The organism is Pseudomonas sp. JDS08PS003, from assembly GCF_045013505.1.
Lineage (GTDB): Bacteria > Pseudomonadota > Gammaproteobacteria > Pseudomonadales > Pseudomonadaceae > Aquipseudomonas > Aquipseudomonas protegens_B.
Window position 1 is genome coordinate 5,021,017 of the sequence record NZ_CP120724.1, and the last position, 57,671, is coordinate 5,078,687.

Annotated in this window: 43 protein-coding genes and 1 pseudogene (2 of these 44 only partly in view); 20 read left to right on the forward strand and 24 right to left on the reverse strand. The window is 65.7% G+C overall.

What is annotated here, in order from left to right; all coding sequences use genetic code 11:
• Window positions 1-10,631 carry the 5' portion of a non-ribosomal peptide synthase/polyketide synthase gene (locus P7C00_RS22140; RefSeq protein WP_404937377.1) on the reverse strand. It extends 517 nt beyond the left edge of the window, so the window shows 10,631 of its 11,148 coding nt (coding positions 1-10,631); its start codon is at window positions 10,629-10,631; its stop codon lies beyond the left edge, outside the window.
• Window positions 10,632-10,843: 212 nt separating this feature from the next.
• On the opposite strand from P7C00_RS22140, the gene P7C00_RS22145 reads away from it, so the two are divergent.
• The gene (locus P7C00_RS22145; RefSeq protein WP_404937378.1) at window positions 10,844-11,812 is read left to right on the forward strand and encodes a siderophore-interacting protein; all 969 of its coding nucleotides are present in this window, start codon (window positions 10,844-10,846) and stop codon (window positions 11,810-11,812) included.
• Window positions 11,813-11,848: 36 nt separating this feature from the next.
• Here P7C00_RS22145 and P7C00_RS22150 read toward each other — a convergent pair whose 3' ends face one another.
• Both P7C00_RS22150 and P7C00_RS22155 read right to left on the reverse strand, forming a co-directional pair.
• Window positions 11,849-12,592: an alpha/beta fold hydrolase gene (locus P7C00_RS22150; RefSeq protein WP_346636162.1), complete on the reverse strand. Its 744-nt coding sequence runs from the start codon at window positions 12,590-12,592 to the stop codon at window positions 11,849-11,851.
• Between the two features lie 72 nt (window positions 12,593-12,664).
• Window positions 12,665-13,837, reverse strand: a complete 1,173-nt coding sequence (locus P7C00_RS22155; RefSeq protein ID WP_346636163.1) for an MFS transporter — start codon at window positions 13,835-13,837, stop codon at window positions 12,665-12,667.
• A 134-nt stretch (window positions 13,838-13,971) separates the two neighbouring features.
• Between P7C00_RS22155 and P7C00_RS22160 the strand changes: the two genes are divergently transcribed.
• The 9 genes from P7C00_RS22160 (at window position 13,972) to P7C00_RS22200 (ending at window position 22,806) form a co-directional block, all read left to right on the forward strand.
• Window positions 13,972-14,598, forward strand: coding sequence for a TetR/AcrR family transcriptional regulator (locus P7C00_RS22160; RefSeq protein ID WP_404937379.1), 627 nt, complete (start codon window positions 13,972-13,974; stop codon window positions 14,596-14,598).
• Window positions 14,599-14,605: 7 nt separating this feature from the next.
• Entirely contained in the window at window positions 14,606-15,766 is a 1,161-nt protein-coding gene (locus P7C00_RS22165) for a YiiX/YebB-like N1pC/P60 family cysteine hydrolase (protein WP_346636165.1), read from the forward strand.
• 65 nt (window positions 15,767-15,831) lie between these two features.
• Window positions 15,832-16,200, forward strand: a complete 369-nt coding sequence (locus P7C00_RS22170) for a VOC family protein (protein WP_346636166.1) — start codon at window positions 15,832-15,834, stop codon at window positions 16,198-16,200.
• Between the two features lie 57 nt (window positions 16,201-16,257).
• Complete coding sequence (locus tag P7C00_RS22175; RefSeq protein WP_346636167.1) at window positions 16,258-16,719, forward strand: cysteine hydrolase family protein; 462 nt, start codon at window positions 16,258-16,260, stop codon at window positions 16,717-16,719.
• 209 nt (window positions 16,720-16,928) lie between these two features.
• Window positions 16,929-17,381, forward strand: coding sequence for a hypothetical protein (locus P7C00_RS22180; RefSeq protein WP_404937380.1), 453 nt, complete (start codon window positions 16,929-16,931; stop codon window positions 17,379-17,381).
• A gap of 58 nt (window positions 17,382-17,439) precedes the next feature.
• Window positions 17,440-18,345 carry an alpha/beta fold hydrolase gene (locus P7C00_RS22185; RefSeq protein ID WP_404937381.1) on the forward strand — a complete coding sequence of 302 codons (906 nt, stop codon included), beginning with the start codon at window positions 17,440-17,442 and terminating at the stop codon, window positions 18,343-18,345.
• 76 nt (window positions 18,346-18,421) lie between these two features.
• Complete coding sequence (locus tag P7C00_RS22190) at window positions 18,422-18,895, forward strand: hypothetical protein (protein ID WP_404937382.1); 474 nt, start codon at window positions 18,422-18,424, stop codon at window positions 18,893-18,895.
• Between the two features lie 15 nt (window positions 18,896-18,910).
• Window positions 18,911-20,353, forward strand: a complete 1,443-nt coding sequence (locus tag P7C00_RS22195; RefSeq protein ID WP_404937383.1) for a TIGR01777 family oxidoreductase — start codon at window positions 18,911-18,913, stop codon at window positions 20,351-20,353.
• Window positions 20,354-20,367: 14 nt separating this feature from the next.
• Window positions 20,368-22,806, forward strand: coding sequence for an alpha/beta hydrolase (locus P7C00_RS22200; RefSeq protein WP_404937384.1), 2,439 nt, complete (start codon window positions 20,368-20,370; stop codon window positions 22,804-22,806).
• Between the two features lie 17 nt (window positions 22,807-22,823).
• On the opposite strand, the gene P7C00_RS22205 is transcribed toward P7C00_RS22200, so the two are convergent.
• Window positions 22,824-23,807 carry a GlxA family transcriptional regulator gene (locus P7C00_RS22205; protein WP_404937385.1) on the reverse strand — a complete coding sequence of 328 codons (984 nt, stop codon included), beginning with the start codon at window positions 23,805-23,807 and terminating at the stop codon, window positions 22,824-22,826.
• A gap of 92 nt (window positions 23,808-23,899) precedes the next feature.
• Here P7C00_RS22205 and inhA point away from each other — a divergent pair, with 92 nt between their 5' ends.
• Entirely contained in the window at window positions 23,900-24,586 is a 687-nt protein-coding gene (inhA, locus tag P7C00_RS22210; protein ID WP_404937386.1) for an isonitrile hydratase, read from the forward strand.
• Between the two features lie 20 nt (window positions 24,587-24,606).
• On the opposite strand, the gene P7C00_RS22215 is transcribed toward inhA, so the two are convergent.
• Together P7C00_RS22215 and P7C00_RS22220 are read right to left on the reverse strand one after the other, a co-directional pair.
• Window positions 24,607-24,951, reverse strand: coding sequence for an antibiotic biosynthesis monooxygenase family protein (locus P7C00_RS22215; RefSeq protein ID WP_404937387.1), 345 nt, complete (start codon window positions 24,949-24,951; stop codon window positions 24,607-24,609).
• A gap of 25 nt (window positions 24,952-24,976) precedes the next feature.
• Complete coding sequence (locus tag P7C00_RS22220; protein ID WP_404937388.1) at window positions 24,977-25,609, reverse strand: LysE family translocator; 633 nt, start codon at window positions 25,607-25,609, stop codon at window positions 24,977-24,979.
• A gap of 87 nt (window positions 25,610-25,696) precedes the next feature.
• On the opposite strand from P7C00_RS22220, the gene P7C00_RS22225 reads away from it, so the two are divergent.
• Entirely contained in the window at window positions 25,697-27,022 is a 1,326-nt protein-coding gene (locus P7C00_RS22225; protein ID WP_404937389.1) for a PLP-dependent aminotransferase family protein, read from the forward strand.
• A gap of 50 nt (window positions 27,023-27,072) precedes the next feature.
• On the opposite strand, the gene P7C00_RS22230 is transcribed toward P7C00_RS22225, so the two are convergent.
• From P7C00_RS22230 to P7C00_RS22240, 3 genes are all read right to left on the reverse strand, one after another.
• Window positions 27,073-27,390 (reverse strand): hypothetical protein, encoded by a 318-nt coding sequence (locus P7C00_RS22230; RefSeq protein WP_346636177.1) that lies wholly within the window; start codon window positions 27,388-27,390, stop codon window positions 27,073-27,075.
• 277 nt (window positions 27,391-27,667) lie between these two features.
• On the reverse strand, window positions 27,668-28,471 hold the full coding sequence (locus tag P7C00_RS22235) for an aminoglycoside phosphotransferase family protein (protein ID WP_346636178.1): 804 nt from the start codon (window positions 28,469-28,471) through the stop codon (window positions 27,668-27,670).
• 100 nt (window positions 28,472-28,571) lie between these two features.
• Complete coding sequence (locus P7C00_RS22240; RefSeq protein ID WP_346636179.1) at window positions 28,572-29,030, reverse strand: SRPBCC family protein; 459 nt, start codon at window positions 29,028-29,030, stop codon at window positions 28,572-28,574.
• Window positions 29,031-29,223: 193 nt separating this feature from the next.
• Between P7C00_RS22240 and P7C00_RS22245 the strand changes: the two are divergent.
• The 3 genes and pseudogenes from P7C00_RS22245 to P7C00_RS22255 form a co-directional block, all read left to right on the forward strand.
• Window positions 29,224-30,045 (forward strand): annotated as a pseudogene (locus P7C00_RS22245) (ADP-ribosylglycohydrolase family protein); the annotation flags it as partial.
• A 51-nt stretch (window positions 30,046-30,096) separates the two neighbouring features.
• Window positions 30,097-30,546, forward strand: coding sequence for a GFA family protein (locus P7C00_RS22250; RefSeq protein WP_346636202.1), 450 nt, complete (start codon window positions 30,097-30,099; stop codon window positions 30,544-30,546).
• 37 nt (window positions 30,547-30,583) lie between these two features.
• Window positions 30,584-30,982 (forward strand): lysozyme inhibitor LprI family protein, encoded by a 399-nt coding sequence (locus tag P7C00_RS22255; protein WP_236184875.1) that lies wholly within the window; start codon window positions 30,584-30,586, stop codon window positions 30,980-30,982.
• A gap of 105 nt (window positions 30,983-31,087) precedes the next feature.
• Here P7C00_RS22255 and peaD read toward each other — a convergent pair whose 3' ends face one another.
• From peaD to peaA, 4 genes are all read right to left on the reverse strand, one after another.
• Entirely contained in the window at window positions 31,088-32,206 is a 1,119-nt protein-coding gene (peaD, locus tag P7C00_RS22260) for a quinohemoprotein amine dehydrogenase subunit beta (protein WP_346636180.1), read from the reverse strand.
• A gap of 23 nt (window positions 32,207-32,229) precedes the next feature.
• Window positions 32,230-32,553, reverse strand: coding sequence for a quinohemoprotein amine dehydrogenase subunit gamma (qhpC, locus tag P7C00_RS22265; protein WP_102861784.1), 324 nt, complete (start codon window positions 32,551-32,553; stop codon window positions 32,230-32,232).
• Between the two features lies 1 nt (window position 32,554).
• A complete protein-coding gene (gene peaB, locus P7C00_RS22270; RefSeq protein WP_404937390.1) occupies window positions 32,555-33,988 on the reverse strand; it encodes a quinohemoprotein amine dehydrogenase maturation protein in 1,434 nt (477 codons plus the stop codon).
• An 80-nt stretch (window positions 33,989-34,068) separates the two neighbouring features.
• Complete coding sequence (gene peaA / locus P7C00_RS22275; RefSeq protein ID WP_404937391.1) at window positions 34,069-35,649, reverse strand: quinohemoprotein amine dehydrogenase subunit alpha; 1,581 nt, start codon at window positions 35,647-35,649, stop codon at window positions 34,069-34,071.
• 380 nt (window positions 35,650-36,029) lie between these two features.
• On the opposite strand from peaA, the gene P7C00_RS22280 reads away from it, so the two are divergent.
• Entirely contained in the window at window positions 36,030-37,685 is a 1,656-nt protein-coding gene (locus P7C00_RS22280) for a WG repeat-containing protein (RefSeq protein ID WP_346636184.1), read from the forward strand.
• 93 nt (window positions 37,686-37,778) lie between these two features.
• Window positions 37,779-38,444 (forward strand): HAD family phosphatase, encoded by a 666-nt coding sequence (locus tag P7C00_RS22285; RefSeq protein WP_123724981.1) that lies wholly within the window; start codon window positions 37,779-37,781, stop codon window positions 38,442-38,444.
• A gap of 518 nt (window positions 38,445-38,962) precedes the next feature.
• Here P7C00_RS22285 and P7C00_RS22290 read toward each other — a convergent pair.
• Window positions 38,963-40,678 carry a 2-isopropylmalate synthase gene (locus P7C00_RS22290; RefSeq protein ID WP_404937392.1) on the reverse strand — a complete coding sequence of 572 codons (1,716 nt, stop codon included), beginning with the start codon at window positions 40,676-40,678 and terminating at the stop codon, window positions 38,963-38,965.
• Between the two features lie 338 nt (window positions 40,679-41,016).
• Here P7C00_RS22290 and P7C00_RS22295 point away from each other — a divergent pair, with 338 nt between their 5' ends.
• Complete coding sequence (locus P7C00_RS22295) at window positions 41,017-41,784, forward strand: AraC family transcriptional regulator (protein ID WP_404940068.1); 768 nt, start codon at window positions 41,017-41,019, stop codon at window positions 41,782-41,784.
• A gap of 4 nt (window positions 41,785-41,788) precedes the next feature.
• Here P7C00_RS22295 and P7C00_RS22300 read toward each other — a convergent pair whose 3' ends face one another.
• The 3 genes from P7C00_RS22300 to P7C00_RS22310 are packed head-to-tail and all read right to left on the reverse strand — an operon-like array spanning window position 41,789 to window position 45,955.
• Window positions 41,789-43,378, reverse strand: coding sequence for a DHA2 family efflux MFS transporter permease subunit (locus P7C00_RS22300; RefSeq protein ID WP_404937393.1), 1,590 nt, complete (start codon window positions 43,376-43,378; stop codon window positions 41,789-41,791).
• On the reverse strand, window positions 43,371-44,480 hold the full coding sequence (locus P7C00_RS22305) for an HlyD family secretion protein (protein WP_346636187.1): 1,110 nt from the start codon (window positions 44,478-44,480) through the stop codon (window positions 43,371-43,373). The genes P7C00_RS22300 and P7C00_RS22305 overlap by 8 nt, the downstream gene beginning before the upstream one ends.
• Window positions 44,477-45,955, reverse strand: coding sequence for a TolC family protein (locus tag P7C00_RS22310; protein ID WP_346636188.1), 1,479 nt, complete (start codon window positions 45,953-45,955; stop codon window positions 44,477-44,479). Before P7C00_RS22310 ends, P7C00_RS22305 begins: the two co-directional genes overlap by 4 nt.
• Before the next feature lie 238 nt (window positions 45,956-46,193).
• Here P7C00_RS22310 and P7C00_RS22315 point away from each other — a divergent pair, with 238 nt between their 5' ends.
• Both P7C00_RS22315 and P7C00_RS22320 read left to right on the forward strand, forming a co-directional pair.
• Window positions 46,194-46,772: a DUF4337 domain-containing protein gene (locus P7C00_RS22315; RefSeq protein ID WP_346636189.1), complete on the forward strand. Its 579-nt coding sequence runs from the start codon at window positions 46,194-46,196 to the stop codon at window positions 46,770-46,772.
• A 203-nt stretch (window positions 46,773-46,975) separates the two neighbouring features.
• Window positions 46,976-48,466, forward strand: coding sequence for an aldehyde dehydrogenase family protein (locus P7C00_RS22320; protein ID WP_346636190.1), 1,491 nt, complete (start codon window positions 46,976-46,978; stop codon window positions 48,464-48,466).
• Window positions 48,467-48,616: 150 nt separating this feature from the next.
• Here the strand turns inward: P7C00_RS22320 and P7C00_RS22325 are convergent, their stop codons facing one another.
• From P7C00_RS22325 to P7C00_RS22355, 7 genes are all read right to left on the reverse strand, one after another.
• Entirely contained in the window at window positions 48,617-49,936 is a 1,320-nt protein-coding gene (locus tag P7C00_RS22325; RefSeq protein WP_404937394.1) for a tryptophan 7-halogenase, read from the reverse strand.
• Entirely contained in the window at window positions 49,921-50,604 is a 684-nt protein-coding gene (locus P7C00_RS22330; protein ID WP_404937395.1) for a S8 family serine peptidase, read from the reverse strand. The genes P7C00_RS22325 and P7C00_RS22330 overlap by 16 nt, the downstream gene beginning before the upstream one ends.
• Complete coding sequence (locus P7C00_RS22335) at window positions 50,594-52,312, reverse strand: ABC transporter ATP-binding protein (RefSeq protein ID WP_404937396.1); 1,719 nt, start codon at window positions 52,310-52,312, stop codon at window positions 50,594-50,596. Before P7C00_RS22335 ends, P7C00_RS22330 begins: the two co-directional genes overlap by 11 nt.
• Window positions 52,312-54,216 (reverse strand): sigma-54-dependent Fis family transcriptional regulator, encoded by a 1,905-nt coding sequence (locus tag P7C00_RS22340; RefSeq protein ID WP_404937397.1) that lies wholly within the window; start codon window positions 54,214-54,216, stop codon window positions 52,312-52,314. Before P7C00_RS22340 ends, P7C00_RS22335 begins: the two co-directional genes overlap by 1 nt.
• A 422-nt stretch (window positions 54,217-54,638) precedes the next feature.
• Complete coding sequence (locus P7C00_RS22345; protein ID WP_404937398.1) at window positions 54,639-55,664, reverse strand: histone deacetylase family protein; 1,026 nt, start codon at window positions 55,662-55,664, stop codon at window positions 54,639-54,641.
• A gap of 10 nt (window positions 55,665-55,674) precedes the next feature.
• Window positions 55,675-56,904, reverse strand: coding sequence for a Zn-dependent hydrolase (locus tag P7C00_RS22350; RefSeq protein WP_404937399.1), 1,230 nt, complete (start codon window positions 56,902-56,904; stop codon window positions 55,675-55,677).
• A gap of 19 nt (window positions 56,905-56,923) precedes the next feature.
• A protein-coding gene (locus P7C00_RS22355) for an MFS transporter (protein WP_404937400.1) crosses the window boundary here: on the reverse strand, window positions 56,924-57,671 show its 3' portion. Its footprint extends 566 nt past the window's final position; only the last 748 of its 1,314 coding nucleotides appear in the window; the start codon falls outside the window, past its right edge — the gene reads right to left on this strand; its stop codon occupies window positions 56,924-56,926.

The following is a 57,671-nucleotide window of genomic DNA, read 5'->3' on the forward strand; positions in this document are numbered from 1 at the left end:
AGCTGTGGACCACCGGCTGCCTCCTGGGCCAGTACCACTGCCTCGCGCACCAGCGGTAGCTCCAGCAGCCGCGCTTCGATCTCGCCCATTTCGATACGGAAACCGCGGATCTTCACCTGGTGGTCGATGCGCCCGGCGTACTCGATCACGCCTTCGGCGTCATAGCGGGCCAGGTCACCGGAGCGGTACAGGCGCCCACCATCGCTGCTGAACGGATCGGGAATGAAACGCTCGGCGGTCAGGCCTGGGCGGTCGTGATAACCCCGGGCCAGCAACTCGCCACCGATCATCAGCTCGCCGGTTGCGCCGCTGAGGGTCAGGTTGCCGCTGTTGTCCAGCAGGTAGATGGAGCGGCCCGGCAAACCCTTGCCCAGCGGCATCTGGCTCGGCAACGCCTGCCCATCCTGCAGGTAGCGACTGCAGTCATGGGCGGTAACGCTCACCGTGGCCTCGGTCGGCCCGTAGGTGTTGAGCAGGCAGGCGTGTTTCAGGCCGGCCTTCTTCCACGCCGCCACGCCTTCTGCCGGCATGGCTTCGCCCCCCAGGTTGAGCTGGCGCAGGCGACCGAAGTCGCGGGGTTCGCGGGTGGCGAAATCCTTGCCCAGCATGAACCAGTAAGCGGTGCTCAAGTCGACGATGCTGATGCCCTGCTCGATCAGCTCGCGGTAGAAGGTTTCGCTGTCCCACAGCTCCTTGCCGCGAATCACCACCGAGGCGCCACAGATCAGCGCCGGGTACAGCTGTTCGACAAAGGCGTCGAAGTTGAAGGTGGAGAACTGCAGGCCACGGTCTGCCGCGCTCATGTTGAAGTAGTCCCGGGAAACCTGGGCGTGCTGGCTCAAGGCGCTGTGGCTGATATCTACACCCTTGGGCCGTCCGGTGGAGCCGGAGGTGTACATCACGTACGCCAGGTTGGCACCCTGCGCCCGCGGTTGCGGGTTGCTCCGGGCATAGCCGTCCAGGCCCTGCTGATCCAGGCACAGGTGGGGTACCTCCACGCCGTCGCGCAGGCGCTCCAGCAGTGGAGTCTGGGTCAGCAGCAGCTGGATGCCGCTGTCCTGCATCATGTAGTGCAGCCGGTCCTGGGGGTACTCGGGGTCCAGCGGCACGTAGGCGCCGCCGGCCTTGAGCACTGCCAGCAATCCGACAATCATGTCCAGCCCGCGCTCCACGGCGATGCCCACCCGCACATCCGGGCCCACGCCCTGCTCGATCAACTTATGGGCCAACTGGTTGGCCCTCTGGTTGAATTGGCCATAGCTCAGTGGCTCACCGGCGCACAGCAGCGCCACGGCATCCGGAGTGCGCGCGGCCTGGGTCTCGATCAACTGCTGGACACAGAGCGGCGACAGGTCACGCGCCGGAGTACGACTGCGTTGTTCCTCGATCAAGCGGCGCTCGGTAGCGCCAGTCAGCGCCAACTCGCCGATGCTCGACTGCGGCTGCTCCACCAGCGCCATGAGCACCTGCTCCAGGTAGCCCGCCAGTTGCTGGATGTTCGCCTGGGCGAAATGCTCCAGGGCATAGCTGTAGTCGAACGCCAGAGTCTGCCCCAAGTAGACCGACAGGGTCAGCGGGTAGTTGGTCTGCTCATGGTTGGCCGCCATGCCAAAGCGCAACTGTGCCGGGGCGCCTTGGGCCAGGGCCTCGGACACCGGGTAGTTCTCGAACACCAGGATGTTGTCGAACAGCGCCTCGCCCCCCAGGCCGGCCCAGCGCTGCACGTCGTACAGCGGCGTGTGTTCAAAGTCACGCAGGGCCAGATTGCGTTCCTGCACCAGTTGCAACCAGTCACTGACAGGCATGTCCGGACGCGGCGCAGCCACGACCGGCAGAGTGTTGATGAACAGGCCGATCTGCTGCTCCACGCCCCTGAGCTCCGCCGGACGCCCGGACACGGTGGCACCGAACACCACGCTGTCCTGCCCGGTGTAGCGTTGCAGCAGCAACAGCCAAGCGGCTTGCACCAGGGTATTGACCGTGACCTTCTGCTGGCGGGCGAACTCGCTCAAGCGTTGCGTCTGTTGCAGATCCAGGTGCTGCTGATGGGCGGCGTAGCCCTTGCCGGCCGGAGCCTGGCCACCGCGGCTGATGGCCTGGGCCAGACGGGTCGGCTCATCCAGGGCCGCCAGTTGCTGTTTCCAGAAGGTCTCACTGAGCTGGGCGTCCTGGCGTTGCAGCCAGGCGATGTAGTCGCGATAGCGCCCGGGTGCCTGGCTCGCGAACTGCCCCGCATAGCGCTGCAGCACTTCCCCTAGCAGCCGTGAGTTGCTCCAGCCGTCCATCAGGATGTGGTGGTTGGTGTAGATCAGGTGGTAACGCTGCTCGCCAGTGCGCACCAGAGTCAGGCGTAGCAGTGGCGCGGCCAGCAGGTCGAAACCACGCAGGCGCTCCTCCTCGGCCAAACCATCCAGGGCGGCTGGCACGGCCTCGTTCGCCCGCCAGTCATGCTCGACAAAGTCCAGGCGGATACGCTTGTGCACCACCTGGATCGGCGCCGGCAGCTCGCCCTGCCAGAGGAAGCCGCTGCGCAGGATGTCATGGCCGTCGATGGCCGCCTGCCAGGCCTGGCGGAAGCGCTCGGGCTCAAGCCCGTCCACATCCACCCGCAGTTGGTTGATGTAGTCGCCCGCGCCCTGCTCGTAGAGGGTGTGGAACAGCATGCCTTGCTGCATCGGCGACAGCGGATAAAGGTCTTCGACCTCAGCCAGGGCCAGTGGCAACTGGTCCAGTTGCTGTTGGTTCAGGCCCGCCAGCGGGAAGTCCGACGGGGTCACCCCACGGTGCTCGGGCTGGCTGCAATGCTCGATCAGGGCCTGGAGCTCCTGGGCATACTCGTCTGCCAAGCGCTGGATGGTGGTGGTATCGAACATCGCCTGGCTGAAGGTCCAGCCCAGCTTCAATTGGCCGCCATAGACCTGGCCATTGATGCTCAGCCAGTTGCCCAGCGGAGCCTGGGCGCCTTGATCGGCACCCTTGGCTTCGGCGCTGGGGGCAAACCAGGCATCCGGCTCATCGAAGCTGCCATCGAACTGGCCCAGGTAGTTGAAGGTGATGCGCGGCACCGCCAGTGCCGCGAGGGCTGCCTGTGCTTGAGCATCCCCCAGGTGGCGCAGGGCACCAAAGCCGATGCCCTTGTTCGGCACCGCCCGCAGCTGTTCCTTGATGAGCTTGATCGAGTCGGCCAGCGCCGGCTGCGGTGTCAGCTTCACCGGGAACATGCTGGTGAACCAGCCCACAGTGCGGCTCAGGTCGATGCTGTCGAAAAGCTCTTCGCGGCCGTGGCCCTCCAGTTGCACCAGGGCGCTGCTGTCGCCGGTCCAGCGGGTAATGACCCGGGCCAGGGCAGTGAGCAGCAGATCGTTGATCTGGGTGCGATAGGCTGCCGGCGCGTCCTGCAACAGACGCTGGGTATAGCTCGGGTCCAGTTCGGTGCTGACGCTCAGGGCGTCCTTGATCACGACCTGATCCGTTGTCCGGTCACAAGGCAGGCCCGACTCGACGCCCTGCAGTTGCGCCTGCCAGTAACCCAGCTCCTGCTGCAGCGCCGCGCTGTTGGCATAGGCTTGCAATTGCCCGGCCCAGGCCTGAGAGGAGCTGGTTTTGGCCGGCAGTTTGATGGCTTGCCCGGCGGCCTGCTGTACCAGGGCCTGATGCAGGTCCTCCAGCAGCACCCGCCAGGACACCCCGTCCACCACCAGGTGATGGATGGCCAGCAGTAGGCGCTGGGTGCCGTCCTGCAACGTGAAGAGCACGGCACGCAGTAAAGGCCCCTGTTGCAGATCGAGGCTGCGCTGTGCGGTATCACACAGGGCTTGCAGCGATTCTTCATTGGCGTCGTCCGCCAGCCACAGCAGCGCATCGGCCTGCGTCGCCGCCAACGGTGCCGCAGTCACCTGCCCCAGCGGAGCATAAGTCGCGACCCAGGCTGCGCCTTCTTCGACAAACTTCAGGCGCAGGCCGTCGTGGTGTTCGAGCAAGGCTTGCAAGCCCTGCTGCAGTGCCTGGGCACTCAGAGGCTTCAGCGGCTTGAGCAGCACCGACTGGTTCCAGTGATGACGCTCCGGCACCGGGGTGTCGAAGAACCACTGCTGGATCGGCAGCAGCGCCATTTCGCCACGCACCGGACCCTGATCGATCTGCAACCCGCCCTCGCCCTGCTCCGCCACCGTGGCCAGCCCTTGCACCGTCTGGTGCTGGAACAGGTCCTTGGGGGTGAAGCGGATACCGGCCTGCCGCGCACGGCTGACCACCTGGATCGAGATGATCGAGTCGCCCCCGAGCTCGAAGAAGTTGTCGGTGACGCCCACCTGTTCAAGTTTCAGCACATCGGCCCAGATCGCCGCGATCTGTTGTTCCAGCGGGTTCTGCGGCGCCACGTAGGTCTGCTGCATCAACTGCGCATCGACTTTCGGCAGCGACTTGCGGTCCAGCTTGCCATTCGGTGTCAGCGGCAGTGCTTCGAGGAACAGCAGGTAAGTCGGCACCATGTAGTCCGGCAGGCTTTCCCGCAGGCGAGCCTTGATGCTTTCGCGCAACTGCGCCTGGCGCTCGTTGCTCAACGCCACCTCGGCGTCCACCGGCACGATGTAGCCCACCAGCTGCTGGCCACTCGGCCCTGGCTGGGCGATCACCGCCACTTCCAGCACCGGGTCCTGTTCCAACAGGCGCGCTTCGATCTCGCCCAGTTCGATACGGAAACCCCGCACCTTCACCTGATGGTCGACACGGCCTACGTACTCCACCAAGCCATCGGTGCGATAGCGGGTCAGGTCGCCGCTGCGGTACAGCCGGGCACCGGTGGTGCTGTAGGGGTCAGGGATAAAGCGTTCCGCTGTCAGCCCAGGTCGATCCAGGTAACCCCGGGCCACGCCCAGGCCGCCCAGGTACAACTCGCCGGCCACGCCAACCGGTAACAGGTTGAGGTTGGCATCGGCCACATAGGCGCTGCGATTGCCGACGATATTGCCGATAGGCGCATAGGCCGCATCGCACGGATCGCCCGCCTTGGCCTTCCAGATCAACGGCGTAACCACAGTTTCGGTCGGGCCGTAGCCGTTGAAGATGTACTTGGGCCGCAGCACTCGCCACGCCAAATCGTAACTGGCCTGGGGCACTGCATCGCCGCCGAAGCAGTAGACCCGCACCGCCGGCGGATTGCCGTCGCGCTCGGCGTGTACCGCCAGTTGTTGCAGGTACACCGGCGGGAACACACCGACGGTGACGCCGTAGCGATGCATCTGTTCGTAGGTGAATTCCGGCGACCACAAACTATCGTCGCGGATCAGCACGCTGGCGCCGTAGATCAGCGGGTGCATCCAGCCTTCATGGGAGCCGTCGAAGGCGAAGGACATGAAGTGCAGCTCACAATCCGCCGGGCTCATTTCATAACGCTCACCGGTGGCCAGGCTGTGCATCGCCAGCGGCCCATGGGACACCGCCACGCCCTTGGGCAAGCCGGTGGAGCCGGAGGTGTAGATCACATAGGCGAGGTTTTCCTCGGCCAGCTCCACCTGCGGGGCACTGGCGGGATAGCCGGCAAAATCCGCGGCCCGCTCCACCGACAAGGTCGGCAGGCCATCGGGGATCGGCAAGCGATCCAGCAGATGGCTCTGGGTCAGCAGCAGCCACGCGCCGCTGTCCTGCATCATGTAGCGCAGACGGTCCTGGGGGTATTCGATATCCAGCGGTACATAGACCCCACCGGCCTTGAGCACGGCAAGGAAGGCCACCATGATTTCCGCACAGCGCGGCATGGCAATCGCCACCCGCACTTCCGGGCCAACGCCCAGCTCGATCAACTTGTGCGCCAGCTGGTTGGCTTGAGTATCCAGCTCGCGGTAGCTCAGGCGCTGCTCGGCGAAGAACACCGCCGGCGCATCCGGGGCCTTGGCCGCCTGATCGGCGAACAGCTGATGGACAAAACGGTGGGTCGGGTAGACCACATCGGTGTGGTCCCAATCCTGGCGAATGCGGCGCTGCTCGTCCTGACCCAGCATCGGCAGCTCGCCCAGGGCCCGCTGCGGTTCAAGCAGGCCTTGCAGCAGGTTGCGCCAGTGGTCGGCCAACTGTTCGACGGTGGCCACCTCGAACAACTCGCCGGCATAGATGAACGAAGCGTTGATCCCGGCGTCGGTCTCCAGGGTTTCCAGGGTCAGGTCAAATTGCGCGGTCCCGCCCTGCAGGACCATTTCCTCGGCCAGCAGGCCCGGCAGGCTGGCGCCGTCGGTGCTCTCCCCAGCAATGCTCAGGTGGTTGTACATCACCTGGAACAACGGGTTCTGGTCCAACGCACGCTGAGGCTTGAGAGCATCCACCAGACGATCGAACGGCAGGTCCTGATGCGCCTGGGCGGCCAGGGCCGTGGCCTTGACCTGCCGCAGCAACTGCCCCACCGGCAGGTTCGGCGCCAGCTCAATGCGCATCACCAGGGTGTTGACGAAGAAGCCCATCACCCCTTCCATTTCCTGGTGGCGACGATTGCTCACCGGCACCCCGATGCGGATATCCGGCTGGTCGGAGTAACGGTGCAACAACAACGCGAACGATCCCAGGAAAAGCTGGAACAGGGTCATGTCATGTTCCCGCGCCACTCGGCGCAACCCCTGTTCCAGGTCCGTCGGCAGGCGCAGGCCCAGGCGCTCCTGGCGGTGGGTGACCAGGGCCTGGCGTGGATGATCCAGAGGCAGCTCCAGCACCGGATGCTCCAGCCCCAGTTGCTGGCGCCAGTAATCCAGCTGGCGCTGTTGCTCGCCCTGCTCCAGCCAGTTGCGATGCCAGTTGGCGTAGTCGGCGTACTGCACGCTCAACGGCTCGAACTGCGGTGCCTGCCCCTGGATCAAGCCGCGGTACAGCGCGACGAATTCCCGGGCCAGCACACTCATGGAAGCGCCATCGGAAATGATGTGGTGCAAGGTCACCACCAGCAGGCAATCCTGCTCGGCGATCTGCAGCACCCGGGCCCGGCACAGGGGGCCGTGCTCCAAGTCGAACAGTTGCTGGGTCTCCTCAAGAGCGCGGGCCTGGACGGCCGCGCGGGGCAGGCCCGGCGCCAGCCGCTCCCAGGCCACACTGATCTCACCTTGCGCATGCACCACCTGGCACAGACGGTCCTGATGCTGGGTGAAAGTGGTGCGGAACGCTTCATGGCGCTGCGTCAGGGCGTCGAAGGTCTGCTGCAAGGCAGCCTGGTCCAGCCCCCCCTGCAACCGGACCACGATCGGCGTGTGGTAGGCGGTGCTCTGCGGGTGCATCTGCCAGAACAGCCACTGCCGCTGCTGGGCATGGGAAGCCGGCAAGGGCCCATCACGCTCCAGCGCCTCGATCTGCGGCAGTGCCGCGGCGCCCGCGCAGGCCTGTACCTGTTCGACGAACTCGTCCAAGCGCGAGGTTTCGAATAGCACCCGCAGCGGCACGTCCGCCGCCAGCAGGCGTCGCACCCGGGACATGATCTGGGTCGCCAGCAATGAATGACCGCCCAGGGCGAAGAAGTTGTCACCCAGGCCCACCCGCTCGACCTTGAGCACCGCCTGCCAGATCGCCGCGATGCCCTGCTGCAGCTCGCTGACCGGGGCCACAAAGGCCTCCACCGGCGCCTGCTGCTGCAACGGCGGCAAGGCCCGCAGGTCGAGCTTGCCGTTGGGGGTCAAAGGCATGCCGTCCAACGCCAGGAAATGCATCGGCAACATGTAGTCGGGCAAGGCCACCGCCAGTTGCCGGCGAATCTCCTGCCACGCCGCCTCCGGCTCTTGAGCCTTGGCCAGTACCACATAGGCCACCACTTGCGACTCGCCCGCCACACTGACCACCTGCGCCACGGCGTCTTCGACCTGGGACAACTGCTTGAGGGCCGCGGTGATTTCCCCCAGTTCGATACGGTAGCCGCGGATCTTCACCTGATGGTCGATGCGCCCCAGGTAGTCGATAACCCCACCCTCCAGATAGCGCGCCAGGTCACCGGTGCGGTACAGACGCTGCCCATCGCCGCTGAAGGGGTCCGGCACGAAGCGCTCGGCGGTCAAGGCCGCGCGCTGGTGGTAACCCCGCGCCAGGCCGGCGCCACCCAGGTACAGCTCGCCCGGGGTGCCGGGCGCCACCGGCTGCAGCGATGCATCCAGGACCCGCGCGCGGACGTTGGCCAGAGGCTGGCCCAGGGGCACCACCGCCAGCTCGTCCGCCAGCGCAGCGGCAGCCATGGTCAGGGCGCCGACCGTGGTTTCCGTGGGGCCGTAGTGGTTGAACACCGCGCACTCTGGCGCCAGGGTCGCGATCCTGCGGACCAGCGCCGCCGGACAGGCCTCGCCGCCCAGCACCAGGCACTGGCGCGGCAGGGAACGGGCCGGCTCTTCGCCGCTCATCAGCGCCTGCAAATGCGACGGGACGATCTTCAATACATCAATCTGGTGGGTGTGCAGGTAGGCGCCGAAGGCGTCGGCGTCCAACCCGGTATCCAGGTCGATCACGTGCAGGCAACTGCCGGAGCACAGGGCGCCGAACAGCGTGGTGTGGCCAAGATCCGCGGCGATGGTCGAGACCACGGCCATAGTGCGCGCAGCCCCCAGCGGCAGGCGCTGGATGATCGCCTGCACATAGTTGGCCAGGGCTCCGTGGGTGATGCTCACGCCTTTGGCGGCACCGGTGGAGCCGGAGGTGTAGATCGAATAGGCCAGGTTCCCGGCAGCCATCCCGGGCAAGGCTGCCAGCGGGTCACTGTCCGGCGCCCAGGCCTGTGCCTGATCCAGCAACAGCACCTCGACCCGGGCCGCCACCGGCAGCCGCGGCTGCACCGCCGTCTCGCTCAGCAACAGGCGTACGCCGCTGTCTTCAAGCATGTAGCTCAAGCGCTGTTCGGGGTATTGCGGGTCCAGGGGCACATAGGCACCGCCGGCCTTGAGCACCGCCAACAGGCCCAGCACCATCTCCAGGGAACGCTCCACAGCGATACCCACCGGCACTTCCGGCCCCACGCCACGCGCCACCAGCGCTGCGGCCAGACGGCTGGCACGCAGGTCCAGCTCGCGGTAGCTCAGGCACTGCCCGGCGAATACCAGGGCCGGTGCTTCGGGCTGCGCGGCGACCTGGCGGGCAAAGAGTTCGAGCACCGATTCGGCGCTGAACACCTCTTCTGCGCCAACCCCCTGGGCCAGGATGCCCCGGTGCTGCTGGGCACTGAGCAGCGGCAGTTCGGCAAGCGCCGACTGCGGCTCGCGCACCATCGCCCACAGCAGGTTCTGCCAGTGGCCGGCCATGCGCTCGATGGTCTGCGGCTCGAACAGTTGGCAGTCATAAGTGAAGGCGGCCTGCAACTGACCGCCGCGCTCGAAGGTGTCCAGGGTCAAGTCGAACTGCACCGTGCGCTCGTTGCGCGGCAAGGCCTGCACTTCCAGCCCGGAGCGGCTGCGCAGGGTGGTCAGTTCGGTGACCTGGGGCTGGTGGTTGTACAGCACCTGGAACAGCGGGCTGTGGCTCAGGCTGCGTTCCAGGTGCAGAGCTTCCACCAGGCGCTCGAAGGGCAGGTCCTGATGGGCCTGGGCGCCCAGGGTGGTCTCACGGATATCGGCCAGCAGTTGCTGCACCGTTAATTGCGGGCTCAGCTCGGTGCGCAATACCTGAGTGTTGACGAAGAAACCGATCAACCCCTCGGCTTCCTGGCGCGTGCGGTTGGCGATGGGCACACCGACCCGGATGTCCTGCTGGCCGCTGTAGCGCGACAGCAGCAGCTTGAAGCCAGCCAACAGCACGGCAAACAGGGTCACCCCCTGCTGGCGCGCCAGGGCGCCCAGTTGCTGGGCCAGAGGCTGCTCCAGTGCGAAATCCAGGCGGCGCCCCTGGCGGCTGGAATGGGTCGGCCGCGGATGGTCGGTGGGGAGTTTCAGCGGCGGATGCTCGTCACCCAGCTTGGCCCGCCAGTAGTCCAATTGACGCTCCTGCTCCCCCGCCTCCAGCCAGCTGCGCTGCCACAGGGCGTAGTCGCGGTACTGGATCGGCAACGCCGGAACACTTGGCGCCTCACCCTGAAGCAGGCTGTCGTAGGCGTGCAGGAACTCCTCGATCAAGACCCCCATCGACCAGCCGTCCGCGACGATATGGTGCAGGGTCAACAGCATCACGTGCTCCTGCTCGCCCAGGCCCAGTACGCAAACCCGTAGCAAAGGCCCCTGTTGCAGATCGAAGGGCCGGCGCGCTTCGGCGTCGGCCAACTGCTGCACCCGGGCTTCGCGCTGCGCCGGGCCGAGGTCGCAGAGATCCCGATAATCGATGTCGACCCGCGCCTCCTGAATCACCTGCCGAGGCTCATCGTCCTCCAGGGCAAAGACCGTGCGCAGACTCTCATGCCGCTCCAGCAGCCAATCGAAGGCCTGCGCCAGCACTGTCCGGTCCAGAGACCCGCTCAGGCGGACCGCGTTGGGCAGGTTGTAGGCCGCGCTCTGCGGGTCCAGTTGCCAGAGAAACCACATGCGCTGCTGCGCGTAGGACAGGGCCTGGCGATCAGGCACCGCAACCCCCGCAGGAATCGGCAGCAGAGAGAAGTCGACGCCTTCCTTGTCCAGAGCCTTCAAGAACAGCCGGCGCTTTTCCAGCGGCAGTTCAATGAATCTGCGGGCGAGCTTCAAGGAGTCTTCTGCATTCATCGGGAGTCATCCGTACTTACTTGTTGGGTATCGAGCATTGGCTCGGTCATCCCTACGGAACGGATGAAGGCCGGGGAAAATTAACCCGACACACGGCTCGACCCAGCAACCTCCGGGCCCCTCAAGGCGACCCGACAGACGGCGCCGGCAGTAAATCACCTCGGCCATCCTTCGTTCCTTCCTTATCCTCCCCTTGCAGCAGGTACCTGCCCATGTCCTCCGCTCAATCGCTGACCGGCCTCCTCACCCAAGGCTTGCGCAAACTGACCGGCGTCGATCGGTCCAGGCCGAAGGGCTACCGGGTGATCAACGTCGAACTCAAGCAACGCATCGACCTCAGCCCCTCCCTGGTGCGCCTGGTGTTCGGCGGCGAGGACGTTGCCCAGGCCCGCACCCTGGCCCCGGACCAGCGCATCAAGCTGCTGTTTCCCGGGGCCGATGGCAGCGTTGCGCAGTTGCCGGTGCAAGGTGACTGGCAGGCCGCCCGGCGCCAGTTGCCGGCCGAGCAGCAACCACCGATGCGCACCTACACCATTCGCGCCCTGCGCATGCAGCCTGCAGAGATGGATGTGGATTTCGTGCTGCACGGGGTCAATGGGCCGGCCTCCACCTGGGCCACCCACGCCCAGCCCGGCGACCGCCTGCAGATGGTGGTGCCGAACAAGGCCTACAGCGGTGACCCCGGCGGTTATGAGTGGCTGCCGCCGGCGGGGATTCGCAAGGTGCTGTTGATGGGCGATGAAACCGCCCTGCCCGCCATCGCCGGGATTCTGGAGGAGTTGCAGGATTATCCGGACTACCCGGATGTGCAGGTATTCATCGAGGTGCCCTACGAAAGCGACTGCATCGACCTGCGCTGCAACCCGCAGACCCGGGTCAACTGGCTGCCGCGGGACGTGCTCAATGCCCAACACGGTGAAACCCTGATCCATGCCGCCCGGGAGCTGGCCGAGCTGCCGCCGGCCAATAGTGGCCGACGGCCGATCAAGGTCAGCGAACGCAATGAAGCACAACGGCTGTGGGACACCGCGGCGCCGGCGGACAACAGTTTCTATGCCTGGGTGGCCGGCGAGTCGGCGACGGTGATGAGCATCCGCCGCCACCTGATCAACGAGCGCGGCCAGGAACGCCGCAACCTGACCCTGATGGGTTACTGGCGCCTGGGGACGTCCCTGGGCTGACTGCACCTGCAACCGCCGGCGCAGTCAGCCCGGCGGCTACAGGGCCGCGGCGACTTCAGGCTGCAGATGACGCCGACGATGCACCTCAAGGTGCCCCTTGATCAGGCTCAGGACCTTGGCTTCCTGCTCGTGGATGAAGAAGTGCCCGCCCGCCAGCATGTCCACGGAGAAGCTGCCACAGGTTTCCTTGCTCCAGCCGATCAGTTGCTCGGTGGTGGCGCGATCGGTCTTGCCCCCCAGGACATGCACCGGGCAATTGAGCAACGGGCGCTGCAACGGGCGAAAACGGCCGCACAGCAGGAAATCGGCCCGCAGGATCGGCAAGGTCAGGCTCATCAGTTCCTGGTTGGCCAGCACCTCTTCGCTGGTGCCATTGAGGGTGCGCAACTGCTCGATCAGTTGCTGGTCAGTCTTGGCCTCGGCAAAACCCCGGTCGTACTCGCTGCGCAAGGTCGGTGCGGCCGTCCCGGAAGCGAACAGTGCCACCGGTTCCGGACATCCCAGGGCACGCAGGGCGTGGGCCAATTCGCAGGCTAGCAACGCCCCCAGGCTATGACCGAACAGGGCATAGGGTGCGCGCAACGTGCTCTGGACTTCCCGGGCAAGCTGCATCGCCAGCACACGCATGTCGGTGTGCAGGGGCTCGTTGTAACGGGCGCCGCGCCCGGGCAGTTCCACGGGCGCAAGGTGCAGCCACTGGGGCAGCTTGCGCCGCCAGCGGCTGTAGACCATGGCGCTGGCTCCGGAATACGGCAGGCACAGCAGGTTCAACTGGGTCACGGTTTATCCCTCAACAGATGATCTGTTAAGAACAACGCGGCACGGGGCGGACAAATTAGTCCGACGGTCGCTTCAGCGCAGGCGGCGATAACTCTGCAACGCCGCCCCCAGGACCACCGCGCCGCCGGCCAGGGCCAGCCAGAAGCCGCTGCGGGCGCCGAAATGGTCCACCAGCCCCCCGGAACCCGCAGCCCCCAGGGCCACGCCAATGCTCAGACCGGTGACCAGCCAGGTCAGGCCCTCGGTGAGTTTGGCCGGGGGCACGATGCGTTCCACCAGGGCCATGGCGACAATCAGGGTCGGGGAGAAAAACAGCCCGGCGACGAACACAGCCAGGGACAGGCCAAAGATGTTGCTCGCCCAGAGCAACGGCAAGGTGGCCAGGGCCGTGGCGATACCGCCGTACATGAACAGCCGGGGCAAGGGCGTGGCCAGTTTCAGCGCGCCGAAGGCGATGCCCGCCAGGCACGAGCCGATGGCGTACACCGAGAGCACGACGCTCGCCGCCGCCGGCTGCCCCTGTTGTTGGGCGAAGGCCACGCTGACCACATCCACCACGCCGACTATGGTGCCCATAGCCACCATCAACAGGATCAACAGGCGGATTTCAGCGGAGCGAATGATCGAGCCGGCGTGCCCCTCTTCGTGGGGATGCACCGGCGGCTCGGTGCTTTTCTGCATGACGAACACACTGACCCCCAGGGCCAGCATCAACAGCGCGGCCAGGGGCCCGGCCTCGGGGAACAGCCCCACGCACAGGCCCACCGACACCGGGGGACCGATGATGAAGCAGACCTCATCGAGCACCGATTCCAGGGCGTAGGCGGTCTGCAACTGCGGCTGGCCACGGTACAGCTCGGTCCAACGGGCGCGGACCATGGCCGACATGCTGGGCATGCAACCGGCCAGGGCGGCGCAGATGAACAGGGTCCAGTGCGGGGCCTGCAAGCGCGTGCACAGCAGCAGCGCCAGCAAGGCGCCGCCTCCAAGGCCCGCGGCCAGGGGCAGCACCCGGCCCTGGCCGAAGCGATCGACCCAGCGTGACACCTGGGGCGCGCAAAAGGCCGTGGCCAAGGCGAAGGTGGCTGCCACCGAACCGGCCAGGGCATAACCGCCGTGGAGCTGCGCGAGCATGGTGATCAGGCCGATGCCGGTCATGGAGATCGGCATGCGCGCGATCATCCCGGCCAGGACGAACGCCCGGCTGCCGGGGGCATTGAACAGTTCGCGATAGGGGTTTGCCATTTACAACGACTCCTTGGGGGGCTGCAACTTGCCATAAAGTGGCCCGACAGTAGAAACACATACGCCTCGTATGTTAAAAATCATGAGAACATACGCCGCGTATGTCAACCCGTTCCGAGCCGGAGAACCGCCCCATGAGCAGCCGTCCACGTGCCGAAATGATCGAAGCCACCCGCGCCAAGCTGATTGCCAGCGCGCGCCAGGCCTTTGCCCGCCTGGGCTATGCCAAGACGTCCATGGACGACCTGACCGCCGAAGCCGGGCTGACCCGGGGCGCGCTGTATCACCACTTCGGCGACAAGCAGGGGTTGCTGGCGGCGGTAGTGGAGCAGATCGACGGGGAAATGGATCAACGCCTGGAGGCCATCTCCAGCGAGGTTGCCGATCCCTGGGAGGCTTTCTGCCAGCGTTGCCAGGCCTATCTGGAGATGGCGCTGGAGCCGGAAATCCAGCGTATTGTCCTGCAGGACGCACGGGCGGTACTGGGGGATGTCACCCAGGCCGGCGAGGATCAGTGCATCGACACCCTTGGCACGCTGCTGGGCCGGCTGATCCAGGAGCAGGTGATCGAACCGGCGTCGCCCCAGGCCCTGGCACGGTTGATCAACGGCAGCCTGGTGGAGGCCGCCTTGTGGATTGCCAATGCGCCGCAACCGGCACAGAAACTCGAAGAGAGTCGGGTGGGCCTGCAACTGATCCTGCGGGGCTTGCGCCGCGACAATCGCTCGCCGAGCGCTGACACCACGCCTGCCTCAGAGTGATAGAACCATGGACAGCTTGACCCGACGCCCTGCCCAACCAGCCTCCTGCTGTTTTCTCCTCGATGTCTCGAAACTGCAGGTGGGCGATATTCTGCTCAGCCGCAACGATGCACTGCAAAGTAGCCTGATCCGTTCCGCCACCGGCTCCGGATTCAGCCACGCGGCGCTGTTCGTTCACGACGGTGGCGTGCTGATCGAAGCCATCAAGACCGGGGTCAAGCTGAGTTCGATGCTGGGACGCGCCGCTCTCACCCGGGCCAGCATCAAGGTGCTCAGACTCAAGGAACAGATCATCCTGGACAAGGCTCAACTGGCCAGCGTCGCCAAGTCCCATGTTCACAAACGGTACTCGCTCAAAGGCGCGCTGCTGACCCAGATCGCCACTGCTCGCGCCCCAACCGCCGATGAAGACCGGCTCTTCTGCTCGCAGTTGATCGCCTCCGCTTTTGCCCAGTGCGGGGTCCCCCTGAGCGGGCAACCCGCGCACTTGATGACCCCGGGAGACCTCGAACGCAGCGATCTGCTGGTCGATGTCACCGACTCGGTGATCATCCACAGCCAAGTCGCCGACCTGCTGTCAGTGAGTTTTATCGAACAGCACCAGGAACAGGACCTGAGCGACTTCTTTCACCAACTGAACATGCACATCGCCACGCTCACCCAACAGGCCTGCCCCTTTATCAAGCCGCTGAAACTGCGCTCACTGACGGATATCTGCGTGGCCCTGAAAATGGGTGACATGCTGTTCGCCCCCCAGCAACTCGACGAACTGGCCCAGGCCTTCAGCGAAGCCGTTGGCGACCGCCTGGAACACTTTCACCTGCGCTTTTGCAGCGAGCATCAGGGCTCGTTCCAACAGCCGCAGTTGATGCGGCTGTTTATCGACGATCCGCGTACCACCCGAGAACAACTGCTGGCCCAGCTGGACTTTCTGCAACACGCCGTCCACGCACACCGCGCCAGCATTCGGGTCCGTCAGCAGCAGATTGAGGAGTCCCGGCAACTGGACCTGAAGCTGGCCGGCCATCGCTCATTTGCCATCGTCCGCAAGGTCGAGGACTTCTTTGTCCTGGCACTGGAAACGGAGCGGGCCCTGTTGCAGTCGGCCAGTTCCGGCGCCGAGCTGATTCGTCAGCATCTGGCCAGCAGCGAGGCGCCCAGCCACTGACATGGCCGGTGGATCGAGCGCATCCGCTGAACGCCCAAACACCTTTATCTGATGGAATGGATCCCATGCCCGACTCTCCGATCATCGCCGTAATGATCCACGCCGCCGACTGGCGCGCCGCGACCACCTGGTACGCCGAGGCCTTTCCCCGGGCTCGCCGGGTCGTGCATGAACCGGATGACTTTGGCCATTTGCAGCTCGATGGCCTGTCCCTGGAAATCGTCCCCAGCGACGCCAAGGTGAGCCAGGGCCCGGCGGGCACAGTGGTGTATTGGCAGGTCAGCGACCTGTCCGCCGAAGTGCAGCGTCTGGTGGCCCTGGGCGGGCACCTGTATCGCGGCCCCCTGGCCATCGAAGGCGGCGAATGGATCTGCCAGGTGCAAGACCCCTGGGGCAACTGCATCGGCCTGCGCCAGCCGGCGACGCTCGCCTGACGCGTTAACTGGCGGCACACTGACGAGCTTTTCACCCGAGCCCCAAGGAGAAACGGCATGCATCAGGTGCTGCTGATCATTGATGTGCAACCCTGTTTCAACCCTCCGCAATGGCTGGTGGAGGGCATCAACCCACTGCTGGGACAGATGCCCTCAGTGGCCACGGTGGAACGCCATGATGAAAGCCGCACGCCGTTCGCCCGGCAACTGGGTTGGCAACCGCCGGTGGACGACCAGAGCCTGGTGGCCGCCGACAAGGTCTTTATCAAGCACGGCTACGGGCCGACGACGGAACTCCTCGATTACCTGAAAAGCCTAAGTCCCCAGCGGGTGCTGGTGTGCGGCATCCAGACCGACACCTGCGTCCTGGCCGCGGGTTTTGCCCTGTTCGATGCCGGCCTGCAGCCGACCCTGCTCACCGACCTGACGGTGGGCTCATCCCTGGACCGCAGCGGCGGCCTGGGCATTGACCTCTGGCGGCATCACTTCAAGCACCTGATCCGCAGCGACGAACTGTAGGGGCCGGTTTGTGGGCGAAGGCGATCTCACCGGCCCTTTCGCTGGCAAGCCAGCTCCTACGCCAACCGCTCAGGCACTGCGCCACCCGTAGGAGCCGGCTTGCCGGTGAAGGCGGTGGCAGGCCATCGATACGCCGGGGGCCAGCCAGCGCTAAACTCCGCGCCTTCGATCCGCTCGCCTACACCACAACGCAAGGGACTCCCACCCCCATGAAAAAATTGGTCGCCCTGCTGGCCCTGCTGTTCAACAACGTCGCCTTGAGCGCCTCGTTCAGCGACTCACCCGAAGCGCTGGTACGGCAATTCATTGCCGACTATCAGCAGTGGAGCGACAGGGCCAGCGCCCGCCAAGCGGACAACGCGCCCCTGCAATCGATGGATCTGGCACAGCAGGAGTACGCCCAGTTGCTGACCAAGTTCTGTCTGCCGGGCTTTCAGGGCCAGCCCATTGCCTTCAGTTCTCCGGCCAGCCACGGTGCGCAGTACGAACAGATCCTTTCCAGCAGCCGAACAGCCGATCGTGCGCTGGTGAGAACCCGCTCGGTCAGTCCCGAGCTGGGCTTTGCTGCCGATTACCACTACCACCTGATCTTCAGCGGCCAGCGCTGGTACCTCAGCGAAGTGTTCTACGTCGACGAGGACGGCCAGTACGAGTCGCTGTAGATCGCCCGTAACGCGTTTTGAGCTAGGGTGTTCCAAGTCACCAAACCCCGGAGTCGCCATGCCCAGTTCAGCCGCCCTGCATCAGGTCACTACCCCCAGCCTGCACCTTGCCTATGAAGAACACGGCCCGGCCAGCGGCGAGCCGGTGATCCTGCTCCACGGCTTTCCCTACGACGTGCGAGCCTACGACGAGATCGCCCCGCCGCTGGCCGAGCGCGGCTATCGGGTCATCGTTCCCTACCTGCGGGGCTACGGCCCCACGCGCTTCGTCAGTCGGCAGATCATGCGCTCCGGGCAGCAGGCGGCGCTGGCCCGGGACCTACTGGAACTGATGGATGCACTGCAGTTGCCCCGGGCCACCCTCGCCGGCTACGACTGGGGCGGTCGTGCCGCCTGCATCGTCGCCGCCCTGTGGCCGCAGCGGGTCAAGGGCCTGATGAGCGCCGACGGCTACAACATCCAGGACATCCCCGGGGCCTGCGAACCCAGGGCGCCGGAGACCGAGCATCGGTTGTGGTACCAGTACTACTTCAACACCCAGCGCGGGGTGGACGGGCTGACGGCCAACCGTCGGGCCTTCTGCGAGCTGTTGTGGCGCCAGTGGTCGCCGACCTGGAACCAGGGACCGCAGTGCTATGGCCTGAGCGCGCCGTCCTTCGACAACCCGGACTTTGTCGAAGTGGTGATCCATTCCTACCGCCATCGCTTCGGCTACGTACCCGGCGACCCCAGCCTGGAAAGCATCGAGCAGGCGTTGCAGGCACAACCGCCCATCCAGGTGCCGACCATTGCACTCTGTGGCGCCGATGACGGGGTCGGTCCGGCCACCGAGCCGGACCCCGATATCGGCCTGTTCAGCGGGCCCTATCAGCGCAGGATCCTGCCCGGCGTCGGCCATAACCTGCCCCAGGAAGCCCCCCAAGCCACCCTCGACGCGCTGCTGGAGTTGCTCCAGAACGCCTGAGAAGAGCAGCAGGCCGCACGCCATGCCGGGGAAAAATCGGTACACTTCGCGCCTTTGATCCCCCACAGGACATGGAATGTTACCCGCCACGACTTCTCCCCGGCCCGGCCTGCGCCGGGTCCTGGTGCTTTGGCTCTACGCTGTCGGCGCCGGTCATCTGCTGGCCGGGCTGCTGCTGACCTGGGCCGGCCACAGCGGCCTGTTCAACGACTACCTGGCCAGTATCGAACAGGCTTTCTGGGGCGCCGCCGCACCGGCACCGGCCCGGGCTCAGCAGGTCTGGTGGCTGGGTCTGTTCGGCGCCACCCTGCAAAGCTATTCGTTGTACCTGCTGGGCCTGGTGCATCTGGGCAATCGCCTGCAGGCCCCGGCGGCCTGGGCCTGGCTGATGGCCGGGATTGTGCTGTGGGCACCTCAGGACATGTGGCTGTCGTGGCAGATGAACATGACCGCCCACCTGTGGATCGACAGCTTCGCCCTGCTGGTGCTGCTGCCACCGTTACTGTGGCTGCAGCGCCATGACCGCCATACCTCTCGTCTTCCCTCGTAAAAGGACTTCACCATCGTGGCTGATTTGCCAATCCTGCAGTGGGCCATCGCCCTGTTGCTCGCCCAAGGCGTGCTCGGCGCCCTGGACACGATCTACCATCACGAACTCACCGTGGCCCTGCCGCAACGCCACAGCGCCCGCAAGGAACTGAGCATCCATGCCTTGCGCTCGTGCTTCTACGGCGTGTTGTTCATGGGCATCGCCCACCTGGCGTTCCAGGGCATCTGGGCCCTGGTGATCGCCGTGCTGTTCGCCCTGGAAATCGGCTTGACCCTGTGGGACTTCGTAGTCGAGGACCGCAGCCGCAAGCTGCCGGCCATCGAACGCATCATGCACACCGTGCTGGCGATCAATGCCGGGGCCTTCTTCGCCCTGTACGGCCTGCAACTGCTGGAATGGTCGCGCCTGCCCAGCGCCTTGAGCCCCATCGACCTGGGTTGGCAAGGCTGGGCCCTGAGCCTGTTTGCCGTCGGCGTGACGGCTTCGGGCATTCGTGACGGCCTGGCGGCGTTGCGCCTGCAACGCCAGGGTCAGGCGGCCAACCCCTTTGCCGGCGGTACTGGCAAACGGGTGCTGGTCACCGGTGGCACCGGCTTTATCGGTGAAACCCTGGTCAACCAACTGCTGGATGCCGGGCACACCGTCAGTGTGCTAGCCCGTGATCCGCTGCGCGCCGCCTACCTGTTCGACGGCCGCGCCCGCTGCCTGCGCTCCCTGGGCAAGCTGGGCCACGGCGAGGCCTTTGACGTGATCATCAATCTGGCCGGTGCCCCGGTGGCCGGACCGCGCTGGTCGGCCAAGCGCCAGGCGCAACTGTTGGCCAGCCGGGTTGGCACCACCGAGGCCCTGCTCAACTGGCTGCAGCACGCCCAGCACAAGCCGGACCTGTGGATCCAGGCTTCGGCCATCGGTTTCTACGGGGTGCGCGACGCCAGCCAGAGCCTGGATGAAAACGCCGAGCGCGGTGAAGGTTTCATGGCCGACCTGTGCGCCCGCTGGGAGTCCTCGGCGGAACCGGCGACCCGCTTCGGCGTGCGCCAGGTGGTCCTGCGCCTAGGCATCGTGTTCGGTCCCGGCGGCGCCCTGAAACCCCTGCTGATGCCGTTCCATTTCGGCTTTGGCGGACGCATGGGCAATGGCCAGCAGATCATGAGCTGGGTGCACCGCGACGACGTCTTGCAAGTGATGGCCCGGGCCATCAACGACGCCTCTCTGTCCGGCACCTACAACATGGTGGCGCCGGAAGCCGTGAGCCAGGGCACCTTCGCCGCCACGGTCGGCAAGGTGCTCAAGCGCCCGGTGTGGCTGCATGTGCCGGCCGCGCCGGTGCGAGCCCTGGCCGGGGAAATGGCCGAGTTGTTCTTTGACGGCCAGAAAGTAGTGCCCGCGCGCCTGCTGCAGGCCGGCTACCGCTTCCGTTACCCGACCCTGGACGCCGCCCTGCGGGACCTGACCTGAGCTGAGGAATGCCCATGAGCAAGCCCCTGTTGTACCTGCTGGCGGGCAATGGCAGCGCCGCCGATTGGTGGGACGATGCCCTGCCGCACTTTCAGCGCTATCAGGTGCAGCCTCTGGAGCTACCGGGTTTTGGCGACAATCCGCTGCCTCCTTGCAATGACCTCGGTGAGTACGCCGAGGCCCTGCTGGGCATGACCGAGCCGGGCCAGGCGATTGTCGCGGTGGGGGTCAGCGCGTTGATCGTGCTGCACGCCTTGCAACGCCGCCCTGGGCATTTCTCGCGCAGTGTGCTGCTGTCTCCGGTGGGGGCCTTTCTCTGGCAACGACGCCTGCCGGCACTGATGTCGCCGCTGCCGGCGCGCCTGCTGATTCATGGTTTGCTCAGCCATAAACCAACCTTGTTCGCCGGCAAATTCTCGCGCCAGCCATGGACGCCGCAGCAGTACCTGCGCATGGGCTCGGGCTACGCCCGTTGCCGGGCTTTCGTGCCCTTGTGGGAACAGCTGCGAGCCGACACCGCACTGCCGCTGCTGGAGTGGATCAAGGACCCGGTGCAACTGGTCTGGGGCGACCAGGACCGGCTGCTGGGGATTGCCCAGGCCGCGGCCTGGTCGGCGATCCTGGCTCGGGCCGACCTGCGGATCAGCCTCAAGCCGGGCTGGGGCCATTACCCCTGGATCGATGCGCCGACGGCGTTCGTCGACTGGCTGGAATCCGCCGACCCGGGGTTTGTCGCCCACACCAAGGGCGGTCGCCTGCGTCTGGCGGAGCTGGCCGGCCAGCCGGTGCCCAGCGCCCTGTCCCTGGACAGCGCCGGCGACCCGCGCCTGCCGACCCTGCTCGCCAGCCAGCCGCAGGCCCTGTGGGCAGTGCGCTCCTCCAGCTACGGCGAGGATCAAGCCGACTCGGCCAATGCCGGGCTGAGCACCACTTACTTGCGGGTCCCCCGGGATCAGGTGGCGTCGCGCATTGGTGAGCTGCGGGACGCCGGCGTCGAGGAAGTGGTGGTGCAGCGCTTCATCCAGCCGACCCTGTCGGGGATCGCCTTCGTGCGTCATCTCTCGGTGGAACTGGAGTGGGTCGAAGGCCATCTGGAAAGCCTCGCCGACGGTCAGGTCAGCCCCCAGCGGGCGGTGCTCTCGCGTCTGGGCAGTGCTTGGGAAAGTGGCCACTTCGCCAGCACCCAGGGACTCGACGCCAGCGCCTTGTGGGACTTCCTGCAAGGGGTGCTGAAGACCTTCCACTATGTGCCCGGCGATGTGGAGTGGGCCTGGGACGGCCAGCAACTGTGGCTGCTGCAGTACCGCCCCATCAGCGACTACGGCTGGCGCCGGCACCTGACCGCGGCCAATATCGCCGAGATCCTGCCGCCGCAACCCAGCCGCTTCGTCGAGTACGGCCAACGCCGGGCAGCGGCGAGCATCCCGGCGATCATGGCCCGCTGGGACACCCGGGTCTTGCAGGACAACGAACCCTTCACCGCGGTGTTCGGCGGCGCCTCCTATATCAACAACGACCTGTTCCTGGCGCGCCTGGCCGATTGGGGCCTGCCCTCTTCCAGCTATGCCGGAGAAGTCGGTGGCGCCACCCCGGAGCTGCCCCTGCGCCCGTTGCGCCTGTTGCGTTCGCTGCCGCGTTTCCTGCGCATGCAGCACGTCGCCCGAGGCCATCTGCTGACCCTGGAACGCGGCCTGCGGCGCTTCGATGACGAGTTGGCGCAGTTGCACCAGGGCGCTGCCGATGGTCAGCAACTGGCGGACTGGTTCAGCCGTTTCTACGTGTTCGTGGTGCAGGGCAACCTGTGCATCGCCACCGCCCTGGCCAGCAGCGGCGGTGCCTGGTTGGGACGGCCACCCACCGCCTACGACAACCTGGACAACAGCCCCCACCGCCTGCCCTGGGAAACCGACCCCGGCACCCCGCGCCCGCCGTGCGCCGAACTGCCGTTGCAGGCATTCCCGCACTGGAGCCCGGCCATTGCCCTGGCCCATCGCCTGGGCTTGCCGGGTATGCGCGGCTATTACCTGCAAGTGCGCGAGTGGTACCGGGACAACCTGATGCGGATCTTTTTCCGCCTGCACCACGCCGTGCCCGAGGCCGATCGCGACTACTGGTTTGCCCCCCACGAACATCCGCGCAGCCGCGGCGGCAGCTTCTGGCAGGACGGCCGCGAAGGCAGCGAGCAGGCCGCAGGCTTCATGATCTATCCGGGACAGGTACAGGGCGTGCTTGGGGTCGATATCCTCCTGGAAGACACCCTCGATCCCGGGCGCCACGCCCACTACCAAGCGGCCCGGGCCGTGATTGCGCGCATGGGTGGACGCCTGTCCCACGGCTCCACGCTACTGCGGGAACTGCGCAAGCCGTCGGCGGTGCTGCCGCAAGTGGACCCGGCCTGGGTCGGACGCGAAGTGCTGTATGCCGACGGCCAGTTGAGCCTGGTCGAGGGCTGAACCGCCCCCCCCGGGGCTCAGGCCTGCTCGGTGGCGGCAAAGCGTTCGCGGTAGGCCTGGGGCGTCACCCCGAGGGCCCGCAGCACACTGCGGCGCAGGGTTTCTTCACTGCCAAAACCGCATTGTGCGGCAATGCGCTTGATCGGCAGGCCGGTGTCGGCCAGCAGGCGTCGGGCGGTTTCCACCCGGATCAGTTCGATGGCCCGGGCCGGAGTCTGGCCGGTGTCGGCGCGGTAGTGACGTACAAAGCTGCGTTCGCTCATGGCGACCTGCTGGGCCAGGATCGGCAGGGTCAGTTCGCGGCTGAGATTCTCGGCAATCCAGGCATGCAAGCCATCGAAACGCCCGCCGCTGTTTTGCAGCGACAGGGTCACGCTGAACTGCGACTGGCCTCCCGGGCGCTTGAGAAACACCACCAGTTGCCGGGCCACATCCAGCGCCGCCTCGCGCCCCAGGTCGGCCTCCACCAGGGCCAGGGCCAGGTCGATGCCGGCGGTGACCCCGGCCGAAGTCCACACCGGGCCATCGTTGATGAAGATCGGATTGGGCTCCACCCGCAGCTGCGGGTATTGCTCGGCCAGTTGATCGCAGCGGGTCCAGTGGGTCACCACCCGGCGCCCATCCAGCCAACCGCTGGCAGCCAGCACAAAGGCCCCGGTGCAGACCGAGGCCACCCGCCGCGAGGCGCTTGCACGCTGGGCGACCCAGGCCACCAGTTCCGGATCCCGGGCCGCCTCATAGACGCCCCAACCGCCGGCGATGATCAAGGTATCGCAGGCCACCTCCGGCGCCGGCAGGGCATCGGCCAGCAGCGCCAGCCCCGAGGAACTCAGGGTCGCCCCGCCCGGGTTGGCAATGACCCGGGGGTTGTAGGGCAAGGGCAAGCCCAGGCCACGGGCCCGGTCATTGGCCGAGGCGAACACCTGCAACGGGCCGGTGACATCCAGCAACTGGGCATTGGCAAAGGCCAGGACAAACACGTTTTTCGCGGAGCTGGGCATGATTGGCGTGAATCGAGGGCAGGTTGGCGTATGCGCCAAATCCTAGAACGCTAGAGTCAAGCCGTCCACCCCACCCACACAAGGAACAGGCCATGGCATTGCAGATAGGTTTTCTGTTGTTTCCCGAGGTTCAACAACTGGACCTGACCGGTCCCCACGACGTGCTGGCATCGCTGCCCGACGTACAGCTGCACCTGATCTGGAAGGAAGCCGGACCGGTGGTCGCCAGCTCCGGCCTGGTGCTGCAGGCCACCACGAACTTTGCCGACTGCCCGCCCCTGGATGTGCTCTGCATTCCCGGGGGCGCCGGTGTCGGGCCCTTGATGGAAGATCCCCAGACCCTGGCGTTCATCCGTCGGCAAGCAGCCCGGGCGCGCTATGTGACGTCGGTGTGCACCGGCTCCCTGGTACTCGGCGCCGCCGGACTGCTTCAGGGCAAACGCGCCACCACCCACTGGGCCTACCACGAACTGCTGGCGCCCCTGGGAGCGATCCCGGTGCGCGAGCGGGTGGTGCGTGACGGCAACCTGCTGACCGGCGGCGGCATCACCGCCGGCATCGACTTCGCGCTGACCCTGGCCACCGAACTGTTCGACGCTGCCACCGCGCAGCGGGTGCAACTGCAACTGGAGTACGCCCCGGCGCCGCCGTTCGAAGCCGGCAGCCCGGACACCGCCCCGGCCAGCGTGGTGCAAGAAGCCCGCAGCCGGGCAGCGGACTCCCTGCACAAGCGCCGGGAGATCACCCTGCGGGCGGCTGCCCGGCTGCAAGCCGGCTGACCCCCGCAACGCCCCGCCCCTCAGGCGCGGCGTACCTGTCCCTGACGATCATTGCTCAGCAACTGAGCAATGGCGCCGTCACCATAAGTGCGTTCGACTTTGGAAATCACCACCTGATAACCGGCGTACCAGCGCCGGTACTGGCGCTTGGCTTCCAGGTGCCTGGGGTGACGGGCGAAGGCCTGGATCGAAGCCTCATCCTCCCAGTAGTAACTGGCATTGATCAGTGTCCGGTCGGCGCTGGTCCAGGATTGGGCGCCGACGAAACCCGGCAGGCTGATGGCGATGTCGTCGATGATCGCGCTGAGGCGATGGAACTTCTCGTCCCGCTGGCCCGGCTTATAGATAAAGGCGGCGATGTACATGCTTGAACTCCGTTGAGGTGATAAGTCAGACCGGGCGGGCCAACAGTGCCAGATGCAAGGCCAGCGCCAGCAACACCGCCGCCAGCAGCCAGGATTGCAGCCGGGCAAAACGTGCAGGCGTACCGGAAAAGCTGCGTATCAGGAGCGCGCCGAAGATCCCCAGGCTGGTGTGAAATATTCCGCTGACCAGGGTCAGCAACAGTCCCAGGACAACCAGCTGCCAGGCGATGCTGCCCTGATCCGGCCTGACGAATTGCGGCAGGAACACCATGAAAAACAACAACGCCTTGGGGTTCAGCAGGCTGTTGTACAGGGCCCGGACAAACACCGTGGACAGCGGCACCCGGACAGTATCGACGAGGTTCAAGGCGCCGTTACCCGCCAGGGCTTTCCAGGCCAGCCACAGCAAGTAGGCAACCCCGGCATAGCGGAGCAGATCGAACGCCGGCGGCCAGTTGGCCACCACGGCGGTGACGCCCGTGGCCGTGAGCAGGGTCAGGCCAATATCCGCCGCGCCAATCCCCAGCCCCGACGCCACCCCACCGCGCCAGCCATAGGCCACGCCGTGGCTGATGACAAAGGCCATGTTGGGTCCCGGCGACAGCAGCAACAGCAGCACGGCGCCGAGGAAGATCGACAGGGTGGAAAGGTCCGGCATGTGAGCGCTCCTGCGCAAAAGCCGCTAGATTAGGACGCCTACCTGATACAAACAAAAAAGTGTTCTAGATACATAAGGTGGCCGAGCATGCGCCGTACCCGCTACAAAACCATCGTCGATCACTTCGCCCAGCGCATCCGCGCCGGCCAGCTGTGCCCAGGCACTCAGCTACCGACGGTGCGGGCGCTGATGGCCAGCGAGCAGGTGGCCCTGGCCACGGCGCTGCGGGTCTACCACGAGCTGGAAGCCATCGGCCTGGTGGTGGGCGAGCCCGGGCGCGGCACCTTTGTCCGCGACACCAGCCTGCCCCGGGGCATGGGCCTGGAACAGCACCCGGCCAGCGCCGCCTCGGTGGACCTGGCGTTCAACTACCCGTCCCTGCCCGGCCAGGCGGAAAGCCTGCGCGAGGGGCTGCGGGCGATTGCCGCCTCCGGCGACCTGGATGCCCTGCTGCATTCCGCGCCCCAGGGCGGCCGCCCCCATGAACGCCAGACCGCGGCGCGGCACCTGCGCAACCGTGAAATCCGTGTCGCCGCCGAGCAGGTGCTGATCGTCAACGGCGCCCAGCAGGGGCTGGCGGTGAGCCTGCTGGCGCTGCTCCAGCCCGGGGACATCCTGGCGGTAGACGCCCTGACCTACCCCGGCCTCAAGACCCTGGCCCAGGTCCATCGCCTGGACCTCGAAGCGTTGCCTCAGCACAACGGCCAGATGGACCTCGACGCCCTGCAGGCCCTGTGCCGCCGGCGCCCGGTGCGGGCGCTGTACTGCATGCCGACCCTGCACAACCCACTGGGCACGGTGATGCCCCTGGCCGAACGCCGGCGCCTAGCGCAACTGGCTCGCGAGCATGACCTGCTGTTGATCGAGGACGGCGCCTACGCCTTCCTCGCCGAACCGGCACCGCCGCCGCTGCAGACCCTGGCCCCGGAGCGCACGCTGTATATTTCCGGGCTGTCGAAAAGCGTCGCCTCGGGCTTGCGCCTGGGGTTTATCGTCGCGCCCCTGGAGATGATCCCGGCCCTGGAACGGGCGATCCGCGTGTCCACCTGGAGCACCCCGTCGCTGACCATGACCCTGGGCTGCCGCTGGATCGAATCGGGGCTGGTGGACAGCCTGGAAGAACAGAAGCGCAACGATGCCCGCAGCCGCCAGCAACTGGCCCGGAGGGTGCTCAAGGGCTGCGATTACCAGGCCTATGGCTCATCGTATTTTCTCTGGCTGAAACTGCCGGAAGGACGGAGGGCCGATGCCGTGGTGGCGGCCCTGAAACATCAGGGGGTAACGGTGACCTCGGCCGAGCCCTTCGCCACCACCGCCCATGTACCCCAGGCGTTGCGCCTGGCCCTGGGCTCCATCGGCCTGCCGCTGCTGGAGCAGGCTCTGGAAAAGGTCCGCAACGAAATCACCCGCTAAGCACACCTGTAGGAGCCGGCTTGCCGGCGAAGAGCGCCCGCTCACCGGCGTCAATGGCCGCAGGCATCATCCGTGGCGGGCGGCTCGCACGCCTCACGGCCATTCGGAGCACGCCAGCGCCGCCAGACCGACTTGATCTTCCGGCCGATCATCCACAGTGCACCAAGGATATTGGCCAGGACAAAGGCTCCCAGGAAAAATGCCAGCATCGTCAGCATGCCGGGGCAATCCGGCCCTTGGCACGACATTCCCCCCCAGCTCAAGGTGGGTAGCAGCGCCGCCCCCAGTACAACGATCTGCCGCAACCACGGCCATTTGCACAGAAGCCCGCGCTTAGCGTCGGGCTGAAAAAAACCTGCCACGTTCATGTTCCACTGCGTGAAGTATCAAAGCGGCCACCGCACCCAGGCAGCAGGCACGAAATGCCGGACGAAAAAAAACCCGCCGAAGCGGGTTTTTTCCAAGACCATTATGACTTCCTGTCTGCAGCATCCGTGCTAATGGTCGATCTTCCTTGATCCTGAGCGCTTCCTGCGCTGCAGTTGTGGGAAAGAAGATTAAACACAAAGCCCGGTGCGCAGAAGGCGCATTGAATTACAGCGCGTGTAGGAAATTCGCTATAGCTCACTTACGCAAACCCTTAGCTCAACACTCCAGTGCCCGAACGGCCAAAGCCGCGAGCTTGAGCTGGTGGCGGGCGCCGGCCTGGTGGTCATCCTGGAGAAACCAGGCGGCGGACAGGCCACTGAATGCCAGCACCCATTGCACCAGGCGTCGAGGATCGAGCTGCGCCGCCGCGGCGATCACCTGGACCTGCCGGGCAAAGCGCAGTGGATCGGTGGCGCTGGGCAAGTCCGGATTGCAGATCAGGTTGGCAAAGTCGAAGGTGCGCTCACCGTGCACGCGCTTTGGATCAATGACCCGCCAGCCGCGCTCGCCGAAGTCCAGCACATTGTCGTGGTGCACATCGCCGTGCAGCACCACGGGGTCCCGAGGCGCGGCCAGCAGGTGCTCGGCCATGGCCAGGCTATTGAGAAACAAGCCGCCCTGCTGTTGCGCCGCCTCGCGCAAATCCTTGAACCAATGATCCAGGGGCAGCAACGCCGGCAAGGGTTTCGCACGTGGCGCATGCAGGCGCGCCAGCGTGGCGCAGACGATATGGCTGACGGCATCGTGCTCGCCCGCCAGGGCCATGCGCATCAATGAACGCGGTCCCAGCGCACGCGCCATCAACAGCGCCTGATCCTCCTGGGCATAAACCTGCGCCGCGCCCTCCCCGGCCCACCAGGCCATCAGGCGGTTGCCGGCCTGCTCGTCTTCATCCAGAGCGATCTTCAGCATCGCCGGCGCGCCGTCTTCCAGACGCACCGGCAGCAAGCGGCTGCCCGGCGTGACGATGGCCTCGCCATCGGGCAACAGACGCCAGCGTTCGAGATAGGTTGCGAACAAAACAGCAGCTCCAAGCGGTAAGCGGTAAGCGGTAAGCGGTAAGCGGTAAGTTTCAAACGCCACGACTCGATCCGCAACGTGCCGCTTGCCGCCAATGGCTTCAGCGCAGTTGCAAGTGGTTTTCTATATTGCTCATCTGCTCGTCCCAGCCGCGACTGTTCATGCGAAAAGCCTTGAGCCGGCGCTCGCTGGGAATGCCGTCGAAGCCCGATTCGATAACCCGCAGCAAGGTGCCGCCGCCGTGCTGTTCCAGTTCGAACTGCACCAAGGTGGTGGGCTCCGCCGAGTAGTCATGCGCCGGGTCAACGGCGTAGGGATGCCAGCGAAAGGAAAACAGCTCCTCGGGCAGCATCTGTTCCACCTGCACATCCCAGGTCAGGTGTTCATAACCAGGGTAAGTGACGGCGCCCCGAGCGCGTTGGCCGGGCACGAAATGCTGGCCCTGCAGGGCCACGCCAAACCAGCGACCGAAGGTCTCGGCTTCGCTCAGCGCCGTCCACACCTGAGCCGGGCTGGCATGGAGCAGGATCTTGCGTTCGATACGATCTGAAGAGTTCATGGATCACCTCCAGTGATGAACACTAGCTCTGTAGGGAAATTACCTGATCTTCGTTCGGCGAGTTTTCGTACAGACCTTAGACCTCTGTGACTGCAGCGCAACCTTTATCTGGCCGAAGGCGCGACTGATCGTCCCCAACGAAAAATGCTAATGTCGCCGGCGCAACTGCACCTCTCTTTGCAAAGGATCTGCCATGCCCCCCTCCCTTATCGACCGCTACCGCGGCAGCCTGCTGGGCCTGGCCTGTGGCGACGCGGTCGGCACCAGCGTCGAATTCAAGCCCCGTGGCAGCTTCGCGCCAGTCACCGATCTGCTGGGCGGCGGCCCCTTCAACCTCAAGGCCGGACAGTGGACCGACGACACCTCCATGGCCCTGTGCCTGGGGGAAAGCCTGCTGCGCAAGGACGGCTTCGACCCGGCCGACCAGATGGGCCGCTACCTCAACTGGTGGCAATGGGGCTACTTGAGCGCCACCGGCGAATGCTTCGATATCGGCATGACCGTGCGCCAGGCCCTGAGCGATTTCCAGGAACATGGCCAACCCTTCGCCGGCGCAACCGACCCGCACACCGCCGGTAATGGTTCATTGATGCGCCTGGCGCCCGTGGTGCTGTTTCACTACCCCGACCTGGCCCGGGTCCGTGAATTTGCCGGTGCCAGTTCCCGCACCACCCACGGCGCCGCCGAAGCCGTCGAATGCTGCCAGTTGTTCGCCGGGCTGATCGCCAAGGCCCTGGGTGGCGCCAGCAAGATGGAACTGCAACAGCTCGATGATCAGGGTTTCAGCCAGCACAAGGTCACGGCATTGGCCCAGGGCGGCTACCTGGAGAAAACCCGCGAGCAGATTCGTGGCAACGGCTACTGCGTCGACTCCCTGGAGGCCGCGCTATGGTGCTTCCAGCACAGTGACAGCTACGCCGAAGCGGTGCTCGCCGCCACTAACCTGGGGGACGACGCCGACACCACTGCCGCCATCGTCGGTCAACTGGCTGGAGCCTTTTATGGCGTCCAGGGGATACCGCCGCACTGGCTGGCCCGGCTGCACATGGGCGATGAAATCCAGGCCATGGCCGACGACCTGCTGCAGGCCGCGCAACGCCACGCCTCTGCCCGACCACTCAACGGCAGTTGCCTGTGCCAGGGCGTGCAATATCAGGTGCAACGCCTGGACATGCCCATCGGTCACTGCCATTGCCGGACCTGCCGCAAGGCCCATGCCGCGGCCTTTGCCTCCACCGCCGGGGTGATGCGCGAGCACTTTCGCTGGACCCGGGGCCAGGAGCTGCTGAGGACGTTCGAGTCCTCGCCGGGCAAGCTGCGGCACTTCTGCTCGGTCTGCGGTTCTCATTTGCTGGCGGAGCGGCCGGGCCAGCCCCACGTGATCCTGCGGGTGGCGACCCTGGACGATGATCCGGGACAGACGCCCCAGGTGCATATCTGGACTTCCCACGATGTGCCCTGGCTGGCCGACGAAGCGCTGCAACGCTGGCCCGAGTGGCAACCCAGCCGCGGCTAGACTGTTTTTTCCTCATTGACCGATTGCGAGACTTTCCATGCGTCCGATCCTGTTGCTGGCCCTTGCGCCGCTGCTGCTGGCTCCATTGGCCCAGGCCTATGAGTGCAACAGCACCACCCAGACCGATATGAACCTGTGCGCCAACGTCCAGCACAAGGCCGCGGACAAGGAGCTGAACACCCTTTACCAACAGATCAACCAGCGCCTGAAAGACCAGCCACACAGCAAAAAGCTGTTGGTCAGCGCACAGCGCGCCTGGGTGGCGTTCCGCGATGCCGAGTGCAGTTTTTCCACCTCGGGCGTGCAAGGTGGCAGCCTGTATCCGGTGGCCTACAGCAACTGCATCACGGCCTTGACCAAGGCCCGCGTGGAGAGTTTCAAACAGTACCTGCAGTGCGAGGAAGGCGATTTGAGCTGCCCGGTGCCCAGACAGTAGGAGCGGGCTTGCCCGCGAAAGCATCGGTGAGGACGCCTCACCGCTTGCGGGCCTGTTCGCCGGCCAGCCGGCTCCTACCACAGGAGCCGGCGGCTGGAGACGCAGTCAGCGGATGAAAATCTGCGTTGTGGTGGCCGCCATGTCGCCACCGGGCAAGGTGATCTTGCCCACCTGCGCCATGCTCTCGGCATCGAAGATCGCCACATCGTTGAAGGTCCCCGTCAGGTAGATCTTGCTCCCGGCCTTGTTGAACGAAATGCAGTAGTAGGAGTGTTCCAGGGTCGCGGCCTGGAGCAGCTTCTTCTGCTTGATGTCGTACTTGGCCAGACGGTTGAGCACGCCGAACATCAGGTTCGGGTCCTTGGGCGAGCGCATGCCGCTGAAGTAGATTTCGGTCAGCGGACCGAAATCGGTGGTTTCAGTCTTGCCGGTCTTCAAGTCGATGCTGAACAGCCCGTACAGCGGCTCGGCGGTGGCCGGGTCCTGCTGCTTGTCCTTGAATTTCGCCGCGGTGTAGAGCAGCGAGAAATCGTGGCGGTAGGTCTGCTGGTTCCAGATGTAGAGCACGTCGGGGGCGCTGTAGTTGGGGCGTTTCCAGTGCCGGCTGGGGATCAGTACGTCGAACTTGCCGGTCTGTACGTTGACCTTGTACAGGTCCGGACCGGCCACATACAGGCTGCCGTCGTCGCCGCTCTGCATGATGGTCAGCTGGCGCGGCGCAGGGAAGCTGCGCAGCGGCTTGGCATTGAGCCCGGCGTCGGTGGCGTAGACATCCAGCCGCGGCTCCTTGACCTCGTAGCGATCATTAAGCAGCAAGGTCGGGTTGGCCACGGTGTACAACTCCTTGCCGTCGTGGCTGACGGTGAAGGCGAACATCGAGCGCGCCTTCTCTCCCGGGTGCTGGGTGATGCTGGCGTGGAACACCTGCTTGCAGCTGTCGAGCTCGACACCGTAGACATCCGCGTAGTGGTTGTTCAACACGTAGGCGATCTTGCGGTCCGGCGACAGTTGCACGGTGCCGGGGCCGAAGGCGTCGGGCATCTTGCAGGTCTTGTACAGGCTGTCGCTGGCCAGATCGATGACGTGCAGGTTGTTCGGGTAGTTGGTGGTCACCATGTATTCGTGACCGCTGTTGAGCGCCAGGCTCTCATCGGCCAGGGCACTGAAAGAACAGGCGCCGAGAACCGCGAGTGCGACCAGGCCGCAGGCTTTGATGCTGTGCATGCTGGAATCCTTCTTCTTGTTCATCACTTGTCTTTCGGGAAGACAGTGCCGAGGTTGCGCCAGTTGTCGTTGGAGGCCTGGGCGTCCTTGTTCCAGTCGGGGTAGGTGCTCATCATGTCCGGCACCTGGGCCGGCCACCAGCAAGGGTCGGAGCAGCCGTAGAGGTCGGCCTCCATCGGCTGGCACAGGGACGAAACCCCGCCAAAGGCATCGATTTCCCAACCCGGGTCAGTGGTGGAAGCGCAACCGGCCACGGAGTTCATCGCCAGCACGTCTTCGATCCGGTCCTGGGCCGCAGCCTCGGTCAGTTTCTGAGCTTTGTTATTGATCGGCTTGAGATGTTTCATGTCAGTGAGCCTTGCGCGGAGTGATGTAACTGCTGATGAACGCAGGGTTGTGCGCCATGATCCGGCTGTAGACTTCGATGCCGAAATCCACCCAGTCACGCATCAGTTCGCAATAGTGATAAGTCGGATGCGCCGGGTCGCCATAGCGGACGTAGCTCTCGTGATAGCAGCCACCGGAACACAGGTTGCGGATGCGGCAGCTGTCGCAGCCGGTGTTGGTCCGGTCCAAGCGTTGGGACAGGAAGTCGTTGAGTTCCACCTGCTTGACCCCGCCGTCATGCACGTTGCCGAAGGTCGGCAGGGATGAGCCGGTGAAGCGGTGGCACAGGTTCAACTCGCCCTTGTGGTCCACCGCCAGCATCTTCAGCCCGGCGCCGCAGGGCAGCGCCTTCTTGTGGCCTTCGTGGATGTCGGTGATCAGTTGGTGCAGGTTGGAGAAACCGATATTGCGGTGCTCCAGGGCCGCCGCAAGGTAACGCCGGCCCAGGCGTTTCATGCTGGCGAAAACTTCGATCAGCTCCTCGCTGCTGAGGTTGAAGCTGCTGATGTCACCCGAGGTCACCGGGGCGAAACCCACCTCGGCAAACCCCAGCTCGTTGAACAGGTGGTCCCAGATGGTCTCAAGGTCGGTGACTCCAGTGGTCAGGGTCACCCGCGCCCCCACCGGCCGGCTGTCGTAGCGCGACAGGAGCATCTGCGCCTTGCGCCGTACCACGTCATAGGTGCCCTGCCCGCCCACGGTGATGCGGTTGCGGTCGTGCACGGTCTTGGGCCCGTCGATGCTCACCGACAGCCCGAAACGGTGGGCGTTGAGGTAGTCCACTGTCTCTTCGGTAAGCAAGGTGGCGTTGGTGGTCATGACGAACTCGACGAACTTGCCGGCCGCGCGAAAACGCTGTTCGCAGTAGTCCACCATGGCCTCGATCAGCGGCCGGTTGCTCAGGGGCTCACCGCCGAAGAACACCACGGTGTAGCGTTCCTCGTCCGGAGACTCCTGAAGCAGCATCTCCACCGAGGCGATGGCCGTTTCCAGGCCCATCTTCTTGCCCGCCGAGGGCTTGTCCAGGTCTTCCTTGTAGCAGTAGGTGCAACTCAGGTTGCAGCCGGTGTTGACGTTGAGCACCACGGTATTGATCGCTGTGCGCTCGACCCGCTTGATGCCGATTTCCGGGGTCAGGGGCGAGCCGTCGCTGACCAGCTCCAGGGCGATCAGCTCGCGCAGGGTGTCGCTGACATCCACGCCGTCGTAGCTGCCAGCCAGCTGTTGGATCAAGTCTTGCGGGGTACAGCCCGGCCCGCGCAGGGCATCGATGATGCTGCAGGTCAGGGCATCGCTGGCGAACAGCGAACTGCTGGGGATATGGAACAGCATGCGGTCGGCGTCCACCTGCACTTCATGCAGATTGCGCTCCACCAGATTCAGAATTGCGCCCATTACAACCTCCTGTGCAAAGCCCCGCTTTCGGGGCCTGCGGTCATTGCCTGAAAGTGTCTGTCGGTAGCGTTCGACGGCCCTCAGGGAATGGGTGGATTGTTCCAGCGTTGCACGGTGACGATCAGTTGGCCCTCGCCAGTCAGGGCCTTGCCGGCGTCATCCACGGCGGCGATCACCTTGAGGTTGCCGGCGTTGTTGGTGGACATCTTGCGCTGCGGGTTGGGCCCGGCATCGCCCGGGGTGAACACGCCGCTGTCGGCCTGCATGCTGCCGGCGTACTTGACGTCCTCGTCCTTGGCCGCCTGGGCATCGAAGGCCTCGACCTTCCACTGCGCCGGCATCACGCCGATGCGATAGGCCTTGCCGTCGGCGCCCTTGCCCCAGGCCTCGGCATCGAAACGCCCCTGGACCTTGGGCGTGGAACCGCCGCCGTCACCCACTCGGGCCACGGAGAACGCCGGCACCACCTTGACCTCGGCGATGCGGTTGTACACCGCCAGCGTCGCGCCCTTGAGACTGCCGACACTGACCTCGCGCAGGCCCGGCTGGGCCGTCGCGGCAGCCTTGAGCCTGACCCGGATTCGCTCTGGATGCTGCTCCAGCACCTGCACCACCTCGACCCCCTTGCCAAAGCTCGGGGCGCCCGCAAGGCCGGCGCCCACCAGGGTCACTTCGGCCTCTTCACCGGCCTTCAGGTAACCCGGCTGCACCGCCAGCAGTCGGCTGCTGCCCTGCCTGGCGGCGATGAAGTCCAGGCCGCGCTCGTCGTGCTCGGCCTCGAACATCCGCCCTTGCAGGGCATTGCCCTGGGCCGCCAGCACCTGGCGCATGACCACGCCGTCGACAGTGACGTTGCCGCGCCACTCATAACCGTTGTAGAGGATCGCGCTGCCCTCGCCATTGAACGGGCTGCCATCGGCGTACTGGCCCTTGACGCTGACCTTGAACTGATCGCCCTCCCCGGCGCTGACGCTCATCACCCCGGCCAGTTCGCCCTTGCCCGGCAGGTGGCCGCTGAAGCTCCAGTCGCCGGCCAGTGCCGCCGCTTGCGGGCGGGCCTGTTGCCAGGCCTTCCAGGCCGGGTTGTCGAGGGGATAACGCGTGGCCAGCAAGGGCACCATTTCCTTGAGGGCAGTGGGGAACCATTCGCGGTCCCGGGACAGGGCCTGGTACTCCAGGGACGGCCACTGACCGAGGTGGAAATTCACCAGGCGTTCCCATTCCTGGGCCGGGCGCCGTTGCAGGGCGATGCGCGCGCCAGAGTGACAACGGGCGCACATCTGGGTGGTCTGCTCGTCAAAATGCTCGACGGTGTTCAGGCGCCGCTCCAGGGCGTAGCGCACGCCGTCGGTCTCGCTGGGGGCCAGGCCCTGGGTATCGGCCAGGTACTTGACCAGGGTGCGGCGGTCGTCATCGCTGATTTGCAGGCCGTGCATGGTCTGCATGCGGGCAATGCTCATCAGCCAGCCTTCCGGGGTCTTGCGCTGGTGGCTGATGCGGCTCAGGGCGTCCCCGGCCTCAGGGGTATGACAGCCCTGGCAGGTTTCCTTGAGGATGCTCTGCGCATCCCGGGCGGCGAAACTCGAAGGGGCATGCAAGGCGCTACAGGTGGCAATGGCCAGCAGGCTGGCGCTCAGCCTCAGGCGGAGTTTTCTCTTCATCAGGGTCGAACCTCCCACGGTGCTTTCTTATTTTTAGCGAGTCGTTTTTATGGTTTCTGCCATGTCCGGCGATACCGGCCATGGAGGCAAGAGAAACGTCTGAAGCTATGCAATACACGGAGCGTGCCAGCTTACAAACCAGCGCCCGATCAATGACTTAGACAGATGCCTGGGGCGCCATCGGGCTGATGGGTGTTACCCGCCGTACAATTTCGCGACAAACGTCTCAGTCTGAGACAGGGTTTAGCGCTGTACCTGTGGTTTTCTTTGCAATTGGATCTTGCATTTATCCGGCGCCACCGCAGAATCACCCGCGCTTTGCCCGCTCCGCATTCCGGGGCGCTCTGCACTACCCCTCATTTACAAGGAACCTGAAGTTCATGGATAGAAGCGCCTGTGCCCGTCTCGGCTCGCTGATCCTCTCGTTGTCTGCTCTGACCCTGGTCGGATGCAAGGAAGACTCCAGTCCCAAAACCGCCACACTCGCGCCGGCACCGGCTCCGGCGGCCATGGTCATGCCGATCTGCGCCAATGGCGAATGCGCCGTGCTGGACCAGAACGGTGCGGTACTGGTCAGCGCCGACAACGACTACGACGCCGTGGTCGCCCTGCCTCTGGAAAAGAGCTTCCTGTTCGCCAAGGACGGCACCTGGAACCTGGCCAGCGCCGATGGCAAGCAAGTCATCAAGGCCGACTTCACCGATGACCTGCGCCTGCTGACGCCCGGCCTCTTCGGCTTCGGCCAGGACGGCAAGCTGGGGATCATCGACCAGGCCGGCAAGCAGATTCAGCCACCGCGCTTCGACGATCTGTACATCGGCGGCAATGATGACTTCATCGTCTACGAGATCGGCGGCAAGCGCGGCATTCTCAGCGCCACCGGGCAGGTGATCACCGAGGCCGTGTTCGACAGCAGCATGGTCCGCGACGATTTCGCCAAGCGCGGCTGGTGGATGATCGCCGAGCGTGGCAGCGACAAGTGGGCGCTGAACCTCAAGACCGGCGAGCAGAAGAAGATCGACTTCGACAGCATCGACTACTTTGCCAACCAGCATCTGGTGGTCAGCACCGAACAGGGCAAGGCCCTGGCCGATGCCAAGGCTCAGTTGATCAGCGCCGCCACCTACAACTGGATGGGCGAGCCGGGTGACGGCCTGGTGGCCTTCCGCGAAAAATACGACAGCCCCTGCGGCTACATGGACTTCCAGGGCAAGACCGTGATCCAGGCCCAGTTCGGCACCTGCCAGGTGTTCGGCAAGCAGGGCGCGCTGGTCACCGCCAAGAATGCCGACGGCAGCTCCGGCAAGGCCGGGATGATCGATCGCCAGGGCCAGTGGAAGGTGCAACCGGTCTATGACTCGGCGGACCCGGCCGGCTTCAGCCCCCTGGGGATGTTCAAGCACATACCGGGGCTGAACCAGGTCGCGGTGCTGCAGAACGTGTTCAGCGCCACCTTCGGCATCTTCGATGTGGACAAGGGTGTCGAGCTGTTCAAGCCCACCTACGCCCAGATCGGTGCGATCAACGCCGACCTGTTCGTCTTCAGTACCGCCAACAGCCCGACCAAGCAGGCCACCCTGTTCGGCCAGGCCACGCAAGTACGCACCGTGGGCCTGATGGACGCCAGCGGCAAGGTGCTGCTGGAGCCGGGTCAGTATGTCGACATCCACCTGGACAGCAGCGGCCACTACCTGCTGGCCACCGACGACACCTCGCCCCTGGCCACCTCGGCCCTGTATGACCTCAAGGGCAAACGCCTGATCGCCAGCAAGTGGCAGGAACTGGTGGTGGACGAAACCCGCGGTGCGATCTTCGGCTATGCCGTGGAAGGCCTGGGCGACGACCAGACCCGCAGCCTCAAGGCCCTGTATCGCCTGGACGGCACCCCGAGCTTCCAGGTCAGCCAGGTAGAATGCGGCGCCGAACAGGTGCGTGACGGCCAGGACAAGGTGCTGTGGCCGGCCAACCCACAGGACCACTGCCCGCAACCGGACGAAGAAGAAGACCAGGGCGAAGGCGACAACGCTCAGGGCTGAGGCCAGCGGTCACGGTTGGGATCAAGCCTGCTAGGATGCGGGCTTGATCGATTCAGCCAACCGGCCCGGATGGGGCCCGACAGGAACTGTCCCATGCTCAACGCTCTGCTTTTCGACCTTGACGGCACCCTGACCGACACCGACGCCCTGCACCTTCTGGCCCTGCAACAGTTGTTGCACGAAGAAGACGGCCGGGTGTTCACCGAGCAAGAGTTCGCCGCCCACGTCAGCGGCCAGGCCAATGCCAACATGTGCCGTTACCTGTTCCCCGAGCGCAGCGTGGCGGAACATGAGGCCTTCGCCGAACGCAAGGAAGTGCGCTTTCGTCAATTGTCCCCCCAACTCAAGCCCATGCCCGGCCTGCTGCGCCTGCTGGATTTTGCCGCCGAGCACGGCATCGGCGTGTGCGTGGTGACCAACGCCCCACGGGCCAACGCCGAGCACATGCTCAAGGTGCTGGGCCTTGAGGAGCGTTTCCAGACGGTCCTGGTGGCCGAGGAACTGCCTCGGGCCAAGCCCGATCCCCTGCCCTACCTCAGCGGCCTGGAATGTCTGCAAGCCAGGGCCGAGCATTCCCTGGCCTTCGAGGACTCGGTCCCCGGGCTGACCGCCGCGGTCAAGGCCGGCATCTGCACCTTCGGCCTGGCCACCAGCCAGCAACCACAGACCCTGCTGAGTGCCGGCGCCCATCGGGTGATTCAGGACTTCGACGACCCGCAGTTGTGGGCCGAGATTCATCGCCGCCTCAACCTGGCCTGAAGGGCGGGCCGCCACGAAGCGGGCGCCCGTGAAGGCACTGAGCATGGATCAGGTCTTGAAAGGAGTATCGCTGGAGCGTGCAGCGGGACGGTTGGCGCAGGCCAACCAGAGCGGAAACGACAGGTGAGGAGCGATAGCTGGGAAACAAACAGGTGGGAAACAGCAGGTCGGAAGCAACAGGTGGGAAACGAGAAGCAGGAAGGAAAAAGTGCTCGCCCATCACTTCGGCAGTGGCACCTAGGCCGAAGTACCCCCTTTGGCTGGGCGAGCAGGGAGGAATATACGCGGGCGCTGGGGACGCTCCTATCGGACAGATCCTAAAACGCGGTGCGATCTGGACAAATGATTTTAGGTTTTTTCCTCAGCACGACCTTTTTTTCACTGTCCTTTCACCTCGCCTCCCTTAGATTGACTACCACTCCTTAACGAATCCCATTTGGCCCGCCTATAGCGGGCTTTTTTTTGCCCGGGCATCCGCCGGCCGGCACAACAGGGTGCCGACCGCGGGCCCGAGTCACTCAGCGAGTCGCGGGCTCCAGGACGGATTCCGCGGCAGGGGTGAACGTCAGCACTCGCTCCGGATAAAACCGCGCCGCGGCATTGAGCACCGCCTGCACCGAAGCGGTGACGATGTTGGCGTGACATCCGGCGCCAAAACGTGAACCGGCAACCCCGGGCCACGCCGCTTCCACAATGGCCAGCGCCTGGGCGTCGGCCCCCGCTCCCAGGTTGCGCTCTTCAAAACTGTCGATGCGCAGCGGCAAGCCCAGGGCCGCCAAGGTCGCAGCAACAGGTCCGTTGCCCACCCCACGCAAGCACAGTTCCTGGCTCCCGAGGCGGGCGATGCGCAACTCGATCCCTTGCCCCTCGGGGGCATCGAACAATCGGTGACCGAGATACACCAGGCTCGCCTCCCCCTCTCCAACAGCCAGGTAGGTGCACTGAAACACCTCCCATAAAGCCTCACTGCTCAGTTCGGCATCACTGGCATCGGCCAGCTTCTGCACGATGGCGCTGAATTCGATCTGCATGCGCCGGGGCATGACGATGCCGTGGTCGCGCTGCAGCAGGAAAGCGATCCCGCCTTTGCCGGACTGACTGTTGACTCGCACGATGCTGTCGTAGGTCCGCCCCAGGTCCTGCGGATCGATGGGCAGATAGGGCACCTCCCAGAAACCGTCGGCCGCCTGGGCGGCAAAGCCTTTGGCGATGGCGTCCTGGTGCGAGCCGGAAAAGGCGGTGAACACCAGATCGCCGACATAGGGATGGCGCGGATGGATCGGCAGCGCCGTGCACTCCTCGGCGACTCGAGCCACCGCAGCGATATCGGAAAAATCCAGCCCGGGGCTGATGCCCTGGGTATAGAGATTCAGGGCCAGGGTCACCAGATCCAGGTTGCCACTGCGCTCACCGTTGCCGAACAGACAACCCTCCACCCGCTGGGCTCCCGCCAGCAACGCCTGTTCGGCACAGGCCACGCCGGTGCCCCGATCGTTGTGCGGGTGCACTGACAGCGTCACCTCATCACGGCGCTCCAGGCGCTTGTGCATCCATTCGATCTGGTCGGCAAAGACGTTGGCCGTGGCCACCTCGACGGTGGTCGGCAAGTTGATGATGATCGGGCGCCCGGGGCCGGCGTCCCAGGTGCGGATCGCGGTGTTGCACATGCGCAGCGACACCTCGAGCTCCGCCATGCAGAACGTTTCGGGGGAGTACTGCAGCACCCATTCGGTTTCCGGGTGCTGATCGGTCAAGTCGCGTAACAGCCTTACATGGCGTTCCACCAGGGCCTCGACCTCGTCCACCGAAAGCCCGAACACCACGCGCCGCCAGACCGGGGCGATGGCGTTGTACAGATGGACGATGACCCGGCGCGCGCCCTGCACGCTGCGTACGGTTTCGCGGATCAGGTCCTCACGCAGTTGGGTCATCACCATGGGGGTGACATCGGCGGGAATCCGCTGCTGTTCCACAAGCTCACGAACCACCTCGAAATCGGTGCGCGAGGCGGCGGGGAATCCCACTTCGATTTCCTTGAAGCCCAGGCGCACCAGTTCCTCGAACAGGCGCAGCTTGCGCTCGCGGTTCATCGGCTCGAAGAGCGCCTGGTTGCCATCACGCAGGTCGGTGGACAGCCAGATCGGAGCCTGGGTGATGGTGCGTGACGGCCACTGGCGCGAGTCCAGGTCCACAGGGGCAAAGGCACGATATTTGGTATGGGGATGGGTGAGCATACTGACCTCGAAAGAAGCATGGAGAAAGCAATGGATCTCCCCTGCTTTCAGCATGGAAAGCGCTTCGAGGCCGGAGTCTGGGGGAGATCAGCCTGGGTGCCAGCTTCCTGGCAGCACCGGCAGACCCCGGCCGTAAGGCAGGGGTAGCGCTAGTAGCAGGGTCAGGAAGCGGGGAGTCATGGGCAGTGGCAACCGTCTGGGAGAAAGGAGTGACTGGCAGTCTAGGGGGCTGTCATCTGAATGTACTGCGCTAAACACCCTTTCATTGTCGTGAAATGGACATTTGAATTTATGATGGGCGCCCCATGATCCCTTCCGCTCCGGAGGCGCTGCGCTGCATGTCCGATCTGCTGGTTGTCTCGTCCATCGATTGCCTGTCCATGCCGGTCACCAGCATCGCCGTGGATTACCCCAACGGCCATGAAATACCGGCCCACAGCCATCCCCGCTCTCAGCTGGCCTACGCCATCGAAGGCGTGCTGGTGATCGACACCGAGTCCGGACGCTGGGTGGTACCGCCCAGTCGCGGGGTGTGGCTGCAGGCGGGTGTCGAGCACCGGGTGCGGATGCGCGGCGCGGTGCGCATGCGCAGCCTGTTCATCAACGTCGATGCCATAGCCGGCCTGCCCGAGCATGACTGCGTGATCGAGGTCTCGCCGCTGCTGCGTGAACTGATCCTGGCCGCCGCCCAGGTCGGCACGCAGTATGCGCCGGACAGCCGCGACGGCCGCCTGATGCGCCTGATCCTCGATGAGATGCGCTCGCTGCCGGTGCTGCCGTTCAGCCTGCCGTGGCCCCATGAACCGCGCATGCTGCGGGTGTGCCAGGCGCTGGCGGATGACCCGGCGGACAATCGCACCGCCGAGCAATGGAGTGACCGCCTGGCCATGAGCGCGAAAACCTTCCATCGCCAGTTCCTGCGCCACACCGGCATCACCTTTGGCCGCTGGCGCCAGCAGGCGCGCCTGCTGATGTCCCTGGAGTGCCTGGCCGAGGGCATGCCGGTGGTGCAAGTGGCACTGCAACACGGCTACGACAGCCAGAGCGCCTTCGCCGCCGCCTTCAAGCGCCAGTTCGGCACGCCGCCATCGGAGTTCTACCGCTGAGAGCTCAGGCCCGGCGCAGCAACAGACCGGCCACTACGCACAACAGCATGGCCAGCCCCGCCAGCAGGAAGGCATCGCTGTAGGCCAGCAGCAAGGCGTCGCGGTGCAGCACCTTGTCCATCAGGCCCAAAGCTTGCTGACGCAGTGGCGCCAGCGCCGCCGAGTGCAGGGCCCTGGCGTACTCCACGGGTGCCTGGGCCAGCAACCGCACCAGCTCCACCAAACGCTCCTGGGTGGCCTGGGCGAACAGGTTGATGGATTCGCCGATGCGCTGGGCATGGAATTTCTCGCGCTCCACCACGATCTGGCTGGAGAGCGCGATACCGATCGCCCCGCCGACATTGCGCACCATGGAGAACAGCCCGGAGGCCGAGCCCACCTGATCCTTTTCCAGCCCCTGGATCGCCATCACCCCCAGCGCCACCACCACCAGCGACTGGCCGATACCGCGCACCACCAGCGACGGCACGATGACATTCACCGAGGCATCGGGGTTGAGGTGGATGTTCATCAGGCAGCCGATGCCAGTGATGGCGAAGCCGGCAATGATGATGGTGCGGGCACTGCTCCAGCGCATCAGGCGCGGGGTGGCGAACGACATGACGAACTGGATCAGGCCATAGGGAATCATCATCAAACCGATCTGCCGGGCGTTGTAGCCGTGGATTTGGGCAAAGTAGTTGGGCACCAGGAACACCACGCCGAACACCACCGCACCGAAGGTGAATTGCATCAGGCTGGCGATGCCGAAGTTGTAGCGGCCCAAGAGGCGCAGGTTGATCAGCGGCTGCTCGCGGCGCAGTTCGATGGCCACGAAAGCCAGCAGGCCGACCGTGGCCAGGACCGCACAGTTGAAGATGAAGCCCGAGGCGAACCAGTCATGGCGGCCGCCCTCCTCCAGCATGATCTGCAACGCCGAAAGGCCCACGGCCATGCTGGCGATCCCGCCCCAGTCGCCCTGGCGCAACTTTGCCAGGACCATGGGCTGGGGCCGCACCGACCAGCCGATGGCCGCCAGCAGCAACAGCCCCGGCGGCACTTGCAGGTAGAAGATCCAGCGCCACGAATAGGCATCGGTGAGCCAGCCGCCCAGGGACGGCCCCGCCGCCTGGGCGACATTGTTGGCCACGGCAAACAGGGCCATGCCCATGGGGTGCCGGGCCGCCGGCAGCTCGGTGACGATCAGCTGGAACGACAAGGGAATCAGTACCCCGCCAAAGGCCCCTTGCAGCACCCGGGCGACGATCAGGCTGTGGATATTCGGTGCCAGGGAGCAGGCGATCGAGAACAGCACGAAACCGGCGGTGCCGACCATCAGCACCCGGCGCATGGAAAACACCGAGACCAACCAGCCGGTCATGGGAATGATGATGATCTCCGCCACCAGGTAGGCGGTGGTGATCCACGAGCCCTCCTCGAAGGTGGCGCCCAGGGAACCGCGCACGTCCGGCAATGAAGCGTTGGTCACGTGCACGTTCATCCCGGCCATGAAGCAACCCACCACGCTGCCCAGCACCGCCACCCAGGTGCGCAGGGAAATCGCCTGTACGGCGGCCTCGCCCGCGCTGTCATGTACTGCCTGGGCACTACTCATGACGGGTATCCACGCTCACCACTACCGACATTCCGGGGCGCAGTTCTGCCTGTCGCGGCTGCCCCGGATCGAGGCGGATGCGCACCGGCATGCGCTGCACGATCTTGGTGAAGTTGCCGGTGGCGTTGTCCGCCGGCAGCAGGGCGAACTCGGCGCCGGAGGCCGGGGCGAAACTCTCCACCCGGCCCAGCAGCACGTGGCCACCCAAGGCATCGACCTCGACCCGCGCCGGCTGCCCGGGGCGCATGCCGTCGACCTGGGTTTCCTTGTAGTTGGCCACCACATAGGCGTCCTCAGGCACCACCGCCAAGAGCGGTGCGCCGACTTCGACGTACTGCCCCAGGCGCAGGCGGCGCTGGCCGGCGATACCGTCCACCGGGCTGCGGATCAAGGTGCGCGCCAGATCGATACGGGCCAACTGCCGCAGGGCACTGACCCGGGCCACGCCCGCTTCGAGCTTGTCCAGCTGCGCCCGGGCGCTTTGCTGCTCGGTATCGAGCACCTGTACCTGTTGGCGCCGCGCGGTCAGGCTGGCACGGGCTGCGCCCAGGGCGGCATCGGCCTGACGCGCCAAGGCCGCGGCGTTTTCCAGTTGCTGCACGCTGCTGACCTGCTGGCTGGCCAGGTGTTGCTGCCGCCGCCCTTCCTGACCGGCCCGTTGCGCCTCGGCCTCAGCAGCAGCGACCCGGGCCTGGGCCTCGGCGATCAGGCTCTGCTGCTGTTGCTGGCGGGCCTTGAGATTGGCCAGCCGCGCCTGCCCGGCACGCTGTTCGGCCTGGGCCTCGCGCAGCGCCGCCTCGGCCTGTTCGACCCGGGCCTGATAGTCGCTGTCATCGATCCGCGCCAGCAGGTCGCCGGCCTTGAGCGGCTGGTTGTCCTGGACCTCGACCGCGGCCAGGTAACCGGCCACCCGTGGCGCGATGGTGACGATGTCCGCGCGCAGGTAGGCGTCGTCGGTCTCCACCAGGAAACGCCCGCTGAACCACCAGTGCAGGCACCAGGCCAGGATCAGCAACACCACCAGCGCCAACCCGGCATAACCCAGGAAGCGACGGCGGGTGACGGCTTGCGCCGGAGAAGCAGGAACAGGGTTCTGGGTCATTGCACTGGCTCGTCGGAAGTTCGCAGGAAAGGGTTGGCCGCCGCCCGGCTCGGCGGCGGCAGGACAATCGGCGGCGCGCTGCGCCAGCCACCGCCCAGGGCCTTGAACACCAGCACCTGGGTATCGATCACGGCCGCATCGGCCTGGGCCGCCGCAGCCCGGGTGCGCACGTCGGTGCGCTGGGCGTCGAGGTAATCCAGGGCACTGGAGGCACCGGCCGCTCGGGCCAGCCCGGCCAGGCGCAGGGCCTGGTGGTCGCGCTCGGCCGCCAGGTGCAGGGCATCCTGGCGCTGCAACGCGGCCTGGTAGTCGCTCAAGGCTTGCTGCTGTTCCTTCAAGGCCGCCAGGATGCTGCGGTCAAAATCCGCCAGCGCCGCGCTTTCCCGGGCGTCCGCCTGGGTGATGCGCGCGTGGGCAGCATTGAGGTTGGGGAAGCTCCAGGACAGCAGCGGCCCCAATTGCCAGACCGAAGCGTCGCGGTCGTCGAAACCCGAGGGCTGGTGCGCCGACGTGAAGACCCCAGCCCCCAGGCTGACCCGCGGATAGAGGTCGGCCCGGGCCACGCCGATGCGTGCCGTGGCCGCCGCCAGCCGGCGCTCGGCCTGACTCACGTCGGGACGCCGACGCAGCATGGCCAGGGCATCGCTTTGGGGCATGGGCGAATCCAGGGTCGGGGCCTGGTGGCAAGCCTTGGCCGCCACCGGTGCATCACCCGGAGGGCGCCCCAGCAGTACCGCCAGCTCAGCCAGGGCCCGCTGCCGCCCGGCCTGCAACGGCGGCAGGCTGGCCTGTACCTGGCCCACCAGGCCTTCGGCGCGCACCACATCCAGGGTCACTGCGGCGCCGGCCTGATACAGCTGGGCGCTCAGGGCCCGGCCCTGCTCCACCAGCGCCAGGGATTCACCGGCCACCTGCAGGCGCTGGCCATAGCTGCAAGCCTGCAACCAGGCGCGGGTGGTTTCCGCGGCCACCACCACCCGCAAGCCGTCTTCGGCGGCCCGCGCCGCCTCGGCATCGGCTCGGGCAGCATCGGCCAGGCCGTGCAGACGGCCGAACAGGTCAGCCTCCCACTGCACATCCAGGCCAACCCCGTAGCGGCTGCCGGTGCGGATCCGCTGGCTGTTCTGCAAGGCGGCTTCCAGCTGGTCATCGGCGGTGCTGCCGTAGCCGGCCTGGGCCGTCACCTGGGTGGCGGGCTGGCGCAGGGTATCGGTTTCGCGCAGCAGCGCCCGGGCCTGTAGCAGGTTGGCCGCGGCCATCCGCAGGTCGCGGTTCTGGCTCAGGGCCTCCTGCACGGCGGCATTGAGCCCCGGGTCACGGTACAGCTGCCACCATTGGTCGAGCCCCTGCTCGGCCGCTGCATCCAGCTGGCTCACAGGCAGGGGCACAGTGCTGCCGGGCGGCCGTTCCGGCCCCAGGGTGCAGCCGGCCAACAGGGCGCACAGGGCCCATGCAGGCCTTGGGTAAATGGGCATGGGAAGTACTCACGGATTCGAAGCAGCTACTTTAGAAAGGCCAACTGGCGACCGTCTAACGAGAACTTCTTTTCAATTATCGCGAAATGGTCATCTTTCACCCTGAGCCGCTTCCTTCCAGGTATGCGGTCATGGCCCCAGGCTGTCGCCCAGCTGAACGAATTCGCACTGGCTCTACGGCGATCCAGCACCGTGGATACAATTTGATACTTCTCCCCACCCCCGCCGATCGATCGCCATGACCGAAGACTTCGATGTGCCCAGCCCCCACGAAAAGCACCTGGAACACGTGGCCGAACACGCCCACGCCCGCAGCGACAATTTCGCCAGCAAGATCGCGGTGATGACAGCAATCATGGCCACCCTGGGAGCGCTGCTGAGCTATCAGGCCGGCTCCACGGAAAGCCTCGCGGCCATGGACAAGAACAACGCCGCCATGAAGAAGACCGAAGCCGCCAACCAGTGGAGCTACTACCAGGCCAAGTCCAGCCGGCAGAACCTGGCGGAACTGGCGACCCATATTCCCGGGGTCGATGCCACGCATTACGGCATCGAGGCCCAGCGCTACCAGAAGGAAAAGGAGGCAGTGCGCCTCAAGGCCGAGGCTCTGGAAGCCGAGGCTCGGGACTGGGACGAGCAATCGGAAGCCGCGCTGCACCAGCACCACCGCTGGGCCCAGGCGATGATGGCGATCCAGATCGCCATCTCGATGGCGGCCATCACCCTGCTGACCCGCAAGGAATGGTTGAAGAAGCTCGCCTACGGCGCGGCCGGCGGCAGCGTGCTGCTGGGTTCCCTGGCCTGGCTGCACCTCTAGAAAACCCGCTCGGGTAGCGCCCAGACCGGCGAGCCGGTGCGTCTCTTGAATCTCACCGGGCTGTCGCAGTTTGCGAAAAGCCGCCGCCGCGCCAGCCTCGGTCATGTGCCCAAGCCCCCGCAATCCCGAGGCCACGCCGCCACGGCGGAACTGGCATAGCCATTGCGAAAGGCCCTGCCTCACCTACAACAAGAGGCTTCGCCATGGCTATTGCCCCACTGCTCGCCGCTACCACGGCGTTTATCCAGCGCGCCCCGCGCATGTTGATCGGCGCCCACTGGGTCGAGGCCGCCGATGGCCAGACCATGCCCCTGCGCAACCCCGCCACCGGCGAACAGCTGTGCCTGGTGCCCCGAGCCACGGTGGACGATGTCGATCGTGCAGTGCTGGCGGCGCGTCAGGCTTTCGACGACTCCTCCTGGACCCGTACCCGCCCCCGGGAGCGGCAGAACCTGCTGTGGAAACTCGCCGACCTGATGCAGCGCGACGCCGAACTGCTGGCCCAACTGGAATGCCTGAACAATGGCAAGAGCGCCGCCGTGGCCCAGGCCATGGACGTGCAGTTGTCCATCGACTTCTTGCGCTACATGGCCGGCTGGGCCACCAAGATCGAAGGCGCCAGCGTCGAGGTTTCGCTGCCGCTGATGCCCGACGACCAGTTCCACAGCTTCATCCGTCGCGAAGCGCTGGGCGTGGTCGGCGCCATCGTCGCCTGGAACTTCCCCTTGCTGCTGGCCTGCTGGAAACTCGGCCCGGCCCTGGCCACCGGTTGCACCCTGGTGCTCAAGCCGGCCGATGAAACCCCGCTCAGCGCCCTGAAACTGGCGGAACTGGTGCAGGAAGCCGGCTACCCCGACGGCGTGTTCAACGTGGTCACCGGTACCGGCATCACCGCCGGCAGCGCCCTGACCCACAACCCTCTGGTGGACAAACTGACCTTTACCGGCTCCACCGCCGTGGGCAAGGAAATCGGCAAGATCGCCATGGACTCCATGACCCGGGTCACCCTGGAGCTGGGGGGCAAGTCGCCGACCATCGTCATGGCCGATGCCGACCTGGCCAGCGCCGCCGCCGGGGCCGCCAGCGCGATCTTCTTCAATCAGGGCCAGGTGTGCTGCGCCGGCTCGCGGCTGTATGTGCAGCGCAAGCACTTCGACAACGTGGTAGCCGACATTGCCGGCATCGCCAATGCCATGAAACTGGGCAACGGCCTGGACGCCAGCGTCGAAATGGGCCCGCTGATTTCCGCGCGCCAGCAGGAACGGGTCTACCGCTACATCGAGATGGGCCGGGACAGCGGCGCCACCATTGCCTGTGGCGGCGAGCAGTTCGGTCCGGGGTATTTCGTCAAACCGACGGTGATCGTCGATGTCGACCAGAAGCACTCGCTGGTCCAGGAAGAAATCTTCGGCCCGGTGCTGGTGGCGATTCCCTTCGACGACGAGGCCGACGCCCTGCGCATGGCCAACGACAGCCCCTATGGCCTGGGCGCAAGCATCTGGTCCAACGATCTGGCAGCGGTGCACCGGATGATTCCGAAGATCAAGTCCGGCTCGGTGTGGGTCAACTGCCACAGCGCCCTGGACCCGGCACTGCCGTTCGGCGGCTACAAGATGTCCGGACTCGGCCGGGAAATGGGCCACGCGGCCATCGAGCACTACACCGAGCTGAAATCGGTGCTGATCAAGCTCTGAGCCGCGGCCAGGGCGAACGCCCCTCGGCCTGCCGGATGACGCCTGGGATGCTCCAGGGACGACGGCGCGGGATAGCCGCAGGGCGGTTCGCGAGCAAGCTCGCTCCTACGTGGGCATCCGCGTAGGCGCCGACTTGCCGGCGAAAGGGCCCTAAGGTCGATAGCCCTGGGCCAGCAACCAGCGCCGCACCACCCGTCCCTGCTCCGGGCTCAGGTCCGCCAGCGCCTGAGTCGGGGGCTGGTGCTGCAAGCGTCGCAACAACGGCGCCAGCTCCACGCCCTGCACATGCCAGATGCCCAGGGGCTGGTCCGGAGTGATCACCACTTCGGCTTCGTCCACCAGGCCATCGCGCAACACCGGAGCGCGCTCGATGCGCAAGGCTGCGAAGTCCACGCTGGCGTGCGCCGACTGGCGGTCCGGCCACTGCCGGCGGGCCTGCCAGAACGGCTGCTCGGGCCAGCGTTGCTCGTCGGCGTAGAAGTCCCGGCCGATGCGGGCAAACCGCAGGAACAGTTGCTCCACCCGTTGCTGATGAAAACGCCAGGCCAGGGCCGTGCGCTCCGGCCGCTGCAACAGGGTGTTGATCACCGCCGGCGCCTGCAGGGCCGAGGACAGGGACTGGAAGATGCCATTGCCAGACAGCGGGTCCACCGCCATGGCCGCATCCCCTACCCGCAGCCAGTGATCGCCGCACACCTGGGGGCAGAGAATCGCCGTGCTGCTACGGGCGTGCAGGTGCAGATCATGTTCGACACCACCGGCAAAAAAATCCGCGACCAGGGCAGACGCCTGACGGCGCCGACGGCAGTACTCCAGCAACTGCGCCTTGCCCGGCAGTGCAGCGCTGGCCACATCCAGGGTCAGTTGCCAGTAGCACTGGCCGTCGCTGCGCCGGGCCATCCAGGCCCAGCCGTCCTCCAGGCTGTGCACGGCACTGGCGGCAGTGCCGGGCGGCCCTTGCCAACGGTTGAGCAGGCTGAGGGTTTCCGGGCCACGCCGGCCGTTCCCGACGCCCTGCTGCAGTGCCTTGTCCAATGCAGGCGCCTGACGTCCGCGGGCTTCGACCAGGAACTCGCCGAGCTGCTCCTCGTGCCCCTGCACCTGTACCCGGTGCCCGAGCGCAGTGGACTGCACACCCAGCACGCGGCCCTGGATCAGCGTCACCCCGGCCTGATGCAGGGCATCGCGCAGGCCACGGTCGAACGTTGGGCGATCCAGCAGGTATTCGATGTTCTGCGCGTGCTGCGCGCCGTTCCACGCCACTTGCCGCTGGGAAGGGTGCAGAGCCTGGGCCAGTGCCGACTCCAGACCAGCGCTGCGCAGGGCCTCCAGCACCCGCACGGAAACCCCTTCCAGAGCCGGAAAACGCCGCCAGTCGCTAATCAGGGTCACCGGGTAACCGAGGCGCCGCAGCCCCAGGGCCACCGCCGCACCGGCCGGCCCCGCCCCCAGGATCAGGATCGATTGCATGGCACGCTCCGGCGCTCGGGCCCCTGGTAGGCGGCCTGCTCCTGCAGCCACTGGCGCACCTGCAGATTGCTCGCGCTGGGCTGGGTCTTGAGGTAGGCGGCGATATGCCCGCTCAACGCGGCACAGCCCAGGCTGGCGCCGGACGGCCCCGGGCGGCTGGCGCGCACGCAGGCGGCGAAATCGGCCTGGGCGGTATTCAGCCACGACCACTGCTGCAGGCTGCAGCGCGCATCGCCGGTGACCCGCAACACGCCAGGATAGCTGGCCGGGAATACCGGCTCACCCTGGGCCGGGCTGGATGCGCAGAGCAGCACGCCACGAGCCACCGCCTCGGCACAGGCGGCGCGCAGTGAATCGCGATCCTGGCGCAGCCCGAGGCTGAGGTTGATCAGGCGTACATCCTGTTCCAGCAGCCAATACAGGGCGGCACTGACTTGCGCGGCGCTGGTGACCCCGCGCTGATCGAACACCTGGGCCAGATATAGCTGGGCATCGGGCGCGCGCTGCTCGATGGCCTCGATGATCGCGCTGCCATGGCCGAGAGCGTCCTGCTGCAACTCGCCCTCGCCCATGCCTTGCGCCAGCAGAAAGAAACGCCGGCCGGCCGCCACCCGCTGATGAGGGGCATGGCCGCTGTCGATCACGCCGATGCGCAGTTCAGACTTCATGGGCCACCACCACGCTATGCAATACACCGTCCAGCAACTCGAAGCGCAGGTCGGCATCGGCCAGGGTCGAAGGCCGGTGGCTGATCAGGATGCGCGTACGCCCGGCGAACAGACGGTCGATGGCTTCGATCACCTCGCGCTCGGTGGCCTCGTCCACCGCCGAAGTGGCTTCGTCCAGCACCAGGATCAGCGGGTCCTGGAGCAATGCACGGGCGATAGCGATGCGCTGTTTCTGCCCACCGGACAACTGCTGGCCGCGCTCCCCCAGGGGACTGTCCAGGCCCTCGGGCAGAGACTCGATCAGCCCCTGCAATTGCGCCAGCCGCGCCACTTCGGCCACGGCTTCACGGCTGGCAGCGGGCACGCTGTAGGCCAGGTTGTCCGCCAGGCTGCCGCGAAACAGCACAATGTCCTGACTGACCACCGCCACCTGACAACGCAGTTGCGCCAGGTCCAGTTGACGCAGGTCGATGCCCCCCAGCAGGACCTGCCCGGACTGGGGATCGTGGTGACGCTGCAACAGGTCGATCAAGGTGCTTTTACCGGCCCCCGAAGTGCCGCTGAGGGCCACCTTGAGGCCGTAGGGAATCCGCGCTTCGATGCCCTTGAGGATCGAGCCGCGCCCCGGATGACTGAAGTGCACATCCTTGAAGTGCAGCTCGCCGTTGTCCGGCACCGGCAACGGCGCCGCGGGGGTGCTGATGCCCGGCTCCTCACCACGCAGCTCCATGACCCGGCCCAGGCTCACGGTCATGCGCTGGATCGCCACATACAATCCCAGCAGGCTCTGTACCGGGCCCACCGCCATGCCCAGGTAGGTGGAAAAAGCGATCAGCGCCCCCAGTTGCCAGGTGCCCTGCACCACCCAGTAGCCGCCAATCAGGAAGGCGCAGGCCCGGGACAGCGAGGTCAGGGTGCCGGGTACCGCCTGGGTGAAGAACTCGGTGACTTGCAGCTTCAGCAACTGGCTCAGGTAGCCCTGGCCGAGGCGATCCAGGCGCTGGGCCTCCCGTTGCTGCTGGCCGGCGCTCTGGATGAATTTCATCACCGGCAGGGTTTCCACCATGAACGAGGACATGTCCGCAGAGCGCTCGCGCAACTGGCGGACATCGCGCTCCACCTTGCGCCGCATCCAGCGCAACCAGAGCACATCCAGGGGAATCAGCACCAGGGCCAGCAGCGAGAGTTTCCAGGACAGGGTCAGGAGCATGGCCAGGGCGACGACAAGACCGATCACACTGGACACTGCGGAGAACAGCGAGTCCACGGCAAAGCGCTGGATTTCCGCGACATCGCCGTCCAGGCGCGACATCAGGTCGCCGATTCGCCGTTGACCGTAGAAGCTCGGCGACAGCCGTTGCAGATGGCGGTAGAGGTCGTCGCGCAGGGCAAACAGGATGCGCCCGGACAGGCGCGTATGCAGGTAGCGATTGACCCCGGACAGCAGCGTGCCCAGCAGGCCGGCGAGGATCATCAGGCCGGCGATCAGCACCAGTCTGGAAAAGTCGCGGGCCAGCAGCCCGTCGTCGATCAGCAGCTTGGTCAGCCAGGGTTGCACCAGCACCAGCAACGAGGCGCACACCGACAGCCCCAGCAGACCGCCAATGGCCAGCCGATGCGGCCGCACGAAACTGTAGAGCCAGCCCAGGGCGGCACTCAGGGCCTGGGGATCGCGGCTGTCCACCAGCCGGGTGATCAGGCGCCGCATCAGGCGCGCAACTGCTTGAGCTTGCGGTACAGGGTCGCGCGGCTGATGCCCAGGGCGTCCGCTGCCGCCGAAACATTGCCCTGATGGTTGTCCAGGGCACTGCGGATCAGCTCCAGTTCGTTCTCGCGGATGCTCCCGGTCTGCGGCCGTTCATGGGCATTGAGGTCGTCGAGCATGCTGTCCGGCAAGTGCTCCAGGCCGATATGACTCTCACCCTCTTCGCGCAGGGCCAGGGCGGTGCGCAGGACCATCTCCAACTGGCGGATATTGCCGGGCCAGTGGTAGTCGGCCAACAGGCGGCGCAGATCCTCGGCGATGTTCACCTCGGCGCCGCCGAGCTTGGCCAGCAGGCTGTCCACCAAAGGCTGCAGGTCTTCGCGCTCGCGCAAGGCCGGCAACAGCACGCTGATGCCGTTGACCCGGTAGAACAGGTCCTGGCGAAAGGCCTGGTCCTGCACTTGCTGCTTGAGGTCGCGGTGGGTGGCGCAGATCAGGGCAATGTCGATGTCCTGTTCCTCACCGGCCCCCAGGGGCGCCACCTTGCGATCCTGCAAGACCCGTAACAGGCGGGCCTGCAGGGCCAGGGGCATGTCGCCGATCTCATCGAGGAACAAGGTGCCACCGTGGGCCTGTTGCAGGCGTCCGATCATGCCGCCGCGGCGCGAGCCGGTGAAGGCACCTTCGCGGTAGCCGAACAGTTCCGACTCGATCAGGCCTTCGGGAATCGCCGCGCAGTTGACCGCGACAAAGGGTTTCTCGGCACGACTGCCCGCGCGATGCAGGGCCCGGGCCAGGACTTCCTTGCCGGTGCCGGTTTCTCCCAGCAACAGCACTGGCAAGCCGTTGGCCAGGCCCTGGCGGGCCATGCGCAGGGTGCGGGCGTAGCGGCTGTTGCCCCCGGCCAGGGCTTCCAGGTCCTGGGGCATGGGCGTGGTTTTCGGCGCGCTGCGGGGCGCGCGATGCAGGTTCAGAGACGGTTGAGGCGCCCGCAGGGCCTTGTAGAACAGCTCACCCTTGGCGGTCTGCAGGCTGCCCACGGCGCCTTGCTGCAGGCGGGCCAGCAGTTGCAGGCCGTCGACCCCGAGGAACTCTTCGCAACGCCGCCCCACCAAGGCCGCGCGCGGCGTGTTGAGCAACTGGCAGGCCTGGCCGCTGACCGCAAGAATCTGCCCGCCCAGGCTCAGGGCCAACAGGCCTTGCCAGGGCGATTCGAGGTATTGCCGACGACTGTGGAAGGCCAGGACGATCTGCTCCGGGTAGGACGCGTGGAACACCCGGGCCTCGATCTGGCTGACCGCCATGGACAACAGCGCGGTGCTGTCCTGGACGCGGCCCAGGGGGCCTTCGCGGGTCAGGTCAAGAACGCCGAGGATCTCGCCCTGGGGGCATTGGATGGGCACCGATGTGCAGGAGAAATGGCTGAGGCGATCCAGGTAGTGTTCGCCGCAATCGATCAGGGTCGGCCGGGCTTCCACCAGGGCCGTGCCCAGGGCGTTGGTGCCCCGGGTGGCTTCACTCCAGCAGGCGCCGAGGGTGATGTCCTGCACCCCGCTGTCCTTGAGCCGATCGGCCCGGCCCTCGATGGCCAGGATGGTGGCGTCGGCATTGGCGAGGATGATCATGCCGTCCTGGCCCTGATGCTGGGTCAGGTAGTCAATGGCCGGGGTCGCCGCGTCCAGCAACAGGCGGTTGCTGGCCAGCAGCACCTCGAGGCTGGCGCTGGATTCCAGGGTCAGTTGGTGTTGGCTGCCAAAGTGCACACCATGGCTGAGGCTGCGCCGCCATGAGGCATCGATTTCCGCACGCAGGACCCCGTCGGGGATCTGGCCTTCCAGGTGCAGCCGTTCCCGGGCCAGCCGGGCTTCGTGTTGCTGCTCACCCTTTATTGTTTTTATAAGCGTCATCAAGCGCTCCGAATCGGTCCGCCCGCTGCTTCCCGCTCCACTCCCTTGGATTGCGCGAGGCACGCAAGCCGTGGTCAATGTCTACACCGGGTTCAGAGGGCAGTAAAGGGGCTTGGCCCGGATCATCGGGCAGCCCTGCATTGCTTACCCTGTGATTCGAGATCAAGCAAAACCTGCGCCAGTGAAACGGGCGCCCGAGCATCTTGACGTTAACGTAAAGCAAATGGCAAGTACCGCATGCCCCCTCCCAGCCCCTCCTGTAAGAGCTGGCTTGCCGGCGAAGAGAGCCTTGAGAGCAGCGCAAGACTTGAGGGCCCTTTCGCCGGCAAGCCGGCTCCTACGGTGGGGGAGAAATGCAGGTTTACCGTAGGAGCTGGCTTGCCAGCGAAAAGGGCATTGAGCGGAACGCCGTCCGGCCGGTCCTAAAGGGCCCAGGCGGCGCTGTCGGCAAAGAAGGCGCGAGCGTTGTCTTCCAGGCTGTCCAGGTGGTAACCCCCTTCCTGAACAATCAGGCACGGCAGGCCCAGGCTGCGGATGCGCTGGCCAAGGATGGCGAAGCCGTCTCGGGTCACCGCGACCTTGCTTTGCGGGTCGAGCTCGTAGATATCGAAACCCAGGGACAGCACCAGCACCTCGGCACCGAATTCCTTCACCGCCACCAGGGCCTGTTCCAGACAGGCGAGGAAATCCCCTTCGCTGGCGCCATGGGCCATGGGCAGGTTGAGGTTGTAGCCCTCCCCCGCTCCGGCGCCACGCTCTTCGGCAAAGCCGGCCACCCCCGGGTAGAAGTTGGTCGGGTCGCCATGCACCGAGACATACAAGACGTCGGCGCGCTCGTAGAAGATTTCCTGGATACCCTGGCCGTGGTGCATGTCGGTGTCGAGCACCGCCACCCGGGCGTATTTGTCCCGCAGGACCTGGGCCGCCACTGCCGCGTTGTTCAGGTAGCAGAAACCGCCTGCGGCTTCGGCCCGCGCGTGGTGGCCCGGCGGGCGGCACAAGGCGTAGGCCGCCGGCTCACCGTCGAGCAATGCCTGGGCCCCGGCGACGGCACTTTGCGCCGACCAGTAGGCTGCACGCCAAGTCGACTCACCCACCGGGCAACTGCCGTCGGCCAGGTAGCACGCGGCCTGGGCCAGAACCCCGCGCAGGGCATTGGGCTCACGCACGAAGATGTTGGACATCACCTCATCGCCCCAGTCTTCGGGGATGTCCTTCCAGCCCTGGTGCGCATCCTGCAGGAACGCCAAGTACGGCGCGCCGTGTACCGCCAGCAACGGTGCCATCCCGGCATCCCGTGGCTGCTCGACGGCAAAACCCAGGGAGTGTGCGGCCTGCACCAGGCGCTGGGCGCGCTCCGGCACCTCCTGGGGTATGCGCATCTGGCCGCGCGAGTAGTAGCTGCGTGGATGGTGGAGCAACTGTTCGGGGTGGAAAAAACTGCGCATGACCTTCTCCTTATTCAACCTGGCCGGCACGGGCCAGCACGGCGTTAAGCAATACATCGGCGCCCTGGCGCACGTCCTCGGGCAACACGTCTTCGGCTTCGTTGTGACTCAGGCCACCGACACAGGGAATGAACACCATGGCGGTGGGGCAATAGCGTGCCAGCAGGATGGCGTCGTGGCCGGCGCCGCTGACGATGGACTGCTGAGCATAGCCAAGCCCGTCCACCGCCTGTTGCACCGCCGCCACGCAGTCGGCGTCAAAGGGCGTGGCCGGGCTGATCCAGTGACGGTCGATGCTGACCTTGAGCCCGCGCTGCCGGGCAATGCTGGCCAGGCGTTCCTCTACCTGCTGCTCCATGGCGCCAATCTGCTGATCATGGTGGTGGCGCAGGTCGACGGTGAAGGTCAGCAACCCGGGAATGGTATTGCGCGACGACTTGGCGACGCTCAGCTCACCGACAGTGGTCAGGCCTTGCGGGGCAAAATCCACCGCCAACTGCTCCACGGCGAGGATCATCTGCGCGGCGCCATACAAGGCATCCTTGCGCAGTAGCATCGGCGTGGTGCCGGCGTGAGCAGCCATGCCTTCAACCTGAACATCGAGCCAACGGATTGCCTGGCCGCCACTGACCACGCCAATGCTCTTGGCGTTGTCTTCAAGAATCGGGCCCTGCTCGATATGGGCTTCGAAATAGGCATCCACCGCCCCGCCCAAAGGCCGATTGCCAGCGTAACCGGTGCGCTGCAGAGCCTGGGCGACGCTGATGCCATCGGCATCGCGCACCGCGAGGGCGGCGTCCAGGGACATGCTCCCGGTGAACACCGCCGAGCCGAACATCGCCGGGGTGAAGCGCGCGCCCTCCTCGTTGGTCCACACCGCCACCTCCAGGGGCTTGCGGGTCCGGACCCCAAGATCATTGAGCGTGCGCACCACTTCCAACCCGGCCAGCACGCCGTAGACACCGTCAAAACGTCCACCTTCGGGCTGGGTGTCGAGGTGGCTGCCCATCATCACTGGAGCAGCGTCCGGGTCGCTGCCGGGACGGCGGGCAAACAGGTTGCCGATGGGGTCGACGCTCAAGGCCATGCCAGCTTCTGTACACCAGTGGGCGAAGAGCTCGCGCCCGGCCCGGTCCTCATCGCTCAGGGCCAGACGGCAGCTACCGCCGCGAGCGGTGGCGCCGATTTCGGCCATGGCCATCAGGCTCGCCCAGAGGCGTTCGCCATTGATTTTCAACATCAATCATTTCTCCAGACAATCAAGCGTTGGACGCCATTTCCAGGCGCTGGGCGTGGGCATGTCGGCGCGACAGGGCCAGCACGCAGATCAGCGATACCGCGGCGATCAGGCTGTAGAACAGCGCCATCGGCCACCATTGGCCGATGAACCTGTGGGCCAGCCAGGTGCCGATCAGCGGGGTCAGGCCACCGGCCAGGGCACCGCAGACTTGATAGGCGAGGGAGATCGCGGTGTAGCGCACCCGCGTCTCGAACATGCCGCTGACGTAACCGGCGATCACCGCGTAGAAGGAGGCCATGCACACCACTGCCAAGGCGATGCCGAAGATCATCAGGGGCGCCTGAGCGGAACTCACCAGCACGAACATCGGATAGGGCGAGGCCATGGCCAGTACTGACACCAGGCATAGAAAGCGCGTGGCGCCGATTTTCTCGGCGGTCCAGGCCGCCAGGGGCTGGATGCAGAACTGGATGATCGCCACCACGAACAGGCATTCGAGAATCAACGAACGGGGGATTTCCAGTTGCTGGGTGGTGTAGGCAATCATGAAGGTGTTGGTGAAATACACCCCGGCGATTCCCAGGGTATTGGCGCCAATGCACAGCAGCAGCGGGCGCCAGGCCGTGCGCAGCACTTCCATCACGGGTGCCTGCTCCTTGCGCACCGATTTGGCCGCCTGCTCGCGGCTGGCGAGAAATTCCGGCGACTCGTTGACCCCCAGGCGTATCGCCAGGCCCACCAGCAGCAACAACGCGCTGGCGAGGAAC

Bases quoted from the DNA above. Each gene is read 5' to 3' on its own strand.
- P7C00_RS22145 (WP_404937378.1), top strand. From the start codon at position 10,844: ATGTCCTCCGCTCAATCGCTGACCGGCCTCCTCACCCAAGGCTTGCGC.
- P7C00_RS22155 (WP_346636163.1), bottom strand. From the start codon at position 13,837: ATGGCAAACCCCTATCGCGAACTGTTCAATGCCCCCGGCAGCCGGGCG.
- P7C00_RS22160 (WP_404937379.1), top strand. From the start codon at position 13,972: ATGAGCAGCCGTCCACGTGCCGAAATGATCGAAGCCACCCGCGCCAAG.
- P7C00_RS22165 (WP_346636165.1), top strand. From the start codon at position 14,606: ATGGACAGCTTGACCCGACGCCCTGCCCAACCAGCCTCCTGCTGTTTT.
- P7C00_RS22170 (WP_346636166.1), top strand. From the start codon at position 15,832: ATGCCCGACTCTCCGATCATCGCCGTAATGATCCACGCCGCCGACTGG.
- P7C00_RS22175 (WP_346636167.1), top strand. From the start codon at position 16,258: ATGCATCAGGTGCTGCTGATCATTGATGTGCAACCCTGTTTCAACCCT.
- P7C00_RS22180 (WP_404937380.1), top strand. From the start codon at position 16,929: ATGAAAAAATTGGTCGCCCTGCTGGCCCTGCTGTTCAACAACGTCGCC.
- P7C00_RS22185 (WP_404937381.1), top strand. From the start codon at position 17,440: ATGCCCAGTTCAGCCGCCCTGCATCAGGTCACTACCCCCAGCCTGCAC.
- P7C00_RS22190 (WP_404937382.1), top strand. From the start codon at position 18,422: ATGTTACCCGCCACGACTTCTCCCCGGCCCGGCCTGCGCCGGGTCCTG.
- P7C00_RS22200 (WP_404937384.1), top strand. From the start codon at position 20,368: ATGAGCAAGCCCCTGTTGTACCTGCTGGCGGGCAATGGCAGCGCCGCC.
- P7C00_RS22205 (WP_404937385.1), bottom strand. From the start codon at position 23,807: ATGCCCAGCTCCGCGAAAAACGTGTTTGTCCTGGCCTTTGCCAATGCC.
- inhA (WP_404937386.1), top strand. From the start codon at position 23,900: ATGGCATTGCAGATAGGTTTTCTGTTGTTTCCCGAGGTTCAACAACTG.
- P7C00_RS22215 (WP_404937387.1), bottom strand. From the start codon at position 24,951: ATGTACATCGCCGCCTTTATCTATAAGCCGGGCCAGCGGGACGAGAAG.
- P7C00_RS22220 (WP_404937388.1), bottom strand. From the start codon at position 25,609: ATGCCGGACCTTTCCACCCTGTCGATCTTCCTCGGCGCCGTGCTGCTG.
- P7C00_RS22225 (WP_404937389.1), top strand. From the start codon at position 25,697: ATGCGCCGTACCCGCTACAAAACCATCGTCGATCACTTCGCCCAGCGC.
- P7C00_RS22230 (WP_346636177.1), bottom strand. From the start codon at position 27,390: ATGAACGTGGCAGGTTTTTTTCAGCCCGACGCTAAGCGCGGGCTTCTG.
- P7C00_RS22240 (WP_346636179.1), bottom strand. From the start codon at position 29,030: ATGAACTCTTCAGATCGTATCGAACGCAAGATCCTGCTCCATGCCAGC.
- P7C00_RS22250 (WP_346636202.1), top strand. From the start codon at position 30,097: ATGGCCGACGACCTGCTGCAGGCCGCGCAACGCCACGCCTCTGCCCGA.
- P7C00_RS22255 (WP_236184875.1), top strand. From the start codon at position 30,584: ATGCGTCCGATCCTGTTGCTGGCCCTTGCGCCGCTGCTGCTGGCTCCA.
- peaD (WP_346636180.1), bottom strand. From the start codon at position 32,206: ATGCACAGCATCAAAGCCTGCGGCCTGGTCGCACTCGCGGTTCTCGGC.
- qhpC (WP_102861784.1), bottom strand. From the start codon at position 32,553: ATGAAACATCTCAAGCCGATCAATAACAAAGCTCAGAAACTGACCGAG.
- peaB (WP_404937390.1), bottom strand. From the start codon at position 33,988: ATGGGCGCAATTCTGAATCTGGTGGAGCGCAATCTGCATGAAGTGCAG.
- peaA (WP_404937391.1), bottom strand. From the start codon at position 35,649: ATGAAGAGAAAACTCCGCCTGAGGCTGAGCGCCAGCCTGCTGGCCATT.
- P7C00_RS22280 (WP_346636184.1), top strand. From the start codon at position 36,030: ATGGATAGAAGCGCCTGTGCCCGTCTCGGCTCGCTGATCCTCTCGTTG.
- P7C00_RS22285 (WP_123724981.1), top strand. From the start codon at position 37,779: ATGCTCAACGCTCTGCTTTTCGACCTTGACGGCACCCTGACCGACACC.
- P7C00_RS22290 (WP_404937392.1), bottom strand. From the start codon at position 40,678: ATGCTCACCCATCCCCATACCAAATATCGTGCCTTTGCCCCTGTGGAC.
- P7C00_RS22295 (WP_404940068.1), top strand. From the start codon at position 41,017: ATGTCCGATCTGCTGGTTGTCTCGTCCATCGATTGCCTGTCCATGCCG.
- P7C00_RS22300 (WP_404937393.1), bottom strand. From the start codon at position 43,378: ATGAGTAGTGCCCAGGCAGTACATGACAGCGCGGGCGAGGCCGCCGTA.
- P7C00_RS22305 (WP_346636187.1), bottom strand. From the start codon at position 44,480: ATGACCCAGAACCCTGTTCCTGCTTCTCCGGCGCAAGCCGTCACCCGC.
- P7C00_RS22310 (WP_346636188.1), bottom strand. From the start codon at position 45,955: ATGCCCATTTACCCAAGGCCTGCATGGGCCCTGTGCGCCCTGTTGGCC.
- P7C00_RS22315 (WP_346636189.1), top strand. From the start codon at position 46,194: ATGACCGAAGACTTCGATGTGCCCAGCCCCCACGAAAAGCACCTGGAA.
- P7C00_RS22320 (WP_346636190.1), top strand. From the start codon at position 46,976: ATGGCTATTGCCCCACTGCTCGCCGCTACCACGGCGTTTATCCAGCGC.
- P7C00_RS22325 (WP_404937394.1), bottom strand. From the start codon at position 49,936: ATGCAATCGATCCTGATCCTGGGGGCGGGGCCGGCCGGTGCGGCGGTG.
- P7C00_RS22330 (WP_404937395.1), bottom strand. From the start codon at position 50,604: ATGAAGTCTGAACTGCGCATCGGCGTGATCGACAGCGGCCATGCCCCT.
- P7C00_RS22335 (WP_404937396.1), bottom strand. From the start codon at position 52,312: ATGCGGCGCCTGATCACCCGGCTGGTGGACAGCCGCGATCCCCAGGCC.
- P7C00_RS22340 (WP_404937397.1), bottom strand. From the start codon at position 54,216: ATGACGCTTATAAAAACAATAAAGGGTGAGCAGCAACACGAAGCCCGG.
- P7C00_RS22345 (WP_404937398.1), bottom strand. From the start codon at position 55,664: ATGCGCAGTTTTTTCCACCCCGAACAGTTGCTCCACCATCCACGCAGC.
- P7C00_RS22350 (WP_404937399.1), bottom strand. From the start codon at position 56,904: ATGTTGAAAATCAATGGCGAACGCCTCTGGGCGAGCCTGATGGCCATG.